The organism is Bacillus sp. KNSH39 (assembly GCF_052656585.1).
Window position 1 is genome coordinate 519,045 of record NZ_JBQXYO010000001.1, and the last position, 57,671, is coordinate 576,715.

At 34.3% G+C, this 57,671-nt stretch carries 55 protein-coding genes, 1 pseudogene and 4 other annotated features (1 of these 60 only partly in view); of the genes and pseudogenes, 42 read left to right on the plus strand and 14 right to left on the minus strand.

Features of this window, described 5'->3' with window-relative positions; translation table 11 throughout:
• From ACUL40_RS02650 to ACUL40_RS02685, 8 genes and pseudogenes are all read left to right on the plus strand, one after another.
• Positions 1–145, plus strand: the final stretch of a protein-coding gene (locus ACUL40_RS02650; RefSeq protein WP_001158123.1) for a molybdopterin-synthase adenylyltransferase MoeB. The gene continues 869 nt to the left of window position 1, outside the view; only the last 145 of its 1,014 coding nucleotides appear in the window; the start codon falls outside the window, past its left edge; its stop codon occupies positions 143–145.
• 41 nt (positions 146–186) lie between these two features.
• Entirely contained in the window at positions 187–1,476 is a 1,290-nt protein-coding gene (locus tag ACUL40_RS02655; protein ID WP_445422967.1) for a molybdopterin molybdotransferase MoeA, read from the plus strand.
• 44 nt (positions 1,477–1,520) lie between these two features.
• Positions 1,521–1,991 (plus strand): molybdopterin synthase catalytic subunit MoaE, encoded by a 471-nt coding sequence (gene moaE, locus ACUL40_RS02660; protein WP_000149962.1) that lies wholly within the window; start codon positions 1,521–1,523, stop codon positions 1,989–1,991.
• Positions 1,988–2,221, plus strand: a complete 234-nt coding sequence (gene moaD / locus ACUL40_RS02665) for a molybdopterin converting factor subunit 1 (RefSeq protein ID WP_000573688.1) — start codon at positions 1,988–1,990, stop codon at positions 2,219–2,221. The genes moaE and moaD overlap by 4 nt, the downstream gene beginning before the upstream one ends.
• Positions 2,222–2,301: 80 nt before the next feature.
• A complete protein-coding gene (gene narK / locus ACUL40_RS02670) occupies positions 2,302–3,471 on the plus strand; it encodes a nitrate transporter NarK (RefSeq protein ID WP_000841841.1) in 1,170 nt (389 codons plus the stop codon).
• A gap of 274 nt (positions 3,472–3,745) precedes the next feature.
• Positions 3,746–3,874, plus strand: a pseudogene (locus tag ACUL40_RS02675) (PspC domain-containing protein); the annotation flags it as partial.
• Positions 3,875–4,179: 305 nt separating this feature from the next.
• Complete coding sequence (locus ACUL40_RS02680) at positions 4,180–5,097, plus strand: AEC family transporter (protein ID WP_445422966.1); 918 nt, start codon at positions 4,180–4,182, stop codon at positions 5,095–5,097.
• Positions 5,098–5,331: 234 nt separating this feature from the next.
• Positions 5,332–5,751: an STAS/SEC14 domain-containing protein gene (locus tag ACUL40_RS02685; RefSeq protein ID WP_072770268.1), complete on the plus strand. Its 420-nt coding sequence runs from the start codon at positions 5,332–5,334 to the stop codon at positions 5,749–5,751.
• Between the two features lie 186 nt (positions 5,752–5,937).
• Here ACUL40_RS02685 and ACUL40_RS02690 read toward each other — a convergent pair whose 3' ends face one another.
• From ACUL40_RS02690 to ACUL40_RS02720, 7 genes are all read right to left on the minus strand, one after another.
• Positions 5,938–6,411 (minus strand): precorrin-2 dehydrogenase, encoded by a 474-nt coding sequence (locus tag ACUL40_RS02690; protein ID WP_000282587.1) that lies wholly within the window; start codon positions 6,409–6,411, stop codon positions 5,938–5,940.
• Entirely contained in the window at positions 6,404–7,114 is a 711-nt protein-coding gene (locus tag ACUL40_RS02695; protein WP_000676471.1) for a sirohydrochlorin chelatase, read from the minus strand. The genes ACUL40_RS02690 and ACUL40_RS02695 overlap by 8 nt, the downstream gene beginning before the upstream one ends.
• On the minus strand, positions 7,111–8,535 hold the full coding sequence (locus ACUL40_RS02700; RefSeq protein WP_139846911.1) for a uroporphyrin-III C-methyltransferase: 1,425 nt from the start codon (positions 8,533–8,535) through the stop codon (positions 7,111–7,113). The genes ACUL40_RS02695 and ACUL40_RS02700 overlap by 4 nt, the downstream gene beginning before the upstream one ends.
• 58 nt (positions 8,536–8,593) lie before the next feature.
• Positions 8,594–8,911, minus strand: coding sequence for a nitrite reductase small subunit NirD (gene nirD / locus ACUL40_RS02705; RefSeq protein WP_000581982.1), 318 nt, complete (start codon positions 8,909–8,911; stop codon positions 8,594–8,596).
• A 15-nt stretch (positions 8,912–8,926) separates the two neighbouring features.
• Positions 8,927–11,332, minus strand: coding sequence for an NADPH-nitrite reductase large subunit (nirB, locus tag ACUL40_RS02710; protein ID WP_074047483.1), 2,406 nt, complete (start codon positions 11,330–11,332; stop codon positions 8,927–8,929).
• A gap of 208 nt (positions 11,333–11,540) precedes the next feature.
• Positions 11,541–12,248 carry an iron-sulfur cluster repair di-iron protein gene (gene ric, locus ACUL40_RS02715; RefSeq protein WP_000401371.1) on the minus strand — a complete coding sequence of 236 codons (708 nt, stop codon included), beginning with the start codon at positions 12,246–12,248 and terminating at the stop codon, positions 11,541–11,543.
• 203 nt (positions 12,249–12,451) lie between these two features.
• Positions 12,452–13,345 carry an excalibur calcium-binding domain-containing protein gene (locus tag ACUL40_RS02720; RefSeq protein WP_000154137.1) on the minus strand — a complete coding sequence of 298 codons (894 nt, stop codon included), beginning with the start codon at positions 13,343–13,345 and terminating at the stop codon, positions 12,452–12,454.
• Between the two features lie 208 nt (positions 13,346–13,553).
• On the opposite strand from ACUL40_RS02720, the gene exsG reads away from it, so the two are divergent.
• Together exsG and ACUL40_RS02730 are read left to right on the plus strand one after the other, a co-directional pair.
• Positions 13,554–13,706 (plus strand): exosporium protein ExsG, encoded by a 153-nt coding sequence (gene exsG, locus ACUL40_RS02725; RefSeq protein WP_000395679.1) that lies wholly within the window; start codon positions 13,554–13,556, stop codon positions 13,704–13,706.
• Positions 13,707–13,924: 218 nt separating this feature from the next.
• Positions 13,925–14,134: a hypothetical protein gene (locus tag ACUL40_RS02730; RefSeq protein ID WP_000824197.1), complete on the plus strand. Its 210-nt coding sequence runs from the start codon at positions 13,925–13,927 to the stop codon at positions 14,132–14,134.
• A 96-nt stretch (positions 14,135–14,230) separates the two neighbouring features.
• Here ACUL40_RS02730 and ACUL40_RS02735 read toward each other — a convergent pair whose 3' ends face one another.
• On the minus strand, positions 14,231–15,070 hold the full coding sequence (locus tag ACUL40_RS02735) for an arylamine N-acetyltransferase family protein (RefSeq protein WP_445422965.1): 840 nt from the start codon (positions 15,068–15,070) through the stop codon (positions 14,231–14,233).
• A gap of 553 nt (positions 15,071–15,623) precedes the next feature.
• Between ACUL40_RS02735 and ACUL40_RS02740 the strand changes: the two genes are divergently transcribed.
• Complete coding sequence (locus tag ACUL40_RS02740) at positions 15,624–17,225, plus strand: esterase/lipase family protein (RefSeq protein ID WP_033695465.1); 1,602 nt, start codon at positions 15,624–15,626, stop codon at positions 17,223–17,225.
• A gap of 155 nt (positions 17,226–17,380) precedes the next feature.
• Here ACUL40_RS02740 and ACUL40_RS02745 read toward each other — a convergent pair whose 3' ends face one another.
• Positions 17,381–17,893, minus strand: coding sequence for a hypothetical protein (locus ACUL40_RS02745; RefSeq protein WP_000536148.1), 513 nt, complete (start codon positions 17,891–17,893; stop codon positions 17,381–17,383).
• A gap of 609 nt (positions 17,894–18,502) precedes the next feature.
• Here ACUL40_RS02745 and ACUL40_RS02750 point away from each other — a divergent pair.
• The 4 genes from ACUL40_RS02750 to ACUL40_RS02765 all read left to right on the plus strand — a co-directional run bounded on the left by ACUL40_RS02750 (position 18,503) and on the right by ACUL40_RS02765 (position 20,248).
• Positions 18,503–18,778: a stage V sporulation protein S gene (locus tag ACUL40_RS02750; protein WP_000427801.1), complete on the plus strand. Its 276-nt coding sequence runs from the start codon at positions 18,503–18,505 to the stop codon at positions 18,776–18,778.
• A 321-nt stretch (positions 18,779–19,099) separates the two neighbouring features.
• On the plus strand, positions 19,100–19,387 hold the full coding sequence (locus ACUL40_RS02755) for a hypothetical protein (protein WP_002025705.1): 288 nt from the start codon (positions 19,100–19,102) through the stop codon (positions 19,385–19,387).
• A 58-nt stretch (positions 19,388–19,445) separates the two neighbouring features.
• Entirely contained in the window at positions 19,446–19,751 is a 306-nt protein-coding gene (locus ACUL40_RS02760) for a hypothetical protein (protein WP_000966109.1), read from the plus strand.
• Between the two features lie 203 nt (positions 19,752–19,954).
• Positions 19,955–20,248 (plus strand): HNH endonuclease, encoded by a 294-nt coding sequence (locus tag ACUL40_RS02765; protein WP_065382617.1) that lies wholly within the window; start codon positions 19,955–19,957, stop codon positions 20,246–20,248.
• A 338-nt stretch (positions 20,249–20,586) separates the two neighbouring features.
• Here the strand turns inward: ACUL40_RS02765 and ACUL40_RS02770 are convergent, their stop codons facing one another.
• Positions 20,587–20,934 (minus strand): YolD-like family protein, encoded by a 348-nt coding sequence (locus ACUL40_RS02770; RefSeq protein ID WP_000456182.1) that lies wholly within the window; start codon positions 20,932–20,934, stop codon positions 20,587–20,589.
• A gap of 188 nt (positions 20,935–21,122) precedes the next feature.
• Between ACUL40_RS02770 and ACUL40_RS02775 the strand changes: the two genes are divergently transcribed.
• The gene (locus tag ACUL40_RS02775; RefSeq protein WP_000109855.1) at positions 21,123–22,196 is read left to right on the plus strand and encodes a response regulator aspartate phosphatase; all 1,074 of its coding nucleotides are present in this window, start codon (positions 21,123–21,125) and stop codon (positions 22,194–22,196) included.
• The gene (locus tag ACUL40_RS02780) at positions 22,193–22,318 is read left to right on the plus strand and encodes an aspartate phosphatase (RefSeq protein WP_000709201.1); all 126 of its coding nucleotides are present in this window, start codon (positions 22,193–22,195) and stop codon (positions 22,316–22,318) included. Before ACUL40_RS02775 ends, ACUL40_RS02780 begins: the two co-directional genes overlap by 4 nt.
• Positions 22,319–22,614: 296 nt before the next feature.
• Here ACUL40_RS02780 and ACUL40_RS02785 read toward each other — a convergent pair whose 3' ends face one another.
• Positions 22,615–23,487 carry a hypothetical protein gene (locus tag ACUL40_RS02785; RefSeq protein ID WP_016124517.1) on the minus strand — a complete coding sequence of 291 codons (873 nt, stop codon included), beginning with the start codon at positions 23,485–23,487 and terminating at the stop codon, positions 22,615–22,617.
• 109 nt (positions 23,488–23,596) lie between these two features.
• Between ACUL40_RS02785 and ACUL40_RS02790 the strand changes: the two genes are divergently transcribed.
• The 16 genes from ACUL40_RS02790 (at position 23,597) to ACUL40_RS02865 (ending at position 44,503) form a co-directional block, all read left to right on the plus strand.
• On the plus strand, positions 23,597–24,244 hold the full coding sequence (locus tag ACUL40_RS02790) for an HD domain-containing protein (RefSeq protein WP_065382442.1): 648 nt from the start codon (positions 23,597–23,599) through the stop codon (positions 24,242–24,244).
• Positions 24,241–26,136 (plus strand): ABC-F family ATP-binding cassette domain-containing protein, encoded by a 1,896-nt coding sequence (locus tag ACUL40_RS02795; protein ID WP_000783160.1) that lies wholly within the window; start codon positions 24,241–24,243, stop codon positions 26,134–26,136. The genes ACUL40_RS02790 and ACUL40_RS02795 overlap by 4 nt, the downstream gene beginning before the upstream one ends.
• A gap of 75 nt (positions 26,137–26,211) precedes the next feature.
• Positions 26,212–26,943 carry a Bax inhibitor-1/YccA family protein gene (locus ACUL40_RS02800; RefSeq protein ID WP_001260655.1) on the plus strand — a complete coding sequence of 244 codons (732 nt, stop codon included), beginning with the start codon at positions 26,212–26,214 and terminating at the stop codon, positions 26,941–26,943.
• Between the two features lie 105 nt (positions 26,944–27,048).
• Positions 27,049–27,303 carry a DUF4318 domain-containing protein gene (locus tag ACUL40_RS02805; protein WP_000975138.1) on the plus strand — a complete coding sequence of 85 codons (255 nt, stop codon included), beginning with the start codon at positions 27,049–27,051 and terminating at the stop codon, positions 27,301–27,303.
• A 161-nt stretch (positions 27,304–27,464) separates the two neighbouring features.
• Positions 27,465–27,800: a single-stranded DNA-binding protein gene (locus ACUL40_RS02810; protein WP_000982018.1), complete on the plus strand. Its 336-nt coding sequence runs from the start codon at positions 27,465–27,467 to the stop codon at positions 27,798–27,800.
• A 248-nt stretch (positions 27,801–28,048) separates the two neighbouring features.
• Complete coding sequence (locus ACUL40_RS02815) at positions 28,049–29,176, plus strand: conserved virulence factor C family protein (RefSeq protein WP_000692580.1); 1,128 nt, start codon at positions 28,049–28,051, stop codon at positions 29,174–29,176.
• A gap of 3 nt (positions 29,177–29,179) precedes the next feature.
• The gene (locus ACUL40_RS02820; RefSeq protein WP_000634888.1) at positions 29,180–29,563 is read left to right on the plus strand and encodes a thiol-disulfide oxidoreductase DCC family protein; all 384 of its coding nucleotides are present in this window, start codon (positions 29,180–29,182) and stop codon (positions 29,561–29,563) included.
• Between the two features lie 83 nt (positions 29,564–29,646).
• Positions 29,647–30,081, plus strand: coding sequence for a BrxA/BrxB family bacilliredoxin (locus tag ACUL40_RS02825; protein ID WP_000063706.1), 435 nt, complete (start codon positions 29,647–29,649; stop codon positions 30,079–30,081).
• A gap of 49 nt (positions 30,082–30,130) precedes the next feature.
• Positions 30,131–30,907 (plus strand): class I SAM-dependent methyltransferase, encoded by a 777-nt coding sequence (locus ACUL40_RS02830; RefSeq protein ID WP_139019864.1) that lies wholly within the window; start codon positions 30,131–30,133, stop codon positions 30,905–30,907.
• Between the two features lie 40 nt (positions 30,908–30,947).
• Positions 30,948–31,162 (plus strand) — a binding site (T-box leader).
• A gap of 45 nt (positions 31,163–31,207) precedes the next feature.
• Positions 31,208–32,896, plus strand: coding sequence for an arginine--tRNA ligase (gene argS, locus ACUL40_RS02835; RefSeq protein WP_000384912.1), 1,689 nt, complete (start codon positions 31,208–31,210; stop codon positions 32,894–32,896).
• A 112-nt stretch (positions 32,897–33,008) separates the two neighbouring features.
• Positions 33,009–33,338: a DUF2085 domain-containing protein gene (locus ACUL40_RS02840; RefSeq protein ID WP_000621475.1), complete on the plus strand. Its 330-nt coding sequence runs from the start codon at positions 33,009–33,011 to the stop codon at positions 33,336–33,338.
• Positions 33,339–33,367: 29 nt separating this feature from the next.
• Entirely contained in the window at positions 33,368–33,586 is a 219-nt protein-coding gene (locus ACUL40_RS02845; RefSeq protein WP_000498601.1) for a hypothetical protein, read from the plus strand.
• Between the two features lie 137 nt (positions 33,587–33,723).
• On the plus strand, positions 33,724–34,602 hold the full coding sequence (locus ACUL40_RS02850) for a class I SAM-dependent methyltransferase (protein WP_025709739.1): 879 nt from the start codon (positions 33,724–33,726) through the stop codon (positions 34,600–34,602).
• Between the two features lie 377 nt (positions 34,603–34,979).
• On the plus strand, positions 34,980–39,182 hold the full coding sequence (locus tag ACUL40_RS02855; protein ID WP_139846914.1) for a bacteriocin-processing peptidase family protein: 4,203 nt from the start codon (positions 34,980–34,982) through the stop codon (positions 39,180–39,182).
• Positions 39,183–39,274: 92 nt separating this feature from the next.
• Positions 39,275–39,515 (plus strand) — a binding site (T-box leader).
• 53 nt (positions 39,516–39,568) lie between these two features.
• Positions 39,569–42,670 carry an isoleucine--tRNA ligase gene (gene ileS / locus ACUL40_RS02860; protein WP_000416536.1) on the plus strand — a complete coding sequence of 1,034 codons (3,102 nt, stop codon included), beginning with the start codon at positions 39,569–39,571 and terminating at the stop codon, positions 42,668–42,670.
• 321 nt (positions 42,671–42,991) lie between these two features.
• Positions 42,992–44,503, plus strand: a complete 1,512-nt coding sequence (locus ACUL40_RS02865; protein ID WP_000482275.1) for a M36 family metallopeptidase — start codon at positions 42,992–42,994, stop codon at positions 44,501–44,503.
• Positions 44,504–44,609: 106 nt separating this feature from the next.
• Here the strand turns inward: ACUL40_RS02865 and ACUL40_RS02870 are convergent, their stop codons facing one another.
• Positions 44,610–45,089 carry a hypothetical protein gene (locus ACUL40_RS02870; protein ID WP_001167912.1) on the minus strand — a complete coding sequence of 160 codons (480 nt, stop codon included), beginning with the start codon at positions 45,087–45,089 and terminating at the stop codon, positions 44,610–44,612.
• Between the two features lie 222 nt (positions 45,090–45,311).
• Positions 45,312–45,524: a binding site (T-box leader), on the plus strand.
• A 105-nt stretch (positions 45,525–45,629) separates the two neighbouring features.
• Between ACUL40_RS02870 and aspS the strand changes: the two genes are divergently transcribed.
• The 9 genes from aspS (at position 45,630) to ACUL40_RS02915 (ending at position 56,144) form a co-directional block, all read left to right on the plus strand.
• Complete coding sequence (gene aspS, locus ACUL40_RS02875; RefSeq protein WP_000377334.1) at positions 45,630–46,928, plus strand: aspartate--tRNA(Asn) ligase; 1,299 nt, start codon at positions 45,630–45,632, stop codon at positions 46,926–46,928.
• Positions 46,929–47,101: 173 nt separating this feature from the next.
• A complete protein-coding gene (locus tag ACUL40_RS02880; RefSeq protein ID WP_061457143.1) occupies positions 47,102–48,286 on the plus strand; it encodes a glycerate kinase family protein in 1,185 nt (394 codons plus the stop codon).
• Complete coding sequence (locus tag ACUL40_RS02885; protein ID WP_229175019.1) at positions 48,283–49,713, plus strand: SLC13 family permease; 1,431 nt, start codon at positions 48,283–48,285, stop codon at positions 49,711–49,713. The genes ACUL40_RS02880 and ACUL40_RS02885 overlap by 4 nt, the downstream gene beginning before the upstream one ends.
• A 128-nt stretch (positions 49,714–49,841) precedes the next feature.
• Positions 49,842–50,525, plus strand: a complete 684-nt coding sequence (locus ACUL40_RS02890) for a response regulator transcription factor (protein ID WP_000504581.1) — start codon at positions 49,842–49,844, stop codon at positions 50,523–50,525.
• A 3-nt stretch (positions 50,526–50,528) separates the two neighbouring features.
• On the plus strand, positions 50,529–51,887 hold the full coding sequence (locus ACUL40_RS02895) for a sensor histidine kinase (RefSeq protein WP_229175018.1): 1,359 nt from the start codon (positions 50,529–50,531) through the stop codon (positions 51,885–51,887).
• Between the two features lie 19 nt (positions 51,888–51,906).
• Positions 51,907–52,866 carry a PepSY domain-containing protein gene (locus ACUL40_RS02900; RefSeq protein WP_000731146.1) on the plus strand — a complete coding sequence of 320 codons (960 nt, stop codon included), beginning with the start codon at positions 51,907–51,909 and terminating at the stop codon, positions 52,864–52,866.
• 108 nt (positions 52,867–52,974) lie between these two features.
• On the plus strand, positions 52,975–53,358 hold the full coding sequence (locus ACUL40_RS02905) for a PepSY domain-containing protein (protein ID WP_000780494.1): 384 nt from the start codon (positions 52,975–52,977) through the stop codon (positions 53,356–53,358).
• A gap of 129 nt (positions 53,359–53,487) precedes the next feature.
• Positions 53,488–53,736, plus strand: a binding site (T-box leader).
• A gap of 116 nt (positions 53,737–53,852) precedes the next feature.
• Positions 53,853–55,193, plus strand: coding sequence for a sodium-dependent transporter (locus tag ACUL40_RS02910; RefSeq protein ID WP_000814537.1), 1,341 nt, complete (start codon positions 53,853–53,855; stop codon positions 55,191–55,193).
• A 75-nt stretch (positions 55,194–55,268) separates the two neighbouring features.
• The gene (locus ACUL40_RS02915; RefSeq protein WP_001026102.1) at positions 55,269–56,144 is read left to right on the plus strand and encodes an alpha/beta fold hydrolase; all 876 of its coding nucleotides are present in this window, start codon (positions 55,269–55,271) and stop codon (positions 56,142–56,144) included.
• A 36-nt stretch (positions 56,145–56,180) separates the two neighbouring features.
• Here the strand turns inward: ACUL40_RS02915 and ACUL40_RS02920 are convergent, their stop codons facing one another.
• Both ACUL40_RS02920 and ACUL40_RS02925 read right to left on the minus strand, forming a co-directional pair.
• Positions 56,181–56,756 carry a nucleotidyltransferase family protein gene (locus tag ACUL40_RS02920; protein WP_445422964.1) on the minus strand — a complete coding sequence of 192 codons (576 nt, stop codon included), beginning with the start codon at positions 56,754–56,756 and terminating at the stop codon, positions 56,181–56,183.
• Positions 56,757–56,791: 35 nt separating this feature from the next.
• Positions 56,792–57,589, minus strand: a complete 798-nt coding sequence (locus ACUL40_RS02925) for a lipid II flippase Amj family protein (protein WP_000028911.1) — start codon at positions 57,587–57,589, stop codon at positions 56,792–56,794.
• Between the last annotated feature and the right edge of the window lie 82 nt (positions 57,590–57,671).

The following is a 57,671-nucleotide window of genomic DNA, read 5'->3' on the forward strand; positions in this document are numbered from 1 at the left end:
TGTACATGTCCAAAAAACGCCGTACTTACTATCATTTCTAATTGATGAATATCGTTTTGTTTTATTTACAGACGGTAGGGCATTTATTCATGGGACAAATGATGTGAAAATAGCAAAACGATTGTACGCAAAATATATAGGATGAACAGAGAGAGTTTCCCCCTTATTAAAACGAGGTGAAAAAGAATGTTAGCAAAACGTATACCGATTCCAGTGGCAGAAGCAGTTGCACGAGTAATGAAATATGCTCATCAAGGTGAAACAGAAGAGGTTTCTCTTATAGAAAGTTACGGAAGAGCGCTTGGAGAAGATGTTATTGCAGATCATGATGTCCCGCATTTTGATCGCTCTCCGTACGACGGGTTTGCGATTCGATCAGAAGATACGAAAGAAGCAAGTAGTAGTAACCCTATTCAGTTTGAAGTAATTGGTGAAATTGGAGCAGGGGTTGTTTTTACAGAAGAAGTGAAAGCATTTCAAGCTGTCCGTATTATGACAGGAGCCGCAATTCCGAGAGGGTGTAATGCGGTTGTTATGTTAGAACTAACGGAAGGATTTGAAAAAAACGAAAAGACTTATATGACATTAAAACGCTGTTTCACAGCCGGTGATAACATTTCTTTTAAAGGTGAAGATGTAAAACAAAATACTATCCTTGTGAAAGAAGGGACTGTTATTAATCCTGGAGTAGCAGCACTTCTTGCTACGTTTGGTTATAGTACGGTATATGTTATAAAACAACCAGTGATTGGAATTGTAACGACGGGTAGCGAACTGCTTGAAGTACATGAAAAATTAAAGCCAGGGAAGATTCGAAATAGTAACTCCTATATGATAGCTGCTCAAATTGAACGAGCAGGGGGGATTGTACAGTATTATGGGCAATTCGCTGACGATTTTGAGACGTGTTATAACACTGTAAAAAAGGCGATAAAAGAAGTTGATATATTAATTACAACTGGTGGTGTTTCAGTAGGAGACTATGACTATTTACCTGCCATCTATGAGAGATTACGAGCTAATGTACTTTTTGACAAAATAGCGATGCGACCAGGAAGTGTGACAACTGTAGCTGAGGTAGAAGGAAAATTACTATTTGGTCTATCTGGTAATCCTTCTGCTTGTTATGTCGGTTGTGAATTATATGTTAGACCAGTGATTGGAAAATACTTGCATAGGGAAGATTCGCACATATATCGTGCAGAGGCAATTTTACAAAAAGACTTTCCGAAAGCAAACCCATTTACTCGTTTTATAAGAGGGAGAGTGGAAATTGTAGATGGGCAATTACAAGTTACACCAGTTGGTTTAGATAAATCTAGCGCAATTTCTTCACTTGCAGAAGCGAATGCATTTATCGTTTTGCCAGGGGGAACGAGAGGATTTAAAGCTGGAATTACTGTTTCGGTACTGTTATTAGAATCAAACAACGGAAGTGAGTGGCCGTGGGAAGAGCCGCTTCGATCATACAAGTAATAGAAAAATAGGTTGCTAACTTATATAAAGATAAGAGGTGCAAAATGACACATACGTATTATGAAGTAATTGATACACCTATTTCAATTGAAGAAGTTACAAACAAAGTAATTCGTCGTGAGTGTGGTGCGGTTACTACTTTTATTGGTACTGTTAGAGAATTTACGAAAGGTCGACGTACACTTTGTTTAGAGTATGTAGCTTATAAGACAATGGCGGAGAAACAGCTTGAGAGAATTGGCACTGAAGTAGGAGAGAATTGGCCGGGGATATATGTCGCTATTACACATCGCATTGGTACATTACAAATTTCTGATCTTGCTGTTGTCGTTGCTGTTTCTACACCACACCGGAAAGCTGCCTATGAGGCGAACGAATATATTATGGAGCGTATTAAACAAATTGTTCCAATTTGGAAGAAAGAGTTTTGGGAAGATGGTGAGTCATGGATAGGTGATCAGTTAGAGAGGGTAACATATGCAAATGGTGAGCCTAGAAAGGAGATGAGAATATGATTGAAGTGCTATTATTTGCACATTTACAGGAAGAAGTAAGTAAGTCGTCATTGCACATAGATTGTGAAAATATTACAGTTGCGAAGCTGAAGGAAGTACTCATTAAGAAATACAACATAGCAATTTCAAACGAGATTATGGTCGCGATAAATGAAGAGTATGCAAATGAGAATGACATCATTCAAACTGGCGATATCGTAGCAATGATTCCGCCAGTAAGTGGTGGTTGATTCTTTTCAGCCTAATCATGTTAGGACGTGATTAGGCTGGAGAGAATGAATATAACTATGCATACATAGGAGGGAACAGGATGAAAAGTCCTAATTTTCAATTAAGTTTACAAACTTCTAATCTAATTATCGGTTTTATGGTATGGGTCATTTTATCATCATTAATGCCTTATATTAAAGCGGATATTCCATTAACTGCGGGACAAATTTCTATGGTCACAGCAGTACCTGTTATTTTAGGCTCTATTCTTCGTATTCCAATTGGTTATTGGACGAATCGTTTCGGAGCAAGAAAATTATTCTTTATTAGTTTTATTCTATTATTATTTCCTGTTTTTTATATTAGTGTTGCCAATTCTATGATGGATTTAATTATTGGTGGATTATTTGTAGGAATCGGTGGTGCTGTATTCTCTGTAGGAGTAACTTCTTTACCAAAATACTTTCCGAAAGAGAGTCACGGTTTTGTAAATGGTATTTACGGTGTCGGTAACGCCGGAACAGCAATTACTTCGTTTTTAGCACCTGTCATTGCAACTTCAGTTGGCTGGAGAACGACAGTACAATGTTATTTAGTTTTACTTGCAGCGTTTGCACTTATGAACTTTTTATTAGGTGATCGTAAGGAGAAAAAAGTGAATACACCACTAATGGAACAAATAAAAGGTGTATATAAAAATGAGAAACTTTGGTTTTTATGTATCTTTTACTTTTTAACATTCGGATCATTTGTCGCATTTACAGTATACTTACCAAACTTTCTAGTATCTCACTTCGGATTAGAGAAAGTAGATGCAGGTATGCGGACAGCCGGATTCATCGTACTCGCAACAATTATGCGCCCGATTGGTGGTTGGCTCGGTGATAAGTTTAATCCATTTAAAATATTAATCTTCGTATTTATCGGTTTAACACTTTCAGGTATTATTTTATCGTTTATGCCAAGTATGAACGTGTATACATTTGGTTGCTTACTAGTAGCATTTTGTGCAGGGATTGGTAATGGTACAATCTTCAAACTCGTTCCAATGTATTTCTCAGAACAAGCTGGTATTGTAAATGGTCTCGTATCAGCTTTAGGTGGACTAGGAGGATTCTTCCCACCGCTAATTTTAACATTACTATTCCAATTAACAGGTCATTATGCAATTGGATTTATGGCGCTATCAGAAGTCGCACTTGCTTGTTTAATCATTACAGTATGGATGTATAGCCAAGAGAAATTGTTAGTGATGTTAAAGAATCATTAATAAGGAAAAAGAACCATCCCAAAGTATATTGGGATGGTTCTTTTAGTAATAGGCTTCAACATGTTTTTATTGATATCTCAATAAACGCTCGTTTTCTATAAGAATGTGTTTTTAAAATGAAAAACAGAAGGCTTATGGAATTTTATTTTAAAATATAGAAGTCAAAAGTTATTCATTTAAAGGGTAGATTAGTGAAGGAAATCTTAAATCTATTCTAAAGATCGAACTCATTTTTAGAATGCAAATATTTAATTGAATCGGGATGTTTAGATGAAAAAAATATAAGTCCACTCAAGATAAACAAGTATCAGGTGTGTTAGGTGGTTTAAGCGACAAGTATGGGATTGATGTAAGTATTCTTCGCATAGTAACTGCAGTATCAGATTTTTTTAGGGCCAAATTTTTTGGTAAGGCTAACGGATATTGTGAAAAAAGTACTACACTAAAGAATACAGTTTAGTTCAATAAGATAAAATTATGAATTTGTATAAATAATCCATAATTTTCTTTATGAGTTATATTTGATATGTTAAAGAAAAGAGAGGGGAGGGAAATGAAATAAAATAAGAATTTTTGATGAGCATTTTCATATTATCGATTTCAGTTTTCTGATTATTGAGAACTAAGGGTGTTTTCCGATGAATGAAATGTGTCCACATTTAGTAAAGCGTTTAATCCAACTAAAATATATTTAGAATGAGGTTTTAAATGTTTGTATTTATTATATTAGACGTAATATTACCGATATTAATATTGATGCTAATTGGTGCAATCTTACAAAGAAAGTTCCAATTTAACTTAAAGCAGCTATCTACACTTATTACTTATTGCTTAATGCCAGCGGCTGTATTTGTGAATATATATGATATTCGTATAGAAACAGGTTTGTTGCTCCAGATAATATACTATTTAATGCTTTATAGTCTGAGTCTGATCATAGTAAGTCATTTCATTTCAAAAATATTAAAGTTAGAAAAAGGAGAAAGTGCAGCTCTAAAAAATAGCATTTCGTTAATGAATTCCGGTAATTATGGGTTACCGGTAAGTCAATTGATTTTCAGTCACAATCCAGTGGGGGTTTCCATTCAAATTTTTATTGTTATTTTCCAGAATCTTTTAACTTATTCATATGGGATATATAACTTACTATCAGCAACAAAAACAATCGGAGGTATTATTCAATCATTTCTAAGACTGCCTGTATTTCATGCACTCGTATTAGGGGTTTTCTTTCAATCTTTTACAATTCAAATACCTAATTCTATCTTTATTCCTCTTAATCAGCTTGCGAATGGTTTTGTTGCAATAGCACTCATATTGCTAGGGGCACAATTATCTAACATTAAACTTAATTTTTTCCATCGAGTCATAACATGGGCTTTAATTGGAAGGTTACTGATGGGACCATTATTAGCACTTGCCGTAATATACATACTAAACATCGATGGTATTGTTGCACAATCATTATTTATTGCAAGTTCTTTTCCTACTTCAAGAAATACATCAACCATTGCTATGGAATATCAAATAGAGCCTGAATTACATGCACAAATCGTTTTATTTTCAACACTTTTCAGCACTATTACAGTAACTGTCGTTATTTATTTGTCATATATTTTGTTTTGAATATACGTGTTAAAACGAATAGATTTGAGGCGGTAAATGATGGCGGAAATCCCATAGATATGAGAAGAAAACAGTCTATGATATATTGGGTATCGTTTACAATTGTACCATGTCTGATAATCAAGTAGCTTAGCGAAAAAAGACACAATTTCGCTTATAATTGACGTTACATGAGCTTAGTTTGATAGCGGTGGGGTGGGAGTGTCAAGTAAGAAATTTTTCTTTATTGATTTTATGCGGTTTTTCCGCAAAATTGTAACTAAGGGGGATTCCAAGTTGAGTAAACAGAATATCAGCACAACAGTTTCAGGAGATATAATTGTTACCCATCTAGTTGGCAATATAAAAACAGATGATGTGTATGAATGGTTTAATGTTTTTGAGCAGGTTTGTCAGCAATTCATTTCTGAAGGGCGGAAATACAAATTGTTGGTGGATAGAAAAGGATACACGCCAAATCATTTTTCTGTTCAAAAAGTATGGAAAGAGAAGTTCTTCAATGAAATCATTTTGAATAACAGTAAGGCAATTGCATTTCTCCTTGAAGAGGGGGAGATAATGGATTATTTACAACAATCTAATACGAAAGAATCTGTGAGATTTTTTGATGATTATGAACAAGCGCTAATTTGGTTGAATGAATATCCAATATAAAACCTGTATTGAAGCAGTTGCTCTCAAGCAACTGCTTTTTTGTCCGTAATTGTTGCCGTTATTTTTCTTCACAGATTCTTGTCCAATTGTTTGTCTGATCCTAAAAAACGAAACTAAAGCAAAAAGAACAAACGCCTCTAAAAAACGTTTGTTCACAGTTAATTACTATTTTAGCTAAGTGATAGATTACATTTTATGAGTACGAGAAAGTCTTTTTATAAGTTTAGGAAGGACAGAAGTTAATTCCTGTTTCATACGCTTCGTAAACGATGGGTCCATACCTGAAGTCGAAATAGTGACAACATATTCATCATTTCGTATGACGCCAGGTGTGTGAAACGATGATGCTGTACCATCACTTACAACGTTAACCCACTGGAACTCATGAGCGGCCTGTTTGACCATCATATTTACAGCATGTTGATTTGTAGCTGCATAAATTAGATGAGCATCTTTAATATCATCATTACTAAAAGTTTTTTGCTTCCAAGTAATATAAGAAAGTTCCTTCATTTCCTCGCAAATTTCTGGGCTGACAACAGTGACGAAAGCGCCTGTATCTTTTAATCCAGACGCTTTTCGATATGCAATTTTACCTCCACCAATGATAATGACAACTTTATTTTGTAGATTAAACATAAGAGGGTACATGTTATACATATATGCATTCCTCCATTCGTTCTAATAATGTTAGTTTCATATATGTATCAAACTGAAGACAGTTACAGGGCGTAACATGATTATATTTTTTTGTATGCAATTTAATTTTTTGAAGTAATAATCCGGTAAAGAGAAGGTACGGCATGACATATACATGGGACGCAGTCGATGTTATAGCCTTGAGCTCAGCAGCAAAAGAGGGAGTTCCTTTCGTTAAAAAGGAACAGGATACTGGCATACCAAGTTTTCGTTCGACAGCTGCTCCGATTTGTTGTAATTCATGTATCGGTTGTGGATCACTACTGCCTCGCCCTACGAGTAAAATACTACTACCTTGCATTGGCATAGCTTCACGTATTCTTTTCACTACAAGTTCCACCATATGTGGATGTGTACTAAAAGGAGGTACAACTGAAAATGTTATTTGTGGATATTTCTTTTGTAGTTGTTCTATTTCAAAAGGAATATCACGTTTATAGTGAGCTGCTGCAAATAATAAAACAGGTACAATCATTATTTCAGTTACTCCCTCTATTATCGTTTCTGTAACTGCATCCGAAATAGTAGGTGTCGTTAGTTCTAGAAAAGCTATTTTTTGAATTCTTTCGTTTCGCTCTTTCATAACAGATTGAATAAATTGAATGAATTGTTCATTACCTTCTTGTAGCCGGCTTCCATGTCCAACATATACAATTCCTTTCATTGTCTCACCATGTCTTTCTTCATAAGAGTTTCTTGTAATTGATGATCTACGTTATGAAACCCAACTTTATTTGCATAGTGTAAAGTTGGAACGTCGGTATACGAGAATGGGAGAGTAAGAATATTGATAAAGCCAAGGCGTTTTATTTCTGCTAGAAACGTATCAATAGAAGCACGACCTTCAAATACAATGCTATCCCATGAGAATTCAGAAAGAATACGTGAATGAATTTCATCGAAGCGATGATCAATTGTGTACTCATGAGTCATCATATAGGAACCAGCACCAATTTTTTCTTGAATAACAGCAATTCGGTTAATGTTTCGTCCTAAATAAATCGTTGAATTCGAAGAAAATTGCGCAGGTTTACTGAACAATCCATATTGCATGAGCTTTTCTTGAATAGAAAGGTTCATATACTGAAGTTCTGCCTGTAAGGAACGAATATCTTTATGATATTTACTGCATGATTGCATTAAGATGTCTACACTGTCAGCGGAACAAAATACAAGACGATCAACGTTAAAAATCTTATTGATTTGTTCAGAGGTTACTGTGTATTCTTTCTTTTTGAAAGTTGGAATTTGATATATTTCTGCACCGGACTCTTGTAACTTTTGCTTTATTGCGCTTTTTTTATTTGTTGCAGCTGCAAATAAAACTTTCTTGCCGTGCAATGGTTTACGTTCTTTCCAAGAGATTTGATTCCGCAAAGTAACAACATCACCAACAATTGTCATAGAAGGATTAGAAATATTTTCGTTTTTGACAATAGAAACAATGGTAGACAGTGTCCCTGTGACAACGCGCTGTTTACCAGTTGTACCCCATTCAATGACTGCTACTGGCGTATCTTCTTTTTTTCCTGCTTGTAGTAAGTTTTCACAAATTGTAGGTAAGTTTTTTATACCCATGTAGTAGGCCATCGTGTCGCTATTGTGAGATGAATTATATTTTCCATGATCGGTTAAGGGACCTTTTGCATGTCCGGTTAATAAAGTGACACTATTACTGTAGTCACGGTGGGTGAGGGGAATACCTGCATAGCTACTAGCGGCGATGCTAGATGTAATGCCTGGTACAATTTCATATGGAATATTTGCTGCTGCTAAAGTTTCTGCTTCTTCACCAACACGGCCAAAAATAGATGGATCTCCGCCTTTTAATCGGACAACAATTTTGCCCTCTTTCGCAAATTGAAGAAGGTGTGCGTTAATTATTTCTTGTCGCATAATATGATTCTTTGGCATTTTTCCGCAATACATAAGTTCACATGTTTGTTTTGTATAGCTAAGAAAGAAAGGGTTTAGTAAACGGTCATATAAAACAATATCTGCACGTTTTAAACACTCTATCGCTTTTTTTGTAATAAGCCCTTCATCACCTGGTCCTGCACCAACTAAATATACATATCCGTTCATAATTGCACCTCATCAATTTTTATTTAAAAGGAAGCCAGAGGAGGCTTCCTTTCGAAAATTACATGTATAAATAAATGTCACCGTCAATAACTTCTACTTCGTATGTTTGAATACAGCCGTCATCAGGTTTTTGAACTTCACCTGTTAGTAGTGAGATTTTCCAATCATGCAGTGGACAAAAGACGAATTCTCCAGACACAATCCCTTCTGCTAACGGTCCGTTTTTATGAGGACAACGATTTTCTACAGCTCGAATATCGCCATTTGAAAGGCGGAATAGGGCGATAGACATACCTTTCATTTGCACTTCTTTACCGATTTGAATAGCAAGATCTTCCGCACGCATAACTTTTATTTTTTCTTTCGTGTGTATCATTTAGATCACAGCTCCTTATTTCACAGTTTCTACTTCATACATCGCTTTTAATGATTTCGTTTCTAGTGCTTGTCCCCATGCTTCCGTATATGTTCTACGAGCTGTTTGGAAACGTTCATTTAACGTAGTAACCATACTTGCATCTTGTAGTATTTCTTTTATGTGATCGAAGCCTAAACGTTCTGTCCAGTAGGCGGTACGCTCTCCGTAAATACCAGTTTCACGATAATATTGCATGTAAGCTGCAGCGATGCGAAGGACATCATCTTCAGTAGGGACAATCATTACAAAATCAGCTTCACGTACTTCTGTACCACCATTTCCGCCAATATAAAGTTGGTATCCATTTTCGACACAAACAACGCCAAAATCTTTCGTCAGTACTTCCGCACAGTTACGCGGACAGCCCGTTACACCCATCTTCATTTTATGAGGTGTATCTACCATTTCTAATGATTGTTCAAGGAGCATACCAAGTCCTAATGAATCTTTCGTACCGAAACGGCAGAAGCGAGAACCAACACATGATTTTACATTACGAAGCGATTTTGAATATGCATATCCAGAAGTCATATTTAAGTCAGCCCATACGTTAGGTAAATCTTGTTTCTTGACACCGTATAAGCCAATTCGGCTTGCACCGGTAATTTTCACAAGTGGAACATCATACTTCTTCGCAACTTCAGCAATTTTCATTAAATCATCAGCTGTTGTAACGCCTCCGTACATACGTGGAATAACAGAGAATGTACCATCGTGCTGGATGTTACCATTCATTCTTTCATTAACGAAACGGGACGATTTATCATCTTCATATTCTTCTGGAATCGCCATACGTAAATAGTAGTTTAAAGCAGGGCGGCATTTCGAACAGCCGTCTTCATGTGCAAAACCAAGAACATTTCGTACTTCTTTTGGAGATTTTAAGCCTTTCTCGTGAATGGCTGCTACGACTTCATCACGGGATAAAGGTGTACATCCACACATACCGGCAGATTGCGCTGAGGCATCAAAAGCATCTCCAAGTGTATGAGATAAAACTTGTTCCACAAGTGGACGACATTTACCACAAGAACCTGCGGCTTTCGTACAGCCTTTAACTTCTTCAAAAGTCGTTAACTCTTGTTCTAAAATGGCGTGAACGATTGAACCTTTCGTAACACCATTACATCCACAAATCGTGTCATCCGCACTCATTGTAGCAACGTCAAATTCACTTTCTTCACCAGCTTTGTGAAGAAGGGAAGCTGGTGTATATTCTTGTATATCTTCTTCCTTCTTTAACATGCTAAAGAGACGTGTACCGTCAGCTGTGTCACCATATAAAACGATACCGACGACTTTATTATCACGAATTAATACTTTTTTATAGGAACGTTTACATTCATCAAAGATTGATATTGCTTTCGTTTGATCATCTTCATAAATTTGACCAGCAGAGAATAAATCACAACCTGCAACTTTTAATTGCGTACCGACGATACTGCCCGAATATCCATCAGTTTGTAAATTTGTTATATGTTTTGCTAGTATCGCACCTTGTTCATAAAGAGGAGCAACAAGTCCATATGCGATACCGTCATGCTCTGCACATTCTCCAACTGCATAAATGGACTCATCATTTGTTAGCATATAGTCATTGACTACAATACCGCGATTTACAATTAAACCGGCATCTTTTGCTATTTGCGTATTTGGGCGTATTCCGGCAGCCATTACGATTAAATCACAATCTACAACTTCACCATCTTCAAATTGAATGCCCTCAACATGGTCTGTACCAAGAATTTTTACAGTTTTCTTTTCCATTAGAAATTTCATGCCTTGCGCTTCTAAATCTTCGCGCAGAAGAGAAGCTGCTTTCGTATCTAGTTGTTGCTCCATTAAGTTTGGCATTAAATGAACAACATGTACGTCCATCCCTAAGTCAATAAGACCTCTTGCGGCTTCTAAACCAAGTAACCCACCACCAATGACAACAGCCTTTTTCTTTTCATTAGCGGTATCAATCATAAATTGTGTATCTTCAATTGTTCGAAATCCTGTTACACCAGGGAGAGTGGAACCTTCTACAGGCAAAATAAAAGCACTAGAACCTGTTGCGATAATGAGTTTGTCATATGTAAGAGTACGATTCTTTTCTGTAATAATAATTTTTTCTTCTCGGTTAATACTTTGAACTTTTTCATTTGTATACAAAGTTATTTCGTTTTCTTCATACCAACTGTATTCATTCATAATGATATCTTGCATATTTGTTTTGCCTTGTAAAACATGAGAGAGCATAATACGGTTGTAGTTTGGATGAGGTTCATCTCCAAAAATAGTAATCTCATATGAATCACTATCATGTTTTAATATTTCTTCCATACAGCGTATGCCAGCCATACCATTTCCGATCATAACTAAACGTTTTTTCATTTTCGTTTCCCCTTTTTCTGTGAAATGTTGAACAAAGGATTATGTTTTTATTATAGAAAATCAAAAAAGGAAGAGATGTGATGTTTATCACATTTTTATAATGATTCACAAATTGTTAAAATTCGGATTTATTTGAGAGGGATGTGTATAGTCTTTACCAAATGAAAGAGCAGGACATAAGTATGTATACTCATGTCCTGCTCTTTATTTATGCTCTCGTAATGGCACGTGGAAATAAAATATTATTTTCTAAATGAATGTGCTCAAATAAATCAGACTCTAGCGCTTCAAGACGTTGGTAAACAAGTCGATAAGTACCGCAAGCTCCTTCTGGAGGAGTAAAGTCATTTGTAACTTTACGAAGTTCTTTAATAATGTTGCCTGCGTGGTTATGTTCATTTTCCAACTCATCTACTATTTTACGTAATTTCACATAGTTTTCGTCAATTGGATTTTGTTCAAATTCTAAAATTAATGGGAAATCTTCTGTTTCTTCTTTAATTAAATGCTGTTCTAATTCCATCTTTAATTCGTGAAATAGCTTATGAATTTGAGCTAAGTGAGGCTGACTTGCTCCGTGGACGCGTAATACTTTCGTCACATACGGACTTAACTGTGGTAATTCTTCATTTAAATAGCGATGATGCTTATTTATAACATAATCAATCAATTCACGATAAGAAGCATTTTTCCAATCAATTTCAGATTCATTTAATCGTTTCGTATTATGATAAAGCGTATTTAATTCTGTAAGTACTTCTGTTGCTGATAAATTTCTTTCATGAATTGCATCAATAAGTGGTTTATTACCACCACAACAAAAGTCTATTCTATATGATTTAAAAAGATTACTAGCTTTTGGAAATTGTGTAACAATCTCACCGACAATAGAAGTTTCAGTAAATGTATGTTCCATATGAATGCCTCCATAAAGTTTGAATGTAATATCTAAATTAAGAATAGCAATAAATGAAAAACAATGTGGTGATTGAAATCACTTATAATGTGTCAATTTTAAGGATAATCAAATGAGTTTTATAAAAGGAAGAGGGAGAGGGAATTCGTCATAATAGTTTCTGATAATAAAAAAGAAGCTTACTAGAAGCTTCTTTTTTACTACTATTTTTCACATGCAACTCCATCGCCATCACGATCAAGATGTGAGTCATAACCTGGTTGTCCTTTATATAGAGGAGCTTTCCCGGCAGCTCTAACTGCGGCACAATTTTTGTAATATGCACTACTAGTATTTCCTGAAGCAGGTTGTGTTTGAGCTTGCTGTGCTTTTTGCTCTTCTTGTTGCTTACGAGCTTGTTCATCAGCCTGACGTTTTTGCTCTTCTTGTTGCTTACGAGCTTGCTCATCAGCTAGGCGTTTTTGTTCTTCTTGTTGCTTACGAGCTTGCTCATCAGCTAGGCGTTTTTGCTCTTCTTGTTGTTTACGAGCTTGTTCATCGGCTAGACGTTTTTGCTCTTCTTGTTGTTTACGGGCTTGTTCATCAGCCTGACGTTTTTCATCCTCTTGCTTACGAGCTTGTTCATCGGCTAGACGCTTCTCATCTTCTTGCTTTTGAGTTTTTTCGTCCGCCTCTTTTTTCTTTTCGCTATCTTTCTGTTCTTCATTGTTAGAAGCAACTTTTGTACTAGTTGCTGTCGTTTTTTCAGAAGAAGGATCTGAAATACCTGATAGCGCAACAAAAATGACAAATAATACGGCTGTAATAATAAATTGTTTTTTCGCTACACCTGTTTTCTTAATAACAGATAAGATTGCTAGAACAAGGAAGAATATAAATAGAATGAAACTTAAAGTAGAAAAAAACTCGACGACGGGGTGTTCCGATTTTGTTGTACCGGCCGTTATTAATATAATAGAAATCATAAAAAGAATAACGGTAGGACGTCCATATTGTTTTGCTTTTCCATTTTTCTTAAAGAATGAAATAATACATAAGATTAAAAGAATAAAAGCAATAAAAAATAAAGCTGCACCAATATTACTTAAAATCGTCATTTTCATACCTCCATTTGTAAGATTCTTCTTATTGATTATATAGGAACTTATTGGATATTACACGTTTTATATAAATTTAGAAAGTTAATATTTTTACTAGACTTATAAACATTTATTTTGTATATAAGGAAAAATAGATATATTTCCTATTACGTTTTGAAAGAGATTTCATAAATTATAGTATATCGATTGAAAGGAGGAGATTTGAATGGAATTTCAATTGTTGGTAACTTGTATATTACAAGAAGGTAATGCTTACTTTTTAGTAACGAAGGTAGACGATGTTATTACGTTAAAAGTACCGATTACTGCGGGAGTAGCAGGTTTATTTTTAGCTTTAGGTGTACCAAGATGTTCTTAATTTAAATCTCTATAGTAGAAGGGGAAGGGACATGCCTTCCTTTTCTACTATTACATAATATAATTATGTAAACTTGAATATCATATTTGTGATAGCACGTTTGAAATGGACATGCATATACTATAATGTTTCATTGGATGTTAGCGGTGAAAGGTAGTTTTAATAAGTGCATCCAGTGATGTTTTTAAGTTATGAAAATAAAAGAGGTGCTATTATATATGAAAAGAAAAACATTTGATATTCCAGTTACATTGCGAAGAGAGTGGTTTTTACTAGAGTTAGCTTATTTAACGAAAAAATATGGAATTGAAATTGCAACTAGCAAAATGGATGCTGCACCGTTTTTAAGAGATCAAGTTACAGAATCAAAGATAGGGAAAGGGTTACAATACGATAAATATGATGATGAATATATAATTGAAAATTAAAGGGTAACAACAAAATTAAATTAATTTATAACAAAGTATAAAATAAAGCAGATTCTAAATATAGAATCTGCTTTATTATGAAGTACTTGTAGTCAACTAACCTCTTTCTAGTGTTTTTCCTACATATTTCTCTTGCGTTATTCCAAAAGATTCACGAAGAATGCGAGCATAATCTTTAGATTCTATTGGTCGTTTATTTTTAGTGCCTTTAAAGGTTTCTGTATAATTTTTATTTGTTAATGATATGTGACCATAAGTAGTTAATTTACAAGTGATAGCCCCTTTATTAAAAGGAGATTCTTTATGCTCTACAATCACTTTTTGAATGTTATTCACTTTTTTCTCATCTATTGGATCTATAGTGAAAGCATAGCCTATTTTCCATTCGTTTGAAGGTTCAGATTGTAAGAAACTTGTAGATTCCCCGTTAGCTCCTTTTCTCATTTCTAAAATATGCGTACCTTTTCGAGTATTTCGCTTACGAATTCGATATTCTCCTGTTTGAGAGGAGATGACTTCTCCGTTAAAAGGGACTGGATGTAAAGGGAGATGAGATGCAAAACCTGCATCCACAACATAATCTTTATCCTCATGACTTAATATGATAATGACATGACCATCATCGGGTTTCCATTTATTATCGTACAGATCATAAACAGTACCGGCTACTTTGTATACTTGAAACCCACAATCAATTAAAAAATAATACAATAAGGAGTTTAATTCATAACAAAGTCCACCTCGTTTTTGAATAAGTAACTTTTCTATTAAGTTATCTTTTGAGATATTTTTAATAGTACCAGCCATAATATCAAGATTTTCATAGGGGAGAATCATTCCCGTTTTTAAGAGAATTTCATCTAAATCATCAAATGTTATTTCTTTTGCAGGAATTTTTAAGCGTTTAAAAAACTCCTTTTGTAAATTGGTCATCATAAAGTATTCTCCTTTCTTTTTACAGAATTTTCTTCTGCTCACCGATAGGTTAGTACTTCTAAAAAGTTAATTCAAGTGCGCGGAAATTATCATAATATATGTTTCTGGAAATGTGATTTTCTATTCTGAAATTTCAGTTTAATTTTTAATCGTAGGAAAGTCTTATAATATAAGCTCCTTTAAAATTAGTTTGTATTTAATGAAAAGAAAGTACATATCTTTATTATATTTTTAAATAACTAACTAGTAATAAAATGTTTTTTCACTAAAATTTTTTCAAGATTTGTATGCTTTATATAAACAATATTGATTTAAAAAATATCTGGATGTAGCTAAGTTAACAATTATTGAGAAACTTTTTTGTCGTATTCTATCAAAAGGAAGAGGTAGAAACAAAGAGAATAACGAGAGTTAAGGAAGAGGGTATACAACTAGTAACCTTCTAAAAATAGGGCTAACATCTTTTTAAAATAAAAGATTAGCTATTATTAAGGAAGGGAAAATATAAAATATTATAAAGAAAACCTTCTTTCAAAAAAATAGGGGGAGTAATATGCGACTGATGAGAAGATGCGTGGCCTTACTAATTGTATTTTTTATCATGGCTCCAACGATTAGCACAAATGTACAGGCAGAAGTTGTAAAAGAGCTTGGAAAGGGGTTTCCTGATACAGAAGTATTCACACCTGGAGAATGGTTTTTAGGCCAAAAACCTGCTAATTATGATGAGAATAAACCGCCAATTCTCTTTGTACAAGGAAGAAATGGTAATGCTGATAGTTGGTATGGAAAGACAGTATATCATGATATAAATGATATGTATGATTATGCTTTAAAAGCAGGCTATCAAACAGTGTTTATACAATTGTATGATGCAGCGGGGAAAGGTTCGGCTAGTCAGTGGGATAACGGAAAATTGTTGGCACAAAAACTGGAAGAAATATATAATCATTTCGGTAAGAAAGTTAATATTGTAGCGCATAGTAAAGGTGGAATTGATACACAAGCTGCATTAGTTGAATATGGTGCGAATCGATTTGTTGGAAATGTTATTACACTTGCTACACCGCATCACGGCTCAAATTTAGCAGATTTGTCATATAGTTGGTGGGCAGGGTGGCTTGCTTCTATATTAGGTCAAAAAGATGATGGTACGTACTCGTTACAAATAGGTGAAATGGCAAAGTTTCGTTCAATAATAGATAACAACCCAGCAGCTAAATTAAACCGTTACTATACGGCTACTGGAACTAGCTGGGGGCCAACATTTTCTGCATTATCTATGGGTGGGTTATATTTATCATCGTACGGTTCAAATGATGGACTAGTAAATGAATGGAGTGCCAAGCTATCGTACGGTACACATTTATTTACAGATTCCAGATTTGATCATGACAATATAAGAAAAGGATCAGCTGTTTTTGCACGAATTGAACCATATTTACGTACGACAAATGTGGGATTACCAGCTTTAGTAGCATCCAGCACTAGTTCAAATGAAAATCTAGAACAATTAAATACAACTTCAAATCAAAATATTTTAGGAGGCGAATTACCACAAAATCAGTGGATAGAGCAAAGTATTTCTGTTGATAAAAAGGCTGAAGGAATAGTTTCTGTACTAACTGCTTCTTCTGATGTTGAAGTACAAATGGTATCTCCAAAAGGAAAAATCTATGCAAATAAAGATAGCGCTATAACTACTAGTGAAGGCGAATCTTTTTTTAATGGGGCGACAATTAGAACATTTAAGTTTGATAAATTGGAAGTAGGCGAATGGAAAATCAAAATGATGGCGAAGCAGTCGAAAGATGCATATTTAGTTATAAGCGATTACAAGGATGGCGCGCCATTTGTTCTTCAAATGCCTACAAAAGTTAAAGTAAATAAACCTGAGTATAAACTGAAAAAATCACCTGTAGCACCTGAAATGAAAGGGGATCTTTCCATAACAGTAAGAGTCGTTAATAAAGAAGGTAAGTTAGTCTCTGAATTTAATGAATTACAAAATGTTAATACGAATACATTTACAGGTGCTTTGAAAGATATAAAACAACCGGGAGTATATAACGTTACGATGGATATAAAAGGGATGAATAAAGAAGGAAAATCATATAATCGTACGATTGTTAAGTCGGTTTATGTAGAGAAATAAGGAAGAATAAATAAGTATAATAAAAAAGTGCAGAAATCTTGTGTTAGAAAGAATTCTGCACTTTTTTTGCGTGATGAAAGATAATAAAAGTCGAAGAAAACTGTTATTCAATAAAAAAAGGTGCTGAAATAGCATCTGAATGTAAAGAAATAATATTAACTTAGTTTTGTAACTGTTAATTCAACTGAATTTATACCATTGTCACAAGTTACAATACTTTGACGATTAAAACCACTATTATTTCTAAGTTGAAGAGTTGAATTAGCAGGCACTGTAACAATCGTTTCGCCAACGAGTTGAAGACATTCGTTATTTGATGAAGTATTCATTTGAATAGCGAAGTCACCTTGACTATTAGCAAGTGGATTGTTATTTAAAAATATAGTTATGACTGGGATATGTGGAAATACAGGATTTAAAGTAGTATTAATACTGGAAATGAACGAAACTCTATAATCACCAAATTGTCTAAAGTGTATAGTAGTAGGATTTAGTAAGGAAACGCCTCCTGCTAAAGGTCCAACGTGATTAAATGGAAAAGGATCGCCAAAAGGAACAGTTATAAATTCAGTTTGCCAAAAAGTTCCGTATGCAGGACAGCTGCGTTTATGTGAATGGTCACATGAACATTTTTTATACGAGTTTGAAGAATGATAGTATGAACCCAATATATTACCTCCTATTCTTAATAAATTTAAACCACATAGTAGTTTATGAAGGTGAATCACAATTGGCGTGTATGCTTGTACTATAAAAGGAGATAGATGTGGAATATAAAGTGGTCAAATGATGAAATGTAGTATTTGGGTATTACCTGTAACACCTTTTGAAGATGATAAGGTTCATAATTTGATAGAAAAATAAATGGAATTTCTAAATAGATTGAAGTAACGAGGAAACGTTTATCCCGCTATTTTCCGAGCAGTAAGACTCCCATCTCAAAATTCAGCGAAAGCAAAGAAGTTAGGTGGGGATGAACAAAACCCCCACTCATTAAAGTTTCACTTTACTATATTAATTTCATCTGACAAACAGCAATATTATCTTTCGCTGTATGGATGTTATCATTTGGTGAAGTTATGGCATTTAACTGTATGTATATTAGGTTATTCAGTTTATTTTTTTATTTGCGTAGCTGAGCAGGAAGAAGTCAGAAAATATAGAATAATGTACATATGAAGCATCGTTTGTTTTTGGTGTGAATAGTAATTAAAGATACGCTAAAATATTTAAAATTGTAACGAAAGAGAGATTAAATAATAGAGGGAGCAACTTACATGGAAAATATATTAAAGGTATCTTCAAAATCAAGCCCAAATTCAGTCGCGGGTGCAATAGCGGGTGTACTAAGAACAAGTGGTAATGTGGAAATTCAAGCGATTGGGGCTGGAGCTATAAATCAAGCGATTAAAGCAATTGCGATTGCAAGAGGGTTCGTCGCTCCAAGTGGTATTGACTTAGCCTTCGTACCAGCATTTCAAGAGATTTCTATCAATAATGAAGAAAGAACAGCGATTAAATTAATTGTAGGTCCTAGAAAGAAAAGGTCTTAGTAGAAGAGAGTGTTACTATAAGGGGAAAAGACCAATAGACTTCCCATGTTAGATACGTTATTTTATGTAACCGATCCTTGGGTGTGGACATGACATTATGCCGGACACATGTCTGTTAAGTTCTCCTTAAACTTAGCGAGTGTTCTAGATACTTAAAAATGCCAAATCCTTTATGATATAAGGGATTTGGCATTTTTGATGTTTTTAAAAATAAACAACCCTAAAACTGCTCATTTAGAAGATTTAGTTTTAGTTTTAGTTTTAGTAGCGGCCATTGAACGTTTTTATGATAGTTTACCTGATAAATAGAAGAGTTTACCAATGAAAAGCAACTGGGGGATTCAAAAAATGAATCAAACTATTTTAGAGAAAGTCCTAAAATTTCGGGATGATAGGAACTGGAAGCAGTTCCACAATCCTAAAGATTTAGCTATTTCTCTTTCTTTAGAGGCGAGTGAGTTGTTGGAGAATTTTCAGTGGAAAAGCAGTGAGGAAGCTGTAGAAACAAAAAAAGAAGACATGAAAGATGAGTTGGCAGATCAATTGGATATTGACTTAGAAGAGATTATTATAAACAAAATAGAAAAAATAATAAAAAATATCCAGTAGAGAAATCTCGAGACTCTAAAAAGAAATATAATGAAATTTAAAAAAGGTGGAATTAAATATGTTATATCTTTTTACTGCAAGTAAAGATAGTGCTATAAAAAATTTGGAAGCTACTATTGAAAAAACATATCCTATTTCTACATGTTTAGCAGATTTAGATGCCGATACAGTAACTAAACTTAAAGATAATGAATTACATGAGAATGTATGTATGTGGGGAGCAACTCCTGGTTCTTCAAATGTTGATAGATGGGAAAAGTTAAAAGAGGGTGACGGGATTTTAGCGTATTCTAAAGGGGAATTTAAGTTTTTCGGGACAATTTTTGCTAAGACTCATAACCCAGATGTGGCTAGAAAAATTTAGAAAACAAACGATAATGATGAAACTTGGGAATACATCTATTTTATTAAGGACCTAAAACCTGTAAACATTAAAGCAATCGAATTCGCAGCTTTCTTTGGCTACAAATTGAACCATACACCACAAGGATTTACTAATATTGATTCGGATTTTAGTAAAGTAAAGATTGCAGAAGAAGAGAAATCGGAAAATCGAAAAAAACTAAAATGGAATCTGGTAGGGAAGTATGGCCTCGTGATCCGAAAAAAGCTAAACAAGCTATTAAACAGGCAGAATTTAAATGTGAAATAGATGACACACATGAAACATTTGTATCGGAAGCCAGCCGAAAAAATTATATGGAGGCCCATCATCTAATACCGTTAAGAATGCAACATGATTTTGAAAATAGTTTAGATGTTGTTGGAAATATAGTTAGTATATGTCCGAACTGTCATAGGTTGATTCATTATAGAAGAGACAAAGATAAGAAAAAAGTTTTAGAACTTCTCTTTGAATAAAGAAAAGATTCTTTGAAGAAGTTCGGTATTGAGGTATTTCTCAAAGAGCTATTTGGATACTATGGAATTCTAAAATAAGAATATTCATAGCTATACGGAAGGTAGAATGTTTCATACTTAAACATAGGTATTATTGTGATGGAAATTTAAATTTCGTCATTTGAAAGTATCAATAATTTGTATTATTTTTATAGGGTTATATATTTTTCTTTTGCTCTGCTGTATAGCAGAGCTCTTTTTTTGTCGTACAAAAGCCACCTATATATGTGAAGTGCACCCCAATTGTTAGGCTGTGTCTAACAATTGGGGTGCACTTCAGTCCTGTCGGGCGGCTTCTTTTAATTTATATTCACCAATTCATCAAACTTAAACTTAGTATTCAAACCAAAAGCATCTGTACAATATATAGTTTTCGTCATCGGTTCAATATGTAATACATTTATGTACATGTCTTGCACCATTCCATCACGATAGTATGAGATATGTATTTCTTCTTCCTCGTGAAAAGATTGCATTAACGCTCTTTCTATTCGTTCCATAGTATCTTGTGTTAAAAAAGGTTTAGGTACTTTATATTGTTCCTCAAACATTCTATGTATTTCCTCGTATTGCTCCGGTATTGAAGCAAACGGATTCCATTTCACCATACCTCTTCCACGTACTACAGGAAAGCCGTTATATTCCATGATGTAATACCTCACGTTTGTTTTTTTAACGCCACTACAAACAAACGTGTGTTCTTTTTTGGTTTGAAATGGGACCATTTTGTTAACATGAATATTCAAAAATAATTTTTTCAAGTTAGAATATTCAAAAACTTATTTATGCAAACAAGCATGTCATGATAACATTTAACAAAAGGGGGTAGAAGTAGATGAGTGTTGACATTATTTCTAAAGAAGAAATCACAAAATTATTAAACGACTGGTATCAAGCTATGATTTCACAACGTGTATTACAGTCTCAGAAAATAAAAGAAGATATTGCAAATAAAATCAATAATATTAAGGAAGACCAAACAATATTAGTCTACTACGCTTTATTGAATGCACGGTATAAACTGCTAATTCGGGATATGGATAGTACAAAAGATATTCTGGACAAAATCGAGCCTTTACCAGAGTCTACAGAGACATTTTTAGAGTACTATCATCATTTATTTAAAGCAATTTACGCTATTAATAAAGCAAACCATAGTGAAGCAAGAATGCAATTTGAAAAAGCTGAAACGTTTTTAGAGTACATGCATGATGAAATTGAAAAAGCTGAATTTAATTATTGGCTTGCAGTCCATTACTATCACGTATTAAAACCGATCCTAGCAGTTCAATTTGCTACAAAGGCGAATGAAGTATTTTCAATTAGTCCAGGGTATGAATTAAAAACTGCAGCATGCTTAAATACTTTAGGAATGGCACACATTCGACTAAATGAATTCGAAAGTGCAGAGGAATATTTACTTTCAGCACTAGGTACCTTCCAAAAATCTAATGATGAACTTCTTATTAAACGAGTTAAGCATAATTTAGGACTTTTATACGCAAGTCAAAACATGCCAGAGTTAGCAATTAAACACTTAGAGGATTCATTAGAAAATAACGCTAAAACTATGTTTCTTTTAGCAAGAGAACATTTTAAGTTAGGTTATAGTCATATCGCTAATGAATATATTGAGAATGGCTATAAGATTAGCGACTTATGTTATCGTCATCATTTCCGAATTTTAAAAGCAGTACATAACTATGTACCGCAAGAAGAATTAGAAAATGTGGTTATAGAAGGTATTTCGTATTTTGAAAAAGAAGAATTATATGATTGGGTAAAAGAATATGCTTCTCTTTTAGGTGAAATATTCTATGGTTCAGAAAATCATAGAAAAGCAAGCAAGTATTTGCACATCGCTTTAGATGCAGACAAAAAGAGCATAGAAAGAAGGGCGCTAAAATGAAAAAAGCAATCTTATTAATGATGATGTTATCCGCTGTTTTTACTTTTGGTCTTACTAATGCAAAAGACATACCACAAAACGAAGCAATTGAAGTGTTTATGGATCATGGAGAACATATTTAAAACCTAAGGAAGAGGGCGCTTATAGTGTCCTCTTTTTAATATCTATTATTTATATGATGAGGTTGCAGGTACGTCTTTTGGTTATTGTTTGATAAACGTAAGATGTTTCTAAAAATGTGTATACAAAGGTGTATTTTTGTACTGTATATGTTCACGTACTATATAAAAAAGTATGAAAATCTATAAAAATAATTATTTCAATAAAATTTGTTTTAGATATTAAAAAGTGCCAAAACCCTTGTGGTATAAGGGGTTTGGCACTTTTGTGTTTTTTATATTTTATCAAATAAACAACCCTAAAACTGCTCATTCTTCTCCCAAGATTCAACGATATAATGTGCAATCGTCGGATTGAAGCCTTTACCAACTAAAAACATAATTGCAGCAACTTCTGTTAATGCGTGTTCGTGTGATGTATGTTTTGCTTCATTTAAACCGTAATCTACCCATGGTTTTACGAAATCTAGTACAGGTTTCTTGAAAGGTAAAAACTGTGTACCGACAACTTGTTGAATTTGTTGTTGTGTTGGTTCAGTAATTGGTCCAGGTGGTAAGATTTGTGGTTGTGTAATGTCTAGTGTTGGTCCGGGCGGTAAAATTTGTGGCTGAGTTGGATCTATTGTTGGTGGTTTAGGTGGTGAGACACGTGCGTCGTAGTTTGGTTGATACATTTGTTGTTGATATTGCGGTTGTTGTGGTTGAGTTGTGTATGGGTTTTGTGGTGCTGCATATGGATTTTGTTGATATTGTTGTTCTTGGTTTTGTGGTGCTACATATGGATTTTGTTGATATTGTTGTTCTTGGTTTTGTGGTGCTACATATGGATTTTGTTGATATTGTTGTTCTTGGTTTTGTGGTGCTGCATATGGATTTTGTTGATATTGTTGTTCTTGGTTTTGTGGTATTACATATGGATTTTGAGGATATCGCTGTTCTTGATTTTGTGGTGCTGCATATGGATTTTGAGGATATTCATAATTTGGACGTGTGTCATATGGATTTTGTTGAAATTCAGTTTCTTGGTTTTGCGTTGTTGCATATGGGTTTTCGTCATATTGTTGCTCTTGCTGTTGTAACTCTTGTTCTTCGTATTGTTCTGTGTATCTCTGTTCTTGTTGTTGAGGATACAATGGTTGCCTTGGATAAGGCGGTTGATTATTATAGAACATGTTTATTCCTCCTTCATGATGATGCCTACCACCTAGTGTATGGGCGGACAAGAAAATATGTGATGAAAAAATGCGGGCGTGTTACAATAAGTAACTGGGTGAAGATAAAATGACAAAACAAGAAAAAATTCAAAAAACAATTACTTTTGTAAAACATATTTTAGAAAAAGATGCGAGTGGGCATGATTGGTATCATATTGAACGTGTACATAAAATGGCGATTTCTTTATCTGAGCAAGAAGGTGGAAATCGTTTTATAATTGAAATGGCAGCATTACTTCACGATGTGGCAGATGAAAAGCTAAATGAAAGTGAAGAAGCAGGAATGAAAAAAGTTTCTGATTGGTTAGAAGGGCTACGTGTTGAAGAAGAGGAAAGTAAACATATTCTTCATATCATCGCCAATATGTCTTATAAAGGTGGCCATGGCGGCACAGTAGAGTCACTTGAAGGGAAAATTGTTCAAGATGCGGATCGTTTAGATGCTCTTGGTGCAATAGGAATTGCTCGTACATTTGCATATGGTGGGGCGAAAGGGAGATTAATGTATGACCCAACTATTCCGCCGCGTGAAGAAATGACGAAAGAAGAGTATAGAAAAAATAATGATCCATCTTTAAATCATTTTTATGAAAAACTTTTGAAATTAAAAGATTTAATGAATACGAATGCAGCAAAACAAGAGGCTGAAATTCGTCATCGTTATATGGAACAGTTTATTGAACAATTTATGAAAGAGTGGAATGCACAAATATGAAAATGTTAACTGTGGAGAACTTATCAAAATCATATGGAGAAAAGCCGTTATTTGATGGATTATCATGTAGTATTACAGAAGGACAACGTGTCGGAATTATTGGTGTAAACGGAACTGGTAAATCGACATTATTAAAAATTATTGCAGGATTAGAAGCTCCTGATACAGGTGATATGACGCATTCACGTGGGTATACAATTAGTTATTTATCACAGCAACCAGAGTTTGATGAAAAACTGACAGTATTAGAGCAAGTGTTCCATGGTGATACACCTTTAATTCGTCTTCTTCGTGATTATGAAAAAGCACTATTAAATATTGAAAAAGATCCAAGTAATGAAAAAGTACAGGAACAATTATTTGCAGTGCAGCAACGTATGGATGCAATGAGTGCATGGGAAGCAAATGCAAATGCGAAGTCTCTTTTAACGAAATTAGGAATTACGGACTTCACTGCAATTGTTGGGAATTTATCTGGTGGACAGAAAAAACGTATTGCAATGGCACAATGTTTTATTGAAACACCGGATTTATTAATTTTAGACGAGCCTACGAACCATCTTGACCATGAGACAGTTGAATGGTTAGAAGAATATTTAGCGAGATATACAGGTTCGGTATTACTTGTAACCCATGATCGTTATTTCTTAGATCGTGTGACGAATCGTATTTTTGAATTAGATAATGGTAAACTATATAGCTACGAAGGAAACTATAGTACATTTTTAGAAGCGAAAGCACTTCGTGAAGAGCAAGAATTGGCACAAGAATCGAAACGCCAAAATTTATATCGTCGTGAACTTGCTTGGATTCGTCGTGGTGCAAAAGCCCGTTCTACGAAACAAAAGGCGCGTATTCAGCGTTTTGATGAGCTAAAGGCACAAGAAGGACCAGCTGCAAAACAGTCAGTTGATATTGCACTAAGCGGAAGTCGTCTAGGAAAGAAAGTACTTGAGTTAAAAGATGTAACGAAAAAATTTGGCGATAAGACGGTATTACATAATTTTAATCATATTGTGAAACCGGGTGATCGTATCGGAATTATTGGGGCGAATGGAAGTGGGAAATCTTCCCTATTAAATATGCTTGCAGGTAAGTTATCTCCTGATAGTGGTGAAGTGGAAGTAGGACAAACTGTAAAAGTTGCTTATTATACGCAAGAAAATGAAGAGATGAATTTAAATCAGCGTATGATTGAATACATTAAAGAGATTGCAGAAGTTATTCATACGACAGATGGAAAAGTAATTGGTGCATCTCAAATGTTAGAACGTTTCTTATTCCCGACGCATTCACATGGTACACCACTTGGTAAACTATCTGGTGGTGAAAGAAGACGTTTATATTTATTACGTATTTTAATGGGAGAACCAAACGTACTTTTACTTGATGAACCTACGAACGATCTAGATACACAAACATTAACAGTACTAGAAGATTATTTAGAAGATTTCCCAGGTGTCGTTTTAACTGTATCGCATGACCGTTACTTCTTAGATAAAGTAGTAGATGAACTGTTCATCTTTACTGGCGGAGGCGAAGTGCGTGAGTTTCTAGGTAGTTATACAGATTATTTAGAAATGGAAAAAACGAGAGAACTTATGGAGAAAGCGGAAGTTCAAAAAGAGAAAAAAGTTGTAGAAGAAGCTCCAAAACAACAACGTAAACGTAAACTTTCATACAATGAACAGCGTGAATGGGAAACGATTGAAGATACAATTGCCGAACTTGAAGAGAAAATTGAGTCAATTGGAGAAGAACTTGCGAAAGTTGGATCTGACTTCACAAAGGCACAAGAATTATCTGAAGCACAGCAGAAAACAGAAGAAGAGCTAGAAAAAAAGATGGAAAGATGGAGTGAACTATCAGACATCGTTGAAGGATTAAAATAAAAACAAGCTGCATATATTGAAAAGTAAAGAGAAAAACTTTACACTATTGGTAGAACCTATTTTAGGAGGGAAAAAATGAGAACATCTAATCCAATGTTGAAAAAAGAGGCATTCCGTAAAGAGGGAGCAAGTGCTTCTGCGATGACGATTGGCGGAACAGTAGGCAAAACGTTCATTATGCTTATCTTGCTACTTGCAACGTCTGTCTATTCATACATACAGATGATGCAGGGGACGATGAAGATGCCAGTATTAATTGGTGCTTTAATCGTTGCGGCAATCATCGCATTTGCGTCTATGTTCTTCCCGCGTATTTCACCTTTTGGTGCACCAATCTATGCAGCGGTAGAAGGGGTTGTGTTAGGAAGTATTTCAGCAGTTTATACAATGAAATTTGGCGATTCTATCGTTTTAAATGCTGTATTACTAACAATCTCAATTCTATTTGCAATGTTAGTGTTATATGCAACACGCGTAGTAAAAGTAACGGATAAATTCCGTACAGGCGTGATGGCAGCAACACTTGGAATTATGGTTATGTATTTAGTCGTATTTCTACTAAATATGTTTGGTGTAACTGTTCCATACATTCACCAAGGTGGTACAATCGGTATTATTATTAGTGCAGTTGTTATTGTAGTTGCTGCATTAAACTTATTACTAGATTTCGATTTAATCGAAAATGGTGTACGTAGTCAAGCTCCGAAATATATGGAGTGGTATACTGCGATGGGATTAATGCTTACATTAGTATGGTTATACTTAGAAATTCTTCGTTTCGTTTCGTACTTTACGAAAAATGACTAATAAAAAAATCCTGCATGAAAAATGCAGGATTTTTTTATTTTCAAAGATATATTGAATGTATGGTATAATATGGATGATAGCAACTTGAAGTGAAGGAGATGGAATATGATGAAAGAGAAGAAGGGGATTATGAAAAAACTATTTTCTAAAAGTTTTTTCATAGAACTAGATGAAGCTTTAACGTATCCATCATCAAAAGTTATTACTTCAGCGATTGAAGGATATGCAACTGAATGCAATGAAAGATTAAAATTTGAGAGTAAAGTTAAACCGATTACTTTCTACTTAGAAAATGCAATGTACCGTGCTGAAATAAAGATGGCTCGCGGAGGATATTACATATCTTGTACTGAAGTGTAATAAATTTTGAAACCATACATGTTTGAACTATGTATGGTTTCTTTTTTTGTTTTGTAAGGTCTAAAATAATACTTTTTACTTACGGATATATCATTTTGTGCTTTTTACCATTCAAACATTTCTCCTTACAATGAAGAAAAACATGTGAGGTGGTATAACTTATGATGAATCGAGTTGTATTAATCGGTAGATTGACAAAGGAGCCAGAATTATACTACACAAAACAAGGCGTCGCTTATGCACGAATATGTGTTGCGGTGAATAGAGGATTTCGAAATAGTTTAGGTGAACAACAAGTCGATTTTATTAATTGTGTCGTTTGGCGCAAATCGGCTGAGAATGTAACTGAATATTGTAAAAAGGGATCACTCGTTGGGATTACAGGGCGTATTCAGACTAGTAATTACGATGATGAACAAGGAAAGAGAATATATAGAACTGAAGTTGTGATTGAGAGTATTACCTTTTTGGAGAGAAGGCGGGAGGGGGCATCGTAATAAAAGGTGATTTTAAGTAATAGCTTCGGAAAAAATTGTGGAAAGTATTTTAATAAACTTAATGGATAAAAAATAAAAATCATCGGAAACGAAAGCTTTTAAAATCCCGTTCCTAATTTAAAATGTAAAAAGAATGAAATAGTATGGTAGCGGGAAGAAAGTAGTAAAATTAAGCATCCGAGTAGGAGTATAGAGTGATAACATGTTACAATACAGCTAAGAACATGCAATAAAGGAGAGTTTTTTACGTGAAGATTAAAGCAATTGAACCGACGCCAAGTCCAAATACAATGAAAGTTATTTTGAATGAAGTATTACCATCAGGAGCACGTAATAATTATACAAATGAAAATAAAGAACAAGCACCAATGCAAGTGCAAGAAATTTTGAAAATTGAAGGCATTAAAGGTGTATATCATGTAGCCGACTTTTTAGCAGTGGAGCGAAATGCGAAGTATGACTGGAAAGTTTTATTACAACAAGTTCGTGCTGTTTTTGGCGAAGAAGTAGTGGAAGAAAGTGAAGAACAACAACTTGCTCATTTTGGAGAAGTGAAGGTGTTTGTTCAAATGTTCTTTACAATTCCAATGCAAGTAAAGTTAACAGATGGAACGACGGAAGAACGTGTTGGTTTACCAGATCGTTTTAAAGAATCAATTATGAAAGTGCAAATGTCTGCACCAAACGTTGTAAAAGAGCGTAAATGGGTAGAACAAAGTACACGTTACGGTAATTTTGAAGAAATTGGGAAAGAAGTAGTGGAAGAGATTGTTGCTGCTTATTCAGAAGAACGTGTAAATGAAACGGTTAAAGAATTATTAAATCAAGCAGGTGCTGTTGAAGTAACGATTCAAAAGCGTGAGCCATATAAAGTAACAGAAGAGATGATGAAAGATTCTGACTGGAAAAACCGTTTTGCAGCATTAGAACAAATGGATCCTACTGAAGAAGATATTCCAGTGTTGAAGATGGCGTTAGATGATGAAAAAGTTTCAATACGCCGCTTAGCAACAGCGTATTTAGGTATGGTAAAAGGTGATGAAGTATTACCGTTATTATATAAAGCGTTGTTAGATCGCTCTGTAAGTGTTCGCCGTACTGCAGGAGATTGTTTATCAGATGTAGGTGATCCGGCAGCGATGTTCGTTATGATTAAATCTCTGAAAGATCCAAGTAAATTAGTACGCTGGCGTGCAGCGATGTTCTTATTTGAACTTGGAGATGAAAGTGCGATTCCAGCATTAAAAGCAGCGCAAGATGATCCAGAGTTTGAAGTAGCCATGCAAGCACGTCTAGCATTAGAGCGTATTGAAGGCGGAGAAGAAGCAAAAGGTTCTGTATGGAAACAAATGACGGAGTCTCGTAAAGGGGAATAATGTATGATTGTTTTCTATGATAGTTGGTGTCCGATGTGTACGGCCGTTGCAGAACGTACGAAAAAATTAGATAAAAAGGGTAAGATGAAATTTGTTTCATTTCGAAATGAAGATGTAGTTGAGAAGTATGAACTTTCTCAAGAACTACAAAGCAAGATGGAACAAAGATTGTATATTTTAAAATATAATAAGTGGTATGACGGTATTCATAGCATACATGTATTAGCAAAGGCCGTTCCATCTTATTGGTTTGCAGTTCCTTTTATAAAGCTATCTATCGTACTTGGTTTTGGAAGTAAAGTATACGATTATATCGCTAATAATAGAAAACTTGTTCCAGTGGGACATTGCCGCGGTGGGGTTTGTGAAATCCCTACAAAAAAATGAAATCATCGTTATCTTTCTTTTGCACCTATTAATAGAGCGTGATATGATGAATTTGGAATGAAAGTTGAAGGAGAGATTACAAGATGTCAAATGCTTATGAAGAATACATGCGCCAAATGGTAATCCCAATGCGCCAAGAGTTAGTGCGTTCTGGGTTTGAAGAGTTAACTACAGAAGAAGCTGTAACAGAATTTATGGAAAATACATCAGGTACAACTTTAGTAGTTGTAAACTCTGTTTGTGGTTGTGCAGCTGGTTTAGCACGTCCATCAGCAGGTCAAGCGGTTGTTCGTGCTGAAAAACAACCTGATCATCTTGTAACTGTATTCGCAGGTCAAGATAAAGATGCTACTGCAAAAATGCGTGAATACTTCGGAGAAATTCCTCCATCTTCACCATCTATGGCATTATTAAAAGGAAAAGAAGTTGTTCACTTTATTCACCGTCATGAAATTGAAGGTGCAACTATGGACGAAATTATTACGAACTTAGAACAAGCTTTCGAAAAGAATTGCTAAAGAAGGGGGAGAGTAAATCTCCCTCTTTTCTTTATATAGAGGTGAAACAATGATCGTAACAACAGCAGGAAGAACGAACAAAGAAATGACAGATTATGCAAACGAGGTAGCAGCAGAATTAAATACTTCTTTCGTTAAACGTAATGACATACCGGTACATAAGCTACATGAGCAGTATGAACAAGATGTGCTTGTCGTAGGGAAGAACCGATTAGCTATTTATCCAAAAGGTACGGAAGAATCGTTTTTCTTTCATCCGAACTCAGCGATGTTTCGTGTGAAAAGGTTAATGCGTGGAGAACACGATCCGTTTGTACAAGCCACGCAATTAGAGAGAGGAATGACAGTGTTAGATTGTACGCTCGGGATGGCATCAGATAGTATTGTAGCTAGTTATGTTGTTGGGGAAAGCGGAAAAGTAACAGGACTTGAAGGCAATGAGTATATGGCTTATATTATGGAAAATGGTTTGAAAACATGGTCTTCATCTGTTTCTGAAATTGATGAAGCAATGCAAAGAATCCAAGTAAAGCAAACGGAGCATTTTTCATTTTTAGCGCAATGTGAAGACAATAGTTACGATGTCGTTTACCTTGATCCGATGTTTGAAGAAACTGTCATAGAATCCGATGGAATTAAAGGATTAAAACACTTCGCTTTGTATCATGATATTACTGACGAAACAATTGCGGAGGCAAAACGAGTGGCGAGAAAACGTGTCGTTTTAAAAGATCATTTTCGTAGTTCTAGATTTGAAAAACACAATTTTTATGTATACAAAAGAAAAAGTGCTAAGTTTCACTTTGGTGTAATTGACCCTTGCTAATTGTTTGAAAAGATGTATAATAAGCAATAATTAATTAAATATACTGTCTGTGATGAAGAGAGTAGTCTTTTTTAGAAGGAAAGCGAGCTAGGGATGGTGTGAGCCTAGTACGGAAGAAAAAGATGAAGCGCACTTCGGAGATGCTTCTTGAACGAATAGTAGAGAAAGCCGAGGCCCCCTGTCCTCGTTATAAACGGGAAAGTGGTTCGTAACGAACAACAAGGGTGGTACCACGGGTTAAAACTCGTCTCTTTTTTAGAGACGAGTTTTTTGTGTTTTAAAAAATAAGGAGGTTGTATCATGGATTATAAAATGCAGTTTGCGGAAAGTTTATCTAATATTTTCACGAATGAATTAACGCAAAAACAAATTTTAGATTTAATTGAAACACCGAAACAAGATGAATTTGGAGATGCAGCGTTCCCATGCTTTTCATTAGCGAAGCAATATAAAAAAGCACCAGCTCTTATCGCAAAGGAAGTTGCTGAGAAATTCAATGATCCGTTTTTTACGAAAGTAGAAGCCGTTGGTCCTTATGTAAATGTATTTTTCAATCGTGAAACTGTAAGTGATGCAGTATTAAAAACAGTTTTAGCGGAGAAAGAAGAGTTCGGTCAAAACCACTTTGGCTGTGAAAAAACAGTAGTAATTGATTATTCCTCTCCTAATATCGCGAAACCTTTTTCGATGGGGCATTTACGTTCTACAATGATAGGAAATTCGCTGAAACATATCGCTGAAAAATGTGGCTATGAAGTTGTAGGGATTAATTATATAGGAGATTGGGGAACACAGTTTGGAAAGTTAATTACCGCATATAGAAAATGGGGAAATGAAGAAGTAGTGAAAGAGGATCCAATACGTGAGTTATTTAAGTTATATGTTCAGTTTCATGCAGAAGTAAAAGAGAATGAAGAATTAGAAGAAGAAGGACGTGCTTGGTTTAAAAAGCTAGAAGAAGGCGATGAAGAAGCTGTTGAACTTTGGAATTGGTTCCGTCACGAATCATTAAAAGAATTTTCTCGTATTTATGAACTTCTCGGTGTGGAATTTACTAATTTTCAAGGCGAGGCTTTCTATAATGATAAAATGGAAGACTTTATTGGGATTTTAGAAGAGCACGACTTACTGGAAGAATCAGAAGGCGCATTAGTCGTTAATTTAGAAGAAGAAGGTATGCCGCCATGTTTAATTAGAAAGTCAGATGGTGCGACGATTTATGCAACGCGTGACTTAACGGCAGCTTTATATCGTCAAAACACTTATGGGTTTGATAAAGCGCTATATGTTGTTGGTCCAGAACAAAGCTTACATTTCAATCAATTTTTCACCGTATTAAAAAAACTTGGCTATACTTGGGTTGATGGTATGGAACACGTACCGTTTGGCTTCATTTTAAAAGATGGTAAGAAAATGTCGACACGTAAAGGAAGAGTTATTTTACTTGAAGAAGTACTCGAAGAAGCAATCGAACTTGCAAAACAAAATATTGAAGAGAAAAATCCAAACTTAAAACAGAAAGAAGAAGTAGCAAAGCAAGTCGGTGTTGGTGCAGTCATCTTCCACGATTTAAAAAATGAGCGTATGCATAATATCGAATTCTCATTAGAAAATATGCTGAAATTTGAAGGAGAAACAGGACCTTACGTACAGTACACACATGCACGTGCTTGTTCTATTTTAAGAAAAGAAAGTGTAGAATTTGAAACATGTACATTTGCTTTAAAAGACGATCATAGCTGGAGTGTCGTAAAATTACTAAATAAATTCCCGCAAATAATTGAAGCAGCTTTCAATAAAAATGAGCCATCGATTATTTCGAAATATATATTAGATGTAGCACAATCATTCAATAAATATTACGGTAATGTTCGTATATTAGAAGAGAGCAAAGAAAAAGACAGCAGACTCGCATTGGTTTATGCTGTGACGGTTGTATTAAAAGAAGGATTACGTTTACTTGGGGTGGAGGCACCTGAGGAAATGTAACATAGTAGTAAACTGACAAACTGGGTCTAGTATAAACCTGGTTTGTTTTTTTATTGGATATATATTTTTTTTGCAAAATCAATTAAAATCTTTTTAGAGAGGGTGATTCATATTGATTCGAACTTTTATTTTACAAATTCCTTGTCATAGAAGATTAGATAGGAGTTTTTTTAAACTACAAAAGTACATACCTTTATGTGCGCGTTGTACAGGCATGCTTATTGGTATTTTAATGTTTCCAATTTATTTTTATATGACACCTTCATTTCTTTTGGCAATCATACTATCATTTTTCGCTCAAATTCCGTTACTTATCGATGGGTTCACCCAAAAGTGGAAATGGAGAAGTAGCTCAAATTTGCTAAGAATAACTACTGGTGTATTAAGCGGTAATGGTATGGGATTATTCATTTCCTCTAGTGTTATATGGATATTATCTTAAGATATATAGTAATGGAGGTATTTACATAGATGTTCTGGATTTACTTAATTCTAATTTTTATTTCAGGCGGAAGTGGAATTGGTTTTATGATTCAAAATAAGTATACAGAAGCAATAATAGCTTTTGTTATTTGTATACTATTGTTTGGGCTACTGTATTATTATCTTAAAAGAAACAAAAGAAAGAGAAAAGCAGATTGTGACGATTTAGACTGTACGGATTGTTTTGATTGTGATTGTACTTGTTAAATTTTTCTTCCAAATAAAAAGCTAGTGTATTATTAAAAATACACTAGCTTTTTTGCTTTGAAATTTTAAGAAAAGTGTAGGAATACGGCTATTATATAGAGAACTTTAGTTTTGTATATAAAAGGAGGCGTTAGATGTTGGAAACGTATGATTGGAACAATAAACTAACATATTTAAAAAACACGAGAGATTTATATTACAACGACGATTATGTAAGCTTTTTAGTAAATACAGTTTGGAAGATTACTAAGCCTGTACATATCGTTGATTACGGTTGTGGATATGGTTATTTAGGATTAGTATTAATGCCATTGCTCCCAGAAGGTTCAAAGTATACAGGTATTGATAGTGGAGAAACATTATTAGCTGAAGCCAGAGAGTTGTTTCGTTTACTTCCGTATGATTCAGAATTTCTTGAAGGAGATGCTACAGAAATTGAACTGAACGATAAATACGATATAGCAATCTGTCATGCTTTCTTATTACATATGACTACTCCAGAAACAATGCTAGAAAAAATGATACATTCAGTTAAAAAGGGTGGAAAAATAATCTGTTTTGAACCACATTGGATTTCTAATATGGCTTCTTATTTACTAGATGGGGAGAAACAATCGGAATTTATTCAGCTAGGTGTTTTGCAGAAATTATTTGAAAGTGATACGCAAAGAAATGGTAAAGATGGCAATATAGGCATGAAAATACCGATATATTTAAGTGAATTAGGTGTGAAAAATATTGAATGTAGAGTAAGCGATAAAGTGAACTTTTTAGATTCAAATATGCATCACAATGATAAAAACGATTTGTATCAATCATTAAAAGAAGAGGGAATTGCAGGTGATCCGGGCGATAAGCAACAATTTGTAGAACGTTTAATAGCCAGAGGATTAACATATGATAATGCGCTAGCTCAATATGAAGCTGAACTACGATTTTTTAACATATTTCATGTGTATTCTTCTTTTGTATACGCTCCCAATATGAAAATTACATTTGGTGACATAGTTTGTTAAAAGGTATGATGTATAAGGATTGTCGTTTAATGTCGATAAGTCGATATTCGACATATAATCGCTGATAAATGTTAAGAATCGGTCGATATAATTTGAAAATCGCCGATAAAATGAAAGAATCGCTGATATATTTGAATTATCGCCGATATAATTTCATGTACTGTTTTTAACTAACAAAAGATAGGATACACATGTTACGTTATTCTATATAATCAAACAAAATACAGAGAAAGACAATCATTTTTACTATATTTTGTTATAAATTTGAATAATATTAATTAATACCATCCATTATAAGAGATTTTAGTTGAATACATACTATATGGTGTGTAAAATCTAAGCAAGTAGCAGTATAAATATAAATTCGAGGTGAATGCATGCTAGATTTTAAGCAGTTAGAAACTTGTTTAAAAGACAAGAGATTTGTAGATGGATTACAGGAAATAAATAATGAAATTGCATATATAAAAGAAACGAATACTTTATCCTATGTGAAGAATTGGCTTGCCAATATTCCTTCGCATAAGGAGTTCGATATATTAATTCGTCTTACTGATGAAGGGCTTATGCACCAATACAGTTCATTCCTCATTCGTTACGCTTATAAAAAATTCCCAAATATGAGAACGCTCTCTTTATATTGTGATGAGTTAATTGATGAGCGGAAAATTCTTGAAGCAGAGCAGCTGTTAAAAGAAACTTTAGAAGAGAGTAATAAAGAAGAAATAGATGCAGATTTTTTAGCGAAAACATATTTTACGTTAGTACGATGTCTTTTAGAAATGAAACGAAACGAAGAAGCGTTAATGTATATGCAAAAAGCAGAGGAGTACAGTGCACGCGCAGTGTTTGATAAATGGGGCTACGTTTATATGCATACAGGTGAATGGGAGAAAGCGGAAGAACAATTTATTGCTGGCATGCAGCATAAAGATTGTGAAGAGTTATCTACCTATTTATTATCACAATTGTATGCGAATAAAGGAGAACAAAAACGCGCGATACAGTTAATCGATGATGCAATTGTAAAATTCCCACAAGTACCATATTTTCATTTTGAGAAGATAAAGTATTTATTAGATTTAGAGCGATATGAAGAGATGTTAGCGGTAATAGATAACATAAATACTCAGCTGCCGTATCATGCCTATAATACTTACTTTGTACATTTACGTGCAGAAGCACTGTACAAAATGAATAAATTTGCAGATTTACAAAAACTATTAAAAGAAGAAAAGAGTTTAAAAGAATCTTTATATCATAATTTAGAAAAAAATCCGGATGGAAAAAAGGTTCACTTGCCGATAGTTCCTATTGTACAAAAGGATAATTATTGTGTTCCGACAAGTTTAGAGATGATGTTGCGTATATGGGGAGAGAAACGTACACAAGATGAAATAGCAGAGTTTATTTTTGATATGACAGGTTCGAAGTTTTCAGATACTGTTTCTTATTTAGAAGAATTAGGTTATGAATATCGTTATTTTAAAGGGAATGAAGAGAATTATAAGAGACTGATTGACGAAGGAATTCCTGTTTTATTAAGTATAGATATTGAGCATGCTTCACACGTACAAGTTCTATCTGGATATGATGATACATTGCAAGCTTTCTATGTTCAAGATCCAAACTTTATAGAACCAGTTCTTGTGGAATATAGTAAATTACAAGAAAAATATCGTTATACAGGCTGTTTAGCAATCACGTTTGTTCCGAAAGAAAAGAAGGAGCAACTAGCGTTTCTAAGTGAGGAAGAAAATCGTTACTTTAAATCTATTTTTTCTCTTACGGATCATTTAGATGAACATGACAAAGAGGGGATTAGTAACTTAGTACAATTTTTAAAAGAAACGAGTGATAATCCAAATACGTGGTTATATACGATAAAGCACTTAGATGTTGAAGTAGATAAAGAATTTATTTTATATTGTATCGATAAGTTAATGGAAAAGTTTCCGAACTCGGACTTTGTTAAATTGCATGGTGCACAGTGTTTTATTCGTCTTCAAGAAGTAGAGAAAGCGGAGCAAATGCTGACAAGCGTTGAGAAGAAAAATAATCGTGCTTTATATCATTTAATAAACGGAAGATATGCTTTTGAGCAGGAAAGTTATATAGAAGCGATTTCAAGCTTTCGTTCATCGTTACAATTAGACGCAGATCAGCCTATTGCTTGGAGTTTTCTCGCTTTATCCTATATGTATATTGATCAATCTGAAAAAGCATTGCAATACTCTCAAGTTGCGTTAGAGCGTAGTCCTGAAAGGTTCACTTTAACAAATCACGGTTTAATATTAATAGATTTAGAAAGATATGAAGAAGCATATGAAATCTTTAATGACTTGTTAAAAGAGTATAAATATGAAGCGCATGTATGGTATGAACGAGCGAGATGTGCACATCAACTAGGGAAATTATATTTAGCAATAAAAGGGCTTAAAGTAGCGATTCGTTTGGATAGTAATGCACCTTACATTTATACGAAACTTTCGGAAATATACGAATCTGATTTGAAGGATGAGGAAAGTGCGAAAGAAATTTTATTAAACGGTATTGAGAATTGTGATGATAAAGCACCTCTTTACGTAAAATTAGGTGATTATCATTTTCAAAATGATAGCTTGGAAGAAGCAGAAGTATTGTATAAGCGTGCTTTAGAAGAAAATGATGAGGATGTTTATTCTCACTTCGGACTTACACAAGTTTATATGGCAAGAGAACAATATAAGGAAGCAAAAGAATATATACTTGGTCTTGAGAAGCAAATTGAAAAGAGCCAAGATTTCCTCATGAATGCAGGAATGGTTTTATGGGATGCTGAAATTGAACTTGGTGGAAATGAAGAAGGGTTTAAAGTAGCACTATCTAAGTTAGAAAATGGTATAAAGAAAAGTGATTATAATGTAGCAAGTGCGTTAGATGAATATGTGAATCGAATTAAAGGAACGGAATTTGTACAACGAGGTATAGCATTTTTAAGAACGTTACACAAAGAAAGAAATGAAGTAAGTGAGTACGGTTGTTATGCAGGTATTTTATATGAATCTATTGGACAGTACGGCCAAGCGATGAAAAGATATAATAAGGCGATAGAACAAATGGAAACGGCATTACCGTATTACCGAATTGGTGAAACACTTATGGCATTAGGGCAATTGACGGAAGCAAAACAAGCGTATGAAACATGTTTAGAGCTTGATGGGAATTTCGTAGGTGTACATTTACAGCTTGCGGAAATATACGAAAAAGAAGAAAACCGTTCTAAAGAACAAAGTCATATGGTTCAGGCGATGAAAGAAGAGCCGTTGCATATTAATATGGAATATTTAGCACAGCTTTCAGTAGATATGAATCTTCAGGAAGAATTGCTGACTGAACTAGAACAATTAGTGGACGAAGTACCTGAAATATGGCGTTTAGATGCGATTGCATATGTGTACGGAGCGATGAATGAAATAGATAAAGAACAAGCACAGGTTGAATACGCACTACAATTAGATGGTGAGCATATAGAAGTTCTATATCATTATGCAAAAGTATTAGTGAAAAAAAGAAATGTAAAAGCAATTGAAGTTGCAATGAAAGTAATACAAAAAGATTTTGATAATGAACGTATATTTGATGTTTATGTAAAAGCAGTAGAGCAACATAAAAAATTGTCTAACATACGAGATTTTCTTCATACGTTAAAGGTGAAAAAAGCAGAAAGGAGTACAGCATTCATGTATGCTGCAGCTGCAGTTACGGAAATATGGATTGAACGCCAGCTGCATGAACAGCCAAAACGATCTATCATTACGAGAGCTTTTTATCGTATGAAAAATCGTGCGAAAGAAATTTCAATGGTTACTATGATAATTGATTTATATGAAATCTCTTTAAAGTTAAATCCGAAAAATAGTATGGCAGCACAGCGATTTGCGCTATTTTATGAGAATGTAGAGATGAATAAAGAAGCAATAGAGATTCTGCACACGTCACTAGAAAATAAATGGGATTATGACGTAGCGAAGCAACTTGTAAATCTTTTCGTTGAGTGCGAGGAAGAAGATATGTTAAGAGATGCTTTGGAATTAACGAAACAAATGGTTCGAGAACTACCAGATGATTATGATACTCTTCTTCTGCAAGCACAAGTATTCTTTAAAGCAAGGGAAGAAAGAAAAGCAGAAAAGATTATCTTACAATTAACAGAGCAAACACCGTTTGTAAGTAGAGCATTTCTTGCTTTAGGAGAAATATATCAAAGTCAAGAAAGGTTTGAAGAGGCAATTCATGTATTAGAAAATGCTTCTATACATCATCCAAATGAAACAGCAATTCTTCTTTCTTTAGCATCTTCATATCATGGTGCCGGCCAAACGATAAAGGCAGAAAAAATAACAAATGAAGTATTAATAATTGACGCGAGTGATTTGTTAGCAAGATATGATCGAGCTTGTTATTTAGCACAGTTAAATAGAAATGAAGAGGCGAAGGAAGAGCTTGAATTTGTCCTTCGTGAGGATGAATCGGGATTCTTTGCTGAACTTATTGAGGATGATGAAAATTTAGCAGCATTGCGAGAGTTTGAAAAGTAATTGTATAAGAATAGGGGAAAAAGATAAGGATATATTTTGAATTAGTTGACAATTAGTTGCTAAATGGCATAAAATAACTTTTAACAAAGTATACAAATCTGAAGACGAGAAAGAGTAAAATAGTGAGCTGTTCTCCAGAGAGCCGGTATATTGCTGAAAGCCGGTGTGCAGACGTTATTTGAAAATCATCTCCGAGGAGCCGAGGCTGAAAGTAAGTAAGCCCGGACGGATGTCTACCGTTACAAAGAACACGTATGATAGTATGTTGCTAAGTGCTATTAGTGAAAAAGCTAATAGAATTAGGGTGGTATCGCGGGTAAACCCGTCCCTACTTTATAGGGACGGGTTTTTTGTGTGCTTTAAAATATTCAAAGGAGTGATTGTATATGGAAAAAGTAGATGTAAAAGAATCAGCTGTAGGAAGAGAAATGCGAATTCGCAAACAGTGGAACGAACAAAATATTTTCGAACAATCAATTCAGAATCGAGAAGGCGCACAGTCTTTCGTATTTTATGAAGGACCACCAACGGCGAACGGACTACCGCATGTAGGTCATGCACTTGGACGAACAATTAAAGACTTAGTAGCAAGATATAAAACGATGGCTGGTTATAAAGTGTTAAGAAAAGCAGGATGGGATACACATGGTTTACCTGTAGAATTAGGCGTTGAGAAGCAACTTGGTATTTCTGGTAAACATGAGATCGAAGAATATGGCATTGAACCATTTATTCAAAAGTGTAAAGAGAGTGTTTTCACATATGAGAAGCAGTGGCGCGAATTCACTGAAAGTATTGGTTATTGGGTAGATATGGATGATCCATATGTAACTTTAAAGAATCCATATATCGAAAGTGTATGGCATATTTTGGGGACAATTCATGAAAAAGGATTGTTATATAAAGGACATAGAGTTTCACCATACTGCCCAAGCTGCCAAACCTCATTGAGCTCACATGAGGTTGCGCAAGGGTATAAAACAGTAAAAGATTTAAGTGCAACTGTGAAGTTTAAAGTGAAAGATAGTGAAAATGAGTATTTCTTAGGTTGGACAACGACACCTTGGACACTTCCAGCAAACGTTGCGCTTGCTGTCCATCCAAATATGGAATACGTTAAAGCAAAACAAGAAAGTCATGTATACATTGTTGCGAAAGAACGTGTACAAGAAGTATTAAAAGAGAACTATGAAGTATTATCTGTTCATAAAGGCGAAGAATTATTAAACACATCTTATACAGCGCCATTTCCGATGAAAGAAGTTACAAATGGTTACCGCGTTATTGCAGCAGATTTTGTAACGGGAGATAGTGGTACAGGACTTGTTCATATTGCTCCAGCATATGGAGAGGACGATTATAGAGTTGTTCAAAGTGAAGGATTGTCATTCTTGCACGTTGTAGATGAAAAAGGTGAGTATACAGAGGCAGTACCATTTTTGAAAGGGAAATTTGTAAAAGATTGTGACGTGGATATCGTTCGTTATTTAGCGAAGGAAGGTTTACTGTATCATAAAGAAAAATATGAACATAGCTATCCGCATTGCTGGCGTTGTGATTCACCACTACTTTATTATGCAGGAGAAAGTTGGTTAATCCGAACAACTGCAATTAAAGATACATTTTTACAAAATAATGATTCTGTTACTTGGTATCCGGATCATATGAAACATGGGCGCTTTGGTAAGTTTTTAGAAAATATGGTGGACTGGAATATTAGCCGAAATAGATATTGGGGAACGCCATTGAATGTATGGGAATGTGAAAGTTGTGATCATCAGTTCGCACCGAAAAGCATTGCCGAATTAAGAAAGAATAGTACGAAAGAAACACCAGAAGATTTGGAATTGCATAAGCCTTATGTAGATGAAGTGCAAGTCTGCTGCGGGAAATGCGGAGGCACAATGAATCGTACACCAGAAGTGATTGATGTTTGGTTTGATAGTGGTTCTATGCCATTTGCACAATATCATTACCCATTTGAAAATAAAGAGTTATTTGAAGAGCAGTTTCCAGCGGATGTTATTGCAGAAGGAATTGATCAAACACGCGGCTGGTTTTATAGTTTATTAGCAGTATCAGCACTATATACAGGAAAAGTACCGTATAAACGAGTGTTATCACTAGGGCATGTTTTAGATGAAGAAGGGCAGAAAATGTCTAAAAGCAAAGGAAATGCACTAGATCCAGTTGATTTAGTAGATAAATTTGGTGCAGATGCGCTAAGATGGGCTTTACTTGTTGATAGTGCCCCGTGGAATGCGAAGCGTTTTTCTGAAAGAACAGTACTGGAAGCGAAATCTAAATTTGTAGATACATTAGTCAATGTGTATAGCTTCTACGTTTTATATGCAAATTTAGATGAGTATAATCCGAAAGAAACGTATGATGTAAAGCTTACGAAATTAGACGAATGGGTATTATCAAGATTGCATAGTACAACGAAAAAAGTGAGAACTGCACTTGATGATTATCAATTTACGAATGCAGCTCGTGAAATTGCAGCACTTGTAGATGAAGTGAGTAACTGGTATGTAAGACGCTCACGTAATCGTTTCTGGGAATCTGGTATGAACGCTGAGAAAGCAGCTGCGTATGAGACACTTCATGAAGTGCTTGTAACAATTAGTAAATTAATTGCACCATTTACACCGTTTGTCGCGGAAGACATTCATCTAAATTTAGAAGGAAGCAGCGTTCATTTAGCCGATTATCCAGTTGTAAATGAATCACTACTTCAACCAAAATTAGAAGCGGAAATGGATGCTGTTTTACAAGTTGTTGAACTTGGAAGAAGTAACCGTAATCAGCATTCTTTAAAAGTAAAACAGCCGCTAGCAGAACTTGTATTACTTGAGCATAACGAGAATGATATGGATTGGGAATCTTATCGTGATATCGTTATGGATGAGTTAAATGTAAAAGCGTTCCATGTTGAACTCGATGAAACAAAATACACATCATATCAATTGAAGCTTAATTTTAAAACAGCGGGGCCAAAATTCGGTAAAAATGTGAATGCAGTGAATGGTTGGCTAAAACAATTATCACAAGAAGAAGTACAAAACTTTGTATCAACAGGAAGAGCAGTTTACGAAGCAACACCAGAAGGAGAAGTAGTTGTAACTGCTGAAGATGTGTTAGTTGAGAAAGTTGCAAAATCAGGATTCTCTAATACGACTAACGGACAATATACAGTTATGTTAGATACGAATGTAACGGAAGAATTGTTACAAGAAGGAGTAGCGCGTGAATTCATTCGTGCGGTTCAAGAATACCGTAAACAGTTGAATTTACCAGTTAATTTACGAGTCGATATTATTCTTGATACAGAAGAAGAACTACAGCGAACGTTAACGAACCATAAAGATTTATTGGAAGAAAACTTACTCGTTAAACAATTTACATTTGGTCACTTAACGAACGAAGATGATGAACTTTCTTTAGGTGAAACAAAACTTAGAATTAAATTAAGTGCAGCTAATTAAAGAAAAAAGGAAGTTGGAATGATTCCAACTTCCTTTTTTGTATGATTAGAATTTATTTGACTATACATTCGATAGGACCACTAGCAATTGTCTTTTTTCATAGCGTACCGAACACAATACTGTAGAAATATATTTCTACAGTATTGTGTTCAATTTATACATAAATATTGAGAAAATTTCACTTACCCTAAATGGAAAGGTAATAGAAGTGTTCATAGAGAATTACTCGTAGATTCAATTTTTATCCATCCATTTTGCGGGGAATGATTGCCTAGTGGTAACGGGATAAGGTTGAGCTACTTTATTAGGGGGAGTGGTTCTATGTTTAATAAAAAAATGGTGGCAATGGCAATGACTGTACCGTTAGTAATGGGGACGATTTCTACGGTTTCGGCATTGGAAAAACAACAGCAAGTAAAGTTAGAAGCTTATTCGCCACAGAAAAAAGCAACTGAATATTTAAAAGAAAATGCTGCGCAGTATGGATTGAAAACAGACCTTTCAGACTTGCAATATATTTCTACAACAGAAACGTCAGTAGCTTCATATGTTAGGTTCCAACAAGTTGTTAATGGTGCACCTGTATTTTCAAAACAAATAACAGTTACGCTTAACGGAGAGGGAAAGGGAGTACTCGCTGTTTCTGATTATCAGCCTGTTACAGGTGTGAAGGAAGTAACGACAAAAATTAGTGAAAAAGATGCAATACAAAAATCAATGGCGTATGTTGGAGAAGCAAGTGAGCAAAATTTATGGGCTCCTACAGATAAAGAGTTTGGATATATTGTTGAAGAAGGAATTGCTCGTCCAGTATATAAAGTTGTAGTCCATTCTAATAATCCATTTGGTGCATGGGAAACATTTATTGATGCAGAAAATGGAAAGTTAATTAAAAAGGTTGATATAAACCGAAAAGCTGAAGGGTCAGGAAAAGTATTTTTACCTAACCCAGTTGTATCTAGCGGTAGTAAAGTAGGCTTAAAAGATAATAACGATGCAGATTCAACAGCTCTAACGAACCAACTGAAAACTGTTACGTTAAAAGGTTTAGATGGAACAGGATTTTTAATTGGAGAGTATGTAACGATTTCTTCAAAAGCGAGAACAAAATCTACGAATTTACAATTTAACTATACACGCGCAAATGATAGCTTTGAAGATGTTATGTCGTACTATCATATCGACACATTGCAACGTTACATTCAAAGTCTAGGATTTAAAAATATTAATAATCGTTCGATTAAAGTGAATGTGAATGGAACAACAGCTGATAACTCATTCTATTCACCGACAACGAAAGCTTTAACATTTGGTACTGGCGGTGTTGATGATGCAGAAGATGCTGGAATTATCGCACATGAATACGGACATTCAATCCAAGATAACCAAGTTCCTGGCTTTGGTAGTTCAGCAGAAGGCGGAGCGATGGGAGAAGGATTTGGCGACTTCCTAGGTGCTACGTATGAAGATGCTGTATCGACTACTGGATATGGTAAAGCATGTGTTGGAGAATGGGATGCGACAGCTTATTCTAGTTCAGATCCAACATGCTTACGCCGATTAGATACGAATAAAGTATATCCGAAAGATATAACGAATGAAGTGCATGATGATGGTGAAATTTGGGCTCAAGGCCAATACGAAATGGCACAAGCTTTTGGCCGTGATGTAGCAACAAAAATCATTTTACAATCACACTGGTCATTAACACCAAACTCTAAATTCAGTGATGGAGCGAAAGCGATTAAGCAAGCGGATGCTCTTTTATATGGCGGACAACATGCTGCTGATATCGATCGCATTTGGGCAGCGAGAGGCATTAGTACGAATTAATATAAAAAGTCGTGGCATTATAAGCCACGACTTTTTAATTTGCTTAAGAACTGGTACTAGTAAATAAAGCTATATCAATGATAGTGTGAATATATCCGTATCCCATTTACTTTTTGGCTTCTTTAAAAACAAAATGCTCTTTAAATTTTCTAGATTCAACTTTTTGACCATTTCGCATCGATCGGAATGGGTGTTCTTGCCATGTAATAATAACATCAACTTCATCTGCTTTTGTAGCAACGGGTAAATTAGCGTGTTCAAATCCAGTTTTTCCACTTGCCAAACGACTTTCCTTTAGGGAAAAGAGTTCATATTTCGTTTTCTTATTTGGTTCGTTGCGGAATACTTCGACGTTTACATTATATACTTCACTATTCCCGACATTCTTTACTGAAAAATGATATGTTTGAAATTCATCTTTTTTAGCTTGAAGCATATTCTTGTTTGTTTTTTTCGGTTTATCAATATTCACTTGCCATTGATCAGAGTTTTGAGAGATTGGTAAAGATTTTGGTGAATAGGCATACGTTTCGTTTACTACAATTAAGCAAAACAAAAGGAGAAAGAAACTAATTGCTTTTTGCATAAACACACCTCGCTTTAAAATTTTTATTAATATGCGTAAATGAATTAGTTTTTATGTAAAAATTGGAAAATGTTAAAGGTGTAATTTTGGATTTAATACATAAGAATATGTATTACAAAATTAACTTTTCACACTTTAGAAGAATCTAGGAGTTAGAAAATCAGAATGTTTTAAAAAAGGCTTGCATTTTATAAAGTAAGGAGTTAGAATACTCTGTAAATATAAAAAGTGATGATCAGGAAAAGTACATGGTGCAAAGGTCTACAGAGAGCAGCTGGTTGCTGGGAAGGTTGCGATACCGCATGATGGAAAGACACCTGTGAGTGTTGCTTTGAACGTGATTATTAGTAAAAGCAAACGGTACCTACCGTTATCAGGGCTAAGATGGTCAATATGACAATTTGGGTGGTACCGCGGAAAAAATCCGTCCCTATTTATAGGGGCGGATTTTTGTATTCTTTGAAAGGGGGTGAGTGACCGTGGATGATGACGATGACAACAATAACGTAAATAAATATAAAATTACTGGAGGGAAAAATAATGGATTCAATAATGAAGCGTTCACTCACAAAAGAATGTACAAAGAAAAGCGGAAAGGTTGTATTACTTCAAGGATGGGTAAAAAAGATTCGACATCTTGGAAATGTTAGTTTTTTATTATTACGGGACAGAACAGGAGTAATTCAATGTGTATTAGAAAATGAATTGGCCGGATATAAAGTTGATGTAGAAAGTGTTGTCCATGTAATCGGTGAAACAGTCGAGACGTCGAAAACAGAATTGGGTGTTGAAGTACTTGCTCATGAAGTGAAAGTAATAAACGGTGCAGAGCCACTTCCATTTGAAATAAATAAAAAGAAGTTACAAGTTGGCTTAGATCAACTACTTAATGAGCGAGTAATATCATTAAGGCATGAGCGAACCGCAGCGATTTTTAAAGTGAAATCTACACTCGTTCAGAGCTTTAGTGAATTTCTTATAGAGAACGATTTCACACGGATCTTTACGCCGAAAATTGTTTCGCAAGGGGCAGAAGGAGGAGCAAATGTTTTTAAGCTTCCATACTTCCAAAAAGAAGCTTATTTAGCACAATCACCACAGTTTTATAAGCAAATGATGGTGGCAGGTGGGTTAGAACGAGTTTTTGAAATTGCACCTGTATATAGAGCGGAACATCATAATTCTTCCCGTCATTTGAATGAATATATATCGTTAGACGTAGAACTTGGTTTTATTCATGATTTTTATGAAGTGATGCAACTAGAAACGGATGTTTTACGATATATGTTTCAACAAGTAGCGAAAAAATGTGAAATAGAACTACAACTATTACAAATAGAAGTACCTGTTATTACTGAAATACCTAAAATTACATTGTTAGAAGCACAAGAAATTTTGAAAAGTAAGTATCGTAAAGAATCTCCTGTAGGGGATTTAGATACAGAAGGTGAAAAGTTACTAGGGAAATATGTAAAGGAAACATATAATAGTGAATTTGTTTTCATTACACATTATCCGAAAGAAGCGAGACCGATGTATACGATGCAAAATAAAGAGAATCCAGCTATTACTGATTCATTCGACTTATTATATAAAGGGCTAGAAATAACGTCAGGGGCACAGCGAATTCATAATTATGAATTGTTACTCGCTTCGTTTAAAGAAAAAGGATTACATCCAGAGAAATTTCAATCTTATTTAAATACATTCCGATATGGTTGTCCACCACATGGAGGTTTCGGAATTGGGTTAGAAAGGATTGTATATAAACTATTAGAATTAACAAATGTACGAGAGGCTAGTGCTTTTCCAAGAGACTGTACAAGACTTATCCCTTAATAATGAGGAGGGATGTATCCGTTGTGCTATTTTATAGTACAACGGTTTTTTAGTTCCTAAAATTCAGCAATTTCTCACCAGATTTTAATGTAAGCTTAATTGTGCTCTCTTTTTTCACCTTTAATATAAGCCGTAGATACGAAAGATATATAAGGTGAAGGGAGAAATAATACATGCGTATTTTAGTTGTACCATCAGGATTTAAAGAAAGTTTAGGGGCGAAGGAAGCTGCTGATGTAATGAAAGAAGGGATTTTAAAAGTTATGCCACTTGCTACTGTAGAGACTTTACCAATGGTTGATGGTGGGGAAGGTTTTACAGAGACAATTATAAATATTACTGGTGGAAAAATGTATAAAGTACAAGTAATGGGACCTGTTGGAGATGAGATACAATCTTATTTTGGTGTTTTTGAAACGAGAAATGGTGAGCGTACAGCTGTTATTGAAATGGCTGCAGCGGCTGGGCTACGCCTTGTACCGAGAGATTTACGTGATCCAAGAAAAACGACTACTCATGGTGTTGGACAGTTAATAGAATTAGCTTTAAATAAAGGGGTAGATCGTATATTAATAGGGTGTGGTGATTCAGGTACATCTGATGGAGGAGCTGGTATGGCTCAAGCATTAGGTGTAAAGTTTTTAAATAGAGATGGAAAGGAATTGCAAATTCAAGGAGGAACATCTTTATTACAAGTTTCGAAAATAGATACATTACAAGTAGATCCTAGATTAAGGCATGTTCAAATCGATGTTGCTTGTAATTGGTTTAATCAATTATGCGGTGAGCATGGAGTAGCTAGAGTGTTTGGTCCGCAAAAGGGTGCTAACGAAGAACAAGTAATAGAACTAGAAAAAGCATTGGAGCGCTATGCTTCTATTATAAAAAAAGATATAGGTATAGATGTACATCATACACCAGGAAGTGGTGCATCTGGCGGTCTTGGTGCTGGACTACAAGCTTTAATTGGGGCAACACTTCATCCGAGATACGATATTATTATGAAGTATATGGATTTAAATAAACTATTGTTAAAGTGTGATCTTGTATTTACCGCGGAAGGAAGTATAGATTTTCAAACACCACGTGGAAAAATTCCAGCTGAGGTGGCTAAATGTGCAAAAAAATATGGGTTACCAGTAATAGCGTTAGTAGGGACAGTCGGTAAAGGAGCACGTATTAATTATGATTACGGAATTGATGCATATACAAGTATACTACCAATGCCATCTTCTTTGGAAAATGCATTTTCAAATGCAGAGAAATGGCTTCGTGATTGTACAGAGAGTACGATGCGTACAGTGTTAGTCGGTTATCAAATCGCTTCTCGGCTGAATAAAAGTGGGTACGTATCATGATTGAAAAAAATGTAGTGGAATTACATGTGAATAGTACTGATAATCCGAAAACTAAGCCATCTTGGGTTATTCCCGTAGCGCTTATATTAATGGCAGAAATAGTTCTTTTGCTTCCATCATCATTAACGATGGAAGCGAAATGGAGTTTGTTTGGATTTTGCTGTGCAATTATATTATGGACAACAACAACGATAAATTCGGCCTATATTGCACTCGGTTCTGTATTATTTCTAATTATTTCAGGAACAGCAAAGCAAGATCTTTTATTTGATTCGCTAGCTTCGGATGTGATTTGGCTTATGATCGGTTCGTTTATTTTAGGAAGAGCACTTCAAATTACCGGTCTAGCTGAAAAAATGACGTACTTTGTTGTAAATCGCGCTCGTAATATATCAGGCTTATGCTGGATTTTAACGATGATTATTCAAATACTTGCCTTTTTTATTCCATCTACATCGGGACGCGCAGCGGTTGTATTACCTGTTTTTCAAGCTATATCTAAAGAAATTGGAAGTAGAAGAATTACGAAAGCATTAGCAATTTTAATGCCTACTGTTATTTTAGTTTCAACAAGTTCTACAATTATTGGTGCAGGCTCACATTTAATCGCGCTAGATATGTTAAAGGAATTTAATAATAAAAACATTACGTTCGTAAAGTGGTTAATATGGGGATTACCATTTGGAGTCATAATGAGCTTTATATGTTGTCGCGTAATATTATTTTTATTTTTAGATAAAGAAGAAGTAAAGACGAAACTACAGCCGAAAAAAGTGCAGGTTAAATTATCAAGAAATGAAAAATATACAATAACTATTTTAATAGCGATGGTAACTTTTTGGTTAACAGAGTCGTTACACGGTTTGGAAATTGCTACTGTAACTATAATCGGAGTTTTTTTATTAACTTTACCAAAAGTCGGTGTGATGAAGTGGAAAGAAAGTTTGAAAGGTGTCTCCTGGAACTTAATTTTATTTGTTGGAGCAGCAATTGCATTAGGAAAATCATTAATGGAAAGTGGTGCAGCGCAATGGATTATGCAGAAGTTATTTTCTGTAACAAAATTTATTGATGATCAATCAATTTTCATTGTGCTACTAGTAATTGTTATTCTTTCCGTAACATCACATTTATATATTACATCTCACACTACGAGAGCAGTAATTTTTATTCCGCCACTACTATACTTTGCAACTAGTCTACAATTAAATGAAGTAACTGTCTTATTTATAGGTATTGTTGGAATGAATTATTGTTTAACCTTTCCGGTCAGTTCTAAGGCACTACTATTATTTCAAGAAAGTGATAGAGAAACTTTTCAACCACAAGATTTATTAAAATTAAGTAGTTATTTAAGCGTTATTTATATATTTGTAATGGTTATATTTTACTATGCATATTGGCAATGGGTTGGATTGTCTCTTTAAAAATCAGGAATATATTTCATTCCTGATTTTTTTCATTAAGGATAAAATATATTGGGTATTTTTTCTTTTGAAGGAAAGTATTACTTGTTATACTAAAATGGTGCAAATATATATTATAGGAGGCTTTTATGGGAGAAAGGATTTTAATCGTTGAGGATGAAGAAAAAATTGCTCGTGTCGTGCAGTTAGAATTAGAATTTGAAGGATATGAAAGTGAAATTGCAAAAACAGGTACAGAGGCAATGGAAAAGTTCAGCAATGGTAACTGGGATTTAATATTACTTGATGTAATGCTTCCAAATATAAGTGGGTTAGAAGTTCTTCGAAGAATACGTTTGAAAAATGCTGTAATACCTATTATTTTATTAACTGCTCGTGACTCAGTTGTTGACAAGGTTAGTGGTTTAGATCAAGGAGCAAGTGACTATATCACAAAGCCTTTTCAAATAGAAGAATTATTAGCGAGAATTCGTGCTTGTTTAAGAATTTCAAATGTAGTAAAAGAAGAGGAAAATAGTAGTTATCAAATTGCAGATTTATATTTAGATGAGAAAACGAGAGAAGTGAAAAGAGGGGATAATCTAGTCGACTTGACACCACGTGAATTTGATTTATTACTCTTTTTAATGAAGCATGAAAATCAAGTGTTAAACCGTGAGCAAATTGTAACGAATGTTTGGGGATTTGATTATTATGGCGATACAAATGTTGTTGATGTATATATTAGATATTTGCGTAAAAAAGTAGATTGTAATGTGGACGTACCACTTATTCACACTGTTAGAGGTGTTGGGTATGTCTTAAAGGGGTAATGTATGAAAATTAAAAATAAAATATATTTATTCTCTACAGTATGGTTACTACTTATTTTATTAATTATTAATAGTTCAATATATTTTTTGTTTTATAAAGTGACTACGAACGGAGAGTTAGAACGATTGAAACGTGAGGCAATACATATCATTGATGGAATGAACGCAGATTCAGCAAAAGAAGTAGATGCAATAAGTCTATTGCAACCATACTTACCTTCAAACGGTATGATTAGAATTATTAATGAAAATTCAAAGGTAATGATTAGGCAAGAAGTAGATAGTACAAAACCAATTCCGGCATTAAATACGAAATTTGAAAGAAAAGAATCCGCTGGAATTTATGAGAAGAACGAGGGTGAATTTGCTTATATAAAAATGCCAATCATTTGGAATGATGGGAAAATCGTTTCGTTAGAAATGACAGAACGTTTAGATAGTTTGCAAGAGAATTTAAATATGTTAAAAAATGTATTAGTTATTGCATCACTTTTCGTTTTAATTCCATCTTTTTTTGCGGGAAGAATGTTAAGTAAACTCATTTTAAAACCTGTAAATTCTTTAATACAAACAATGGAGCATATACAAGATAGAGGGATATTCAAAAAAATACCGCTTGAGAATAAATCAAAAGATGAATTGCACATAATGGGAACGACATTTAATAAAATGATTGATTTATTACATCAGAACTTTGAAAAGCAACAACAGTTCGTTTCAGATGCTTCGCATGAATTAAGAACACCGTTAACAGTTATTGAAAGTTATGCGAAATTATTAAAAAGATGGGGAATGAAAAAACAAGATGTTTTAGAAGAATCTGTAGAGGCGATATACTCTGAAGCAGTAAGAATGAAAGGCATGACAAATCAAATGTTACTGCTTGCCAACAGTAGAGCAGAGTGGAAGTTGGAAACGAAAGAATCAGATTTAGTTCGATTATGTAAGATGACTGCGGAACAACTAGAAAAAACATATAATCGAGATTTTCGTGTTATTACAGAGGAAGAAAAGATTATTGTAAATATTGACGAACAAAAAATAAAACAAGTATTAGTAGTTTTATTAGATAATGCAATGAAATACAGTAAAGATTCAATCGATATGATAGTAGGAATACAAAAAGAAAAAGTCTTTTTTTCTATTCAAGATTACGGTATGGGAATTCCTAAGGAAGATATACAGAAAGTGTTTGATCGTTTCTTTCGAGTTGATAAAGCGAGGAGCAGGGAAACAGGGGGTACTGGTTTAGGTTTATCGATTGCCAAACAAATTATTGATGCTCATGAAGGAGATATACAACTTGAAAGTGAAGAAGGAAAATGGACGAAAGTTACAGTAAATTTACCTCATTTTTTATAAAGGGATAGGAGCTTTATAAATGAAAAAGAAATGGAAAATTGCATTGTTCGTTTGCTTTGCGGTTGTAAGTGTAGCGTTTGTATCACAACGTATTGTTTCAAAGCAAGGAGAAAGAATATTATCTGAGAAGCAAATTCAAAGTATTGTATCTGAACAGTATCCTGGGAAAATTAAAAGTATGAAATTAGTAAATAAAGGGGAACAAGATTTTTATAGGGTAAACCTTTCAAATGAACAAGGTTTATATGAAATAATAGTAGATGCCAAAAATGGAGAGGTAAAACGTGCAAAAGAAATAGCATTAAAAAGTAATACAATAACGAAAGAGAAAGCAGAAGAAATGGCGCTACAGGAAGTACAAGGTGTAATTAAACATACTATATTAGAAAAGAGAAATGAGATAGAAGTGTTCGTAATTACGGTAGAAACAAATGATAAGAAAAGTAAGGTAGTTGAGATTGAAAAAACAACTGGTAAAATTCAATTGTCAGAAAAACCGATGACAAAAATTACAGAAGAGCAGGCAAAAGAAATTGCAGTGCAGCAAGTGCCAGGGAATGTAAAGGGAATTAGGCTTGAGCAAAAAAATGAAAAAAATATATATGTAATAGAAATAGAGAAAAGTGCAAGTGAAAATGTAATCGTAGAAATTGAAGAAACTACAGGCGCTTTAATTGGTAGTTCACAAATACCAAAAGTTATAACAGAAGAACAGGCGAAAGAAGTTGCGTTACAAAAAATACAAGGTGGATTTATTGAGAAGGTAAGTATAATTGATATAAATGGTACGGCTACTTACCAAATTATTATAAAAAAACAAACTGAAACTGTTGATGTAAGAGTACATACAATAACAGGAGAAATTTTATCAACTACAGCAGTAAATAACGCTATTCAGCAAAAGGAGCCATCTCAACAACAAGATGACGATGATCAAGAAGAAGGCAATGATAATCAAGATGATGATGACGAAGGATAATCACAAAAATAAACGGATTCTCATCAAATTTTAATGTTTCTCACAGTTTTTTTTCATTTTAACATTTTAGTATGTAAGTAAGAAAGAAATGAAGAGGGGGAACATGGAATGAAATTATGGATTGGAATCGTGATGGTGCTTTTCATTGCTGGAGGGACAGCATATGGTGTAAATGCAATGGAACATGAAGAAATACGATATAAAGAGAGAGAAGAAAAAAGTTACGAAAGTAAAGAGTTTAGTCCAGAAATAGCTAAGCAAATTGCAGTTGAAAAGGTAAATGGAGTTGTAGAGGAAATTGATGTAGAACGTATGGATGATAAGGGTGTATATGAAATAGAGGTAGAAACAAACGAAGATGAGGAAGAAATATATATTAAGAAGAAAAACGGGAATATTATAGCGGAAAAGGAATTTGAATTTATTAAAAATGAAGATGAAGATGATGACCAAGGTGAAGACGATATGGAGTATGATGATCTAGATGATTAATAACATCGCCCTATTGTACAAAATTACAACAGAACATTCTTTTCGAAAAAAATTAACATATTCCTTGACAGTTACAAATATAACCGATATACTTCATATTAATTTCAAAAGAAAATATATTCTAAATATTACAATGTGTTGAATAGGAGTAGTAAGGTCATGTATTTGTACAGAGAGCTATGGGTTGGTGTGACATAGTCAAATGACATCCTGAACTCGCCTAGGAGCAGTAAGGTGGAACGGAATTACATTCTTAGTAAATCTTAACGGTTAACCTTCGATATTAGGTTTGTAATCAAACGATTACTACTAAGGTGGATTCATAATGGAATCAATAAGGGTGGTACCGCGTTAAGTAAATGGCTTAGCGTCTCTTTATATAGAGATGCTAGGCCATTTTTTTATTATATGGAAGAAGAAATGGAGGGTTTATTTGAATAGGTTTATAAAATTTATTTATTTATATAAAAAGATTTAATTAGGAGGAAAATGAGATGAAACAGACGGAGCAATGGACTTCGAAATTAGGTTTTATAATGGCGGCAGCCGGATCAGCAATTGGACTTGGTGCGATATGGAAGTTCCCTTATATCGCTGGGAAGAGTGGGGGAGGAGCGTTCTTTTTAATATTTATATTATTTACTGTTTTAATTGGACTACCGCTACTTATAGCTGAATTTATGATTGGACGCAGTACGCAGAAACAAGCAGTTGGAGCATTTAAAAGCATCGCACCAAATACAGGATGGCATTGGATTGGACGCCTTGGTGTTGGAACGTGTTTTATACTACTTTCATTTTATAGTGTTGTAGGTGGATGGGTATTAATTTATTTATTCAGAGGAATAACTGGACAACTGATTACGCCAGGACAAAATTACGGCACATTATTTACTGAAACAATTGGGAATCCTGCTTGGGCTATTATGGGACATTTCGCTTTTATGTTCATTACGATATGGGTTGTATCAAAGGGTGTACAAAACGGAATTGAAAAAGCAAGTAAATATATGTTGCCAGCATTGTTCGTTTTATTTGTCGCTCTTATTATTCGTTCGTTAACACTTGATGATGCAATGAAAGGTGTGAAGTTTTTCTTACAACCAGATTTCTCAAAGATTACTTCGGAAAGTATTTTGTTCGCAATGGGGCAATCATTCTTTGCAATTAGTATCGGGATTTCAATTATGGTTACGTATAGTTCCTATTTAAATAAAAAAGAAAGTTTACCAAAATCAGCAATAACAATTGTTGGATTAAATTTATTTGTTTCATTATTTGCAGGTCTTGCTATTTTTCCAGCCGTATTTTCATTAGGAATGGAGCCAACAGAAGGACCTGGATTACTATTTATCGTATTACCATCTGTATTTAGTCAAATCCCATTCGGTGGATTTTTCTTAACAGTATTTCTTGCACTATTTACATTTGCGACATTAACATCAGCATTTTCTCTACTAGAAACTGTTGTTTCAGCATTAGCAAATGGTGAACAAGAAAAGAGAACGAAATTATCATGGCTGATCGGTTTCGGCATTTTCTTAGTAGGTATACCATCAGCGTTATCATTTGGAGTATGGAGTGATATTACGATTTTCGGAAAGAATATTTTTGATGCAGTAGACTTCTTATCTAGTAATATATTAATGCCACTTGGAGCACTATTTATTAGTATTTTCGTTTCATTCAAAATGGAGAAGAAGGTACTAGAAGCAGAGTTTTTTGTAGGTGGAAATTATGGAAAGAAAGTATTTACTTGTTGGGCATTTTTACTTCGATTTGTAGCACCACTTGCAATAATTATCGTCTTCTTAAATGTGATAGGAATTATTTAATATTAAATGTTATAATATTCAGTAAAAAAAGGGGTGGTGATCATAAAGGAAAATTTGATAGAAGCAGGGAAATACATGAATATTAGAGGGAAAAAGCTATACGTTGAAACACATGGAAATCCTAAAAATAAGCCAGTCTTATACTTGCATGGTGGACCAGGAGAAAGTTGTTATGATTTTTCATTTCATCAAGCGGAACGTTTAAAAGATTCTCTATATGTAATTATGATAGATCAAAGAGGTGTTTGTCGCTCAGAAGAAATTACTGAAGACGAAGCTTTTGGATTAAATGATTTGATTGAAGACTGTGAGGAATTAAAAAAAGTATTACAAATTGAGAAGTGGTCTATAATTGGACACTCTTTCGGTGGATATGTAGCATTGCTTTATGCGTCGATATATCCAAGTTCAATAGAGAAAATAATATTTGAAGGACCAACTTTTAATTTTGCATTAACAAGTAGGGCTTTGTTACAAAAAACAGGGCATTTATTAAAAAAGTATGGAAAAGAAGAAATAGCAAAAGAATGCTTTGCTTATTCATCTAGCGATGCTAGTTCAGAAGAGTTGTTAGAAGCTTATATAAGATTAAGCGCTGAATTAGAAGAAAAAAGAATGGAGATTTACAATAATAAGGAAGATAGGACAGATGAGAGTTTATACAGTGATGAAGAGTGGGAAATATTTTCAAATCGCTCCAAAATTCACTTTGATAGATTAAAATTAGAGGGAGCATGTCATACATCATTATTATCAAAAATAAAAGATGTACAAAATCTAATGTTATTAATAGTAGGAAAACATGATGTAGTAACGTGTGAAGAACAAATTAAAACATTTAATAAAGATGCCCGAAACGGCAAGTATATCGTATTTGAAGAGAGCGGTCATTCACCTCATTATGAGGAAGCAGATAGATTTGCAGAAACAGTCATACATTTTTTGAAATGAAGAAAAGGGTGCTTCTATAAATGAGAGGCACCCTTTCTAAATTTCTGGATATGTGATTGTGATGCTAGGCCACTTACTTTGCCAATTCTTTTTTATAACTCTGTTTTTGTACATATGTAATCGTTCTTTCGATTTAAGAAAATGAGCTGTTGGTTTCACTTGTAAGGAAAGGACATCTTCAATACCACATGGGGCTGTTAAGATAACGTTGTTTAGTTCATCAAGTGTAACTCCTAAAGCCGTTGCTGTTTCAGGGAATTTAGATATAGCATTAACAGAAGAAGAATATGGTGGCATATTATTCACTATATGCATACGAGCTTGATTTTTTACAGACCAAGGGATAGTAGCATCAATATTCATTAATTTCGTTTCTAATGATTGTTCGTATATCTCATCTTGATGTAGACTATCATAATAAATTACATCAACATCAGGCATAGCCGTTTTAGCTTCATAGTCATGTAAAGTATCCCAAATTTTAGAACGAACAAATCCGGCACAAATCCACCAATCAGGTAGCTCTAGTGATTTTGCCATTTGTAATACATTCATCATCCATTCGTCGTTTTCTATTAAGCGAATGATATCTTGTTCTGTTTGTATAGTCATTTGTTATCTCACCTGCTTTTTTTTAGAGAGTAAATTTAATTCATAAGCTTTATAATCCATGTAATCCAGTAAGCACCTGGTATGAATAACAGTTGAGCAAGTAATGTACCAAAAAGTCTAGAAATCATTAGCCAAGCATACATTTTACTCATTGCTTCAGCACCTTCTTCTGATTGAAGAGCTCGCTCTGTTAAAAGAGCAATACGTGGATCTAGTAGCACTGTTAATAAAATAGTAGCAAAACCATTAATAAGACCAGAAGCTGTAGTGGCTTTTGTTGCGAAAGCTGGAATTAAAAAAGAAGCATATAGTGCGGAAAGAACTCCCGCTGTATAAATTGCAGTAGCGAACATGTTAATAAGCATTATACGCTTTGGAATACCGCCGATACGCAGTCTATGAATCATTTCTAACTTTGGAAAGCGGACATATTTTTTTGTGTACTTTAATTTTTGAATGTTATTCGTTTTCATCATTCGAATGAAAGAACCGTCTGTTTCAAAGTTTTGAATGACATATCCAAATAGTTTTGTCAAAGTTGGATACAGTATAATCGCAAGCAATGTACCGATAGAAGCAGATAATAGTACAAGACGTATAATATGCTCTAAATCAATAGAAGGATCTAGTTTTGCTTCGTCCACAATCCCGCCAAGTAAAAAGGCTTGTAGTAAGTTTGACGTTCTTGAAATGAGTAATACGATTCCTACGACGGATAATGCGACAGCAATCTTCTTTAAACGAACCCCCGCTAATCGAATACTATAAGAGCTTGTTTCAACTGCGTGGATTACAATTGTGAAAGCCATTATAAAAATTAACGTAATTGACATTTGTTTCACCAGTTTCTATTAAAATAATTGTAACTTTTTTACTTTATCATATCTATCGTATTTTGTAACTGAAAGTATGTGA

Excerpts from the sequence above, each read along its gene's own strand:
- ACUL40_RS02790 (WP_065382442.1), top strand. The coding sequence starts at position 23,597 with ATGACAAAACAAGAAAAAATTCAAAAAACAATTACTTTTGTAAAACAT.
- ACUL40_RS02720 (WP_000154137.1), bottom strand. The coding sequence starts at position 13,345 with ATGACGATTTTAAGTAATATTGGTGCAGCTTTATTTTTTATTGCTTTT.
- ACUL40_RS02905 (WP_000780494.1), top strand. The coding sequence starts at position 52,975 with ATGAAATTATGGATTGGAATCGTGATGGTGCTTTTCATTGCTGGAGGG.
- aspS (WP_000377334.1), top strand. The coding sequence starts at position 45,630 with ATGGATTCAATAATGAAGCGTTCACTCACAAAAGAATGTACAAAGAAA.
- moaD (WP_000573688.1), top strand. The coding sequence starts at position 1,988 with ATGATTGAAGTGCTATTATTTGCACATTTACAGGAAGAAGTAAGTAAG.
- ACUL40_RS02685 (WP_072770268.1), top strand. The coding sequence starts at position 5,332 with ATGCGGTTTTTCCGCAAAATTGTAACTAAGGGGGATTCCAAGTTGAGT.
- ACUL40_RS02825 (WP_000063706.1), top strand. The coding sequence starts at position 29,647 with ATGTCAAATGCTTATGAAGAATACATGCGCCAAATGGTAATCCCAATG.
- nirB (WP_074047483.1), bottom strand. The coding sequence starts at position 11,332 with ATGAAAAAACGTTTAGTTATGATCGGAAATGGTATGGCTGGCATACGC.
- ACUL40_RS02820 (WP_000634888.1), top strand. The coding sequence starts at position 29,180 with ATGATTGTTTTCTATGATAGTTGGTGTCCGATGTGTACGGCCGTTGCA.
- ACUL40_RS02845 (WP_000498601.1), top strand. The coding sequence starts at position 33,368 with ATGTTCTGGATTTACTTAATTCTAATTTTTATTTCAGGCGGAAGTGGA.
- ileS (WP_000416536.1), top strand. The coding sequence starts at position 39,569 with ATGGAAAAAGTAGATGTAAAAGAATCAGCTGTAGGAAGAGAAATGCGA.
- ACUL40_RS02925 (WP_000028911.1), bottom strand. The coding sequence starts at position 57,589 with ATGTCAATTACGTTAATTTTTATAATGGCTTTCACAATTGTAATCCAC.
- ACUL40_RS02910 (WP_000814537.1), top strand. The coding sequence starts at position 53,853 with ATGAAACAGACGGAGCAATGGACTTCGAAATTAGGTTTTATAATGGCG.
- ACUL40_RS02655 (WP_445422967.1), top strand. The coding sequence starts at position 187 with ATGTTAGCAAAACGTATACCGATTCCAGTGGCAGAAGCAGTTGCACGA.
- ACUL40_RS02865 (WP_000482275.1), top strand. The coding sequence starts at position 42,992 with ATGTTTAATAAAAAAATGGTGGCAATGGCAATGACTGTACCGTTAGTA.
- ACUL40_RS02770 (WP_000456182.1), bottom strand. The coding sequence starts at position 20,934 with ATGGAATATAACGGCTTTCCTGTAGTACGTGGAAGAGGTATGGTGAAA.
- ACUL40_RS02885 (WP_229175019.1), top strand. The coding sequence starts at position 48,283 with ATGATTGAAAAAAATGTAGTGGAATTACATGTGAATAGTACTGATAAT.
- ACUL40_RS02895 (WP_229175018.1), top strand. The coding sequence starts at position 50,529 with ATGAAAATTAAAAATAAAATATATTTATTCTCTACAGTATGGTTACTA.
- ACUL40_RS02785 (WP_016124517.1), bottom strand. The coding sequence starts at position 23,487 with ATGTTCTATAATAATCAACCGCCTTATCCAAGGCAACCATTGTATCCT.
- moaE (WP_000149962.1), top strand. The coding sequence starts at position 1,521 with ATGACACATACGTATTATGAAGTAATTGATACACCTATTTCAATTGAA.
- ACUL40_RS02695 (WP_000676471.1), bottom strand. The coding sequence starts at position 7,114 with ATGAAAGGAATTGTATATGTTGGACATGGAAGCCGGCTACAAGAAGGT.
- ACUL40_RS02730 (WP_000824197.1), top strand. The coding sequence starts at position 13,925 with ATGAAAAGAAAAACATTTGATATTCCAGTTACATTGCGAAGAGAGTGG.
- ACUL40_RS02920 (WP_445422964.1), bottom strand. The coding sequence starts at position 56,756 with ATGACTATACAAACAGAACAAGATATCATTCGCTTAATAGAAAACGAC.
- ACUL40_RS02690 (WP_000282587.1), bottom strand. The coding sequence starts at position 6,411 with ATGTATAACATGTACCCTCTTATGTTTAATCTACAAAATAAAGTTGTC.
- ACUL40_RS02870 (WP_001167912.1), bottom strand. The coding sequence starts at position 45,089 with ATGCAAAAAGCAATTAGTTTCTTTCTCCTTTTGTTTTGCTTAATTGTA.
- ACUL40_RS02755 (WP_002025705.1), top strand. The coding sequence starts at position 19,100 with ATGAAAAGCAACTGGGGGATTCAAAAAATGAATCAAACTATTTTAGAG.
- ACUL40_RS02890 (WP_000504581.1), top strand. The coding sequence starts at position 49,842 with ATGGGAGAAAGGATTTTAATCGTTGAGGATGAAGAAAAAATTGCTCGT.
- ACUL40_RS02855 (WP_139846914.1), top strand. The coding sequence starts at position 34,980 with ATGCTAGATTTTAAGCAGTTAGAAACTTGTTTAAAAGACAAGAGATTT.
- ric (WP_000401371.1), bottom strand. The coding sequence starts at position 12,248 with ATGGAACATACATTTACTGAAACTTCTATTGTCGGTGAGATTGTTACA.
- ACUL40_RS02800 (WP_001260655.1), top strand. The coding sequence starts at position 26,212 with ATGAGAACATCTAATCCAATGTTGAAAAAAGAGGCATTCCGTAAAGAG.
- ACUL40_RS02830 (WP_139019864.1), top strand. The coding sequence starts at position 30,131 with ATGATCGTAACAACAGCAGGAAGAACGAACAAAGAAATGACAGATTAT.
- ACUL40_RS02795 (WP_000783160.1), top strand. The coding sequence starts at position 24,241 with ATGAAAATGTTAACTGTGGAGAACTTATCAAAATCATATGGAGAAAAG.
- ACUL40_RS02775 (WP_000109855.1), top strand. The coding sequence starts at position 21,123 with ATGAGTGTTGACATTATTTCTAAAGAAGAAATCACAAAATTATTAAAC.
- ACUL40_RS02915 (WP_001026102.1), top strand. The coding sequence starts at position 55,269 with ATGAATATTAGAGGGAAAAAGCTATACGTTGAAACACATGGAAATCCT.
- ACUL40_RS02780 (WP_000709201.1), top strand. The coding sequence starts at position 22,193 with ATGAAAAAAGCAATCTTATTAATGATGATGTTATCCGCTGTTTTTACT.
- ACUL40_RS02900 (WP_000731146.1), top strand. The coding sequence starts at position 51,907 with ATGAAAAAGAAATGGAAAATTGCATTGTTCGTTTGCTTTGCGGTTGTA.
- ACUL40_RS02750 (WP_000427801.1), top strand. The coding sequence starts at position 18,503 with ATGGAAAATATATTAAAGGTATCTTCAAAATCAAGCCCAAATTCAGTC.
- ACUL40_RS02735 (WP_445422965.1), bottom strand. The coding sequence starts at position 15,070 with ATGATGACCAATTTACAAAAGGAGTTTTTTAAACGCTTAAAAATTCCT.
- ACUL40_RS02880 (WP_061457143.1), top strand. The coding sequence starts at position 47,102 with ATGCGTATTTTAGTTGTACCATCAGGATTTAAAGAAAGTTTAGGGGCG.
- narK (WP_000841841.1), top strand. The coding sequence starts at position 2,302 with ATGAAAAGTCCTAATTTTCAATTAAGTTTACAAACTTCTAATCTAATT.
- ACUL40_RS02680 (WP_445422966.1), top strand. The coding sequence starts at position 4,180 with ATGTTTGTATTTATTATATTAGACGTAATATTACCGATATTAATATTG.
- ACUL40_RS02805 (WP_000975138.1), top strand. The coding sequence starts at position 27,049 with ATGATGAAAGAGAAGAAGGGGATTATGAAAAAACTATTTTCTAAAAGT.
- ACUL40_RS02765 (WP_065382617.1), top strand. The coding sequence starts at position 19,955 with ATGGAATCTGGTAGGGAAGTATGGCCTCGTGATCCGAAAAAAGCTAAA.
- nirD (WP_000581982.1), bottom strand. The coding sequence starts at position 8,911 with ATGATACACACGAAAGAAAAAATAAAAGTTATGCGTGCGGAAGATCTT.
- ACUL40_RS02760 (WP_000966109.1), top strand. The coding sequence starts at position 19,446 with ATGTTATATCTTTTTACTGCAAGTAAAGATAGTGCTATAAAAAATTTG.
- exsG (WP_000395679.1), top strand. The coding sequence starts at position 13,554 with ATGGAATTTCAATTGTTGGTAACTTGTATATTACAAGAAGGTAATGCT.
- argS (WP_000384912.1), top strand. The coding sequence starts at position 31,208 with ATGGATTATAAAATGCAGTTTGCGGAAAGTTTATCTAATATTTTCACG.
- ACUL40_RS02740 (WP_033695465.1), top strand. The coding sequence starts at position 15,624 with ATGCGACTGATGAGAAGATGCGTGGCCTTACTAATTGTATTTTTTATC.
- ACUL40_RS02810 (WP_000982018.1), top strand. The coding sequence starts at position 27,465 with ATGATGAATCGAGTTGTATTAATCGGTAGATTGACAAAGGAGCCAGAA.
- ACUL40_RS02700 (WP_139846911.1), bottom strand. The coding sequence starts at position 8,535 with ATGAACGGATATGTATATTTAGTTGGTGCAGGACCAGGTGATGAAGGG.